Annotated in this window: 47 protein-coding genes (1 of these 47 cut by a window edge); 26 read left to right on the forward strand and 21 right to left on the reverse strand. The window is 40.8% G+C overall.

Annotated elements, in window-relative coordinates:
- Nucleotides 1-35 precede the first annotated feature (35 nt).
- Together topA and V7783_RS02685 are read right to left on the reverse strand one after the other, a co-directional pair.
- Nucleotides 36-2753 carry a type I DNA topoisomerase gene (topA, locus tag V7783_RS02680; RefSeq protein ID WP_335677421.1) on the reverse strand — a complete coding sequence of 906 codons (2718 nt, stop codon included), beginning with the start codon at nucleotides 2751-2753 and terminating at the stop codon, nucleotides 36-38.
- Nucleotides 2754-3011: 258 nt separating this feature from the next.
- Entirely contained in the window at nucleotides 3012-6437 is a 3426-nt protein-coding gene (locus V7783_RS02685) for a hypothetical protein (protein ID WP_335677422.1), read from the reverse strand.
- Between the two features lie 205 nt (nucleotides 6438-6642).
- On the opposite strand from V7783_RS02685, the gene V7783_RS02690 reads away from it, so the two are divergent.
- Complete coding sequence (locus tag V7783_RS02690; protein ID WP_335677423.1) at nucleotides 6643-7974, forward strand: dicarboxylate/amino acid:cation symporter; 1332 nt, start codon at nucleotides 6643-6645, stop codon at nucleotides 7972-7974.
- Nucleotides 7975-8072: 98 nt separating this feature from the next.
- Here V7783_RS02690 and sohB read toward each other — a convergent pair whose 3' ends face one another.
- Together sohB and V7783_RS02700 are read right to left on the reverse strand one after the other, a co-directional pair.
- The gene (gene sohB / locus V7783_RS02695) at nucleotides 8073-9089 is read right to left on the reverse strand and encodes a protease SohB (RefSeq protein ID WP_335677424.1); all 1017 of its coding nucleotides are present in this window, start codon (nucleotides 9087-9089) and stop codon (nucleotides 8073-8075) included.
- Nucleotides 9090-9184: 95 nt separating this feature from the next.
- Nucleotides 9185-11647, reverse strand: coding sequence for a VolA/Pla-1 family phospholipase (locus V7783_RS02700; RefSeq protein ID WP_335677426.1), 2463 nt, complete (start codon nucleotides 11645-11647; stop codon nucleotides 9185-9187).
- A 231-nt stretch (nucleotides 11648-11878) separates the two neighbouring features.
- Here V7783_RS02700 and V7783_RS02705 point away from each other — a divergent pair, with 231 nt between their 5' ends.
- Both V7783_RS02705 and V7783_RS02710 read left to right on the forward strand, forming a co-directional pair.
- Entirely contained in the window at nucleotides 11879-12622 is a 744-nt protein-coding gene (locus V7783_RS02705) for a YciK family oxidoreductase (protein WP_335677427.1), read from the forward strand.
- 295 nt (nucleotides 12623-12917) lie between these two features.
- Nucleotides 12918-13367, forward strand: a complete 450-nt coding sequence (locus V7783_RS02710; protein WP_335677584.1) for a hypothetical protein — start codon at nucleotides 12918-12920, stop codon at nucleotides 13365-13367.
- Between the two features lies 1 nt (nucleotide 13368).
- Here V7783_RS02710 and icd read toward each other — a convergent pair whose 3' ends face one another.
- The 6 genes from icd to V7783_RS02740 all read right to left on the reverse strand — a co-directional run bounded on the left by icd (nucleotide 13369) and on the right by V7783_RS02740 (nucleotide 23727).
- Nucleotides 13369-14625: an NADP-dependent isocitrate dehydrogenase gene (gene icd / locus V7783_RS02715; RefSeq protein ID WP_335677428.1), complete on the reverse strand. Its 1257-nt coding sequence runs from the start codon at nucleotides 14623-14625 to the stop codon at nucleotides 13369-13371.
- Nucleotides 14626-14754: 129 nt separating this feature from the next.
- Nucleotides 14755-17475, reverse strand: coding sequence for a 7TM diverse intracellular signaling domain-containing protein (locus tag V7783_RS02720; RefSeq protein WP_335677429.1), 2721 nt, complete (start codon nucleotides 17473-17475; stop codon nucleotides 14755-14757).
- 30 nt (nucleotides 17476-17505) lie between these two features.
- Nucleotides 17506-19776, reverse strand: a complete 2271-nt coding sequence (locus V7783_RS02725; protein ID WP_335677430.1) for a TonB-dependent receptor — start codon at nucleotides 19774-19776, stop codon at nucleotides 17506-17508.
- 109 nt (nucleotides 19777-19885) lie between these two features.
- On the reverse strand, nucleotides 19886-22129 hold the full coding sequence (locus V7783_RS02730; RefSeq protein ID WP_335677431.1) for an NAD(P)-binding protein: 2244 nt from the start codon (nucleotides 22127-22129) through the stop codon (nucleotides 19886-19888).
- Between the two features lie 10 nt (nucleotides 22130-22139).
- Nucleotides 22140-23096, reverse strand: a complete 957-nt coding sequence (locus tag V7783_RS02735) for an acetoacetate decarboxylase (RefSeq protein ID WP_335677432.1) — start codon at nucleotides 23094-23096, stop codon at nucleotides 22140-22142.
- A gap of 49 nt (nucleotides 23097-23145) precedes the next feature.
- Complete coding sequence (locus V7783_RS02740; RefSeq protein ID WP_335677433.1) at nucleotides 23146-23727, reverse strand: dienelactone hydrolase family protein; 582 nt, start codon at nucleotides 23725-23727, stop codon at nucleotides 23146-23148.
- Nucleotides 23728-24172: 445 nt separating this feature from the next.
- Here V7783_RS02740 and V7783_RS02745 point away from each other — a divergent pair, with 445 nt between their 5' ends.
- Both V7783_RS02745 and V7783_RS02750 read left to right on the forward strand, forming a co-directional pair.
- Nucleotides 24173-24316 carry a hypothetical protein gene (locus V7783_RS02745; RefSeq protein ID WP_167542961.1) on the forward strand — a complete coding sequence of 48 codons (144 nt, stop codon included), beginning with the start codon at nucleotides 24173-24175 and terminating at the stop codon, nucleotides 24314-24316.
- Between the two features lie 127 nt (nucleotides 24317-24443).
- On the forward strand, nucleotides 24444-25301 hold the full coding sequence (locus V7783_RS02750) for a TIGR02285 family protein (RefSeq protein ID WP_335677434.1): 858 nt from the start codon (nucleotides 24444-24446) through the stop codon (nucleotides 25299-25301).
- A gap of 34 nt (nucleotides 25302-25335) precedes the next feature.
- Here V7783_RS02750 and V7783_RS02755 read toward each other — a convergent pair whose 3' ends face one another.
- The 7 genes from V7783_RS02755 to rnm form a co-directional block, all read right to left on the reverse strand.
- The gene (locus tag V7783_RS02755; protein WP_335677435.1) at nucleotides 25336-25914 is read right to left on the reverse strand and encodes a YceI family protein; all 579 of its coding nucleotides are present in this window, start codon (nucleotides 25912-25914) and stop codon (nucleotides 25336-25338) included.
- Complete coding sequence (locus V7783_RS02760) at nucleotides 25915-26472, reverse strand: cytochrome b (protein ID WP_192540717.1); 558 nt, start codon at nucleotides 26470-26472, stop codon at nucleotides 25915-25917.
- Nucleotides 26473-26680: 208 nt separating this feature from the next.
- Entirely contained in the window at nucleotides 26681-27106 is a 426-nt protein-coding gene (locus V7783_RS02765) for a hypothetical protein (RefSeq protein WP_301562163.1), read from the reverse strand.
- Nucleotides 27082-27417 carry a T6SS effector amidase Tae4 family protein gene (locus tag V7783_RS02770; protein WP_335677436.1) on the reverse strand — a complete coding sequence of 112 codons (336 nt, stop codon included), beginning with the start codon at nucleotides 27415-27417 and terminating at the stop codon, nucleotides 27082-27084. The genes V7783_RS02765 and V7783_RS02770 overlap by 25 nt, the downstream gene beginning before the upstream one ends.
- A 157-nt stretch (nucleotides 27418-27574) precedes the next feature.
- On the reverse strand, nucleotides 27575-28402 hold the full coding sequence (locus V7783_RS02775) for a segregation and condensation protein A (RefSeq protein WP_335677437.1): 828 nt from the start codon (nucleotides 28400-28402) through the stop codon (nucleotides 27575-27577).
- A 23-nt stretch (nucleotides 28403-28425) separates the two neighbouring features.
- Complete coding sequence (locus tag V7783_RS02780) at nucleotides 28426-29046, reverse strand: L-threonylcarbamoyladenylate synthase (RefSeq protein WP_064666086.1); 621 nt, start codon at nucleotides 29044-29046, stop codon at nucleotides 28426-28428.
- Nucleotides 29039-29896 (reverse strand): RNase RNM, encoded by an 858-nt coding sequence (gene rnm, locus V7783_RS02785; protein ID WP_283710796.1) that lies wholly within the window; start codon nucleotides 29894-29896, stop codon nucleotides 29039-29041. Before rnm ends, V7783_RS02780 begins: the two co-directional genes overlap by 8 nt.
- A 425-nt stretch (nucleotides 29897-30321) precedes the next feature.
- On the opposite strand from rnm, the gene V7783_RS02790 reads away from it, so the two are divergent.
- From V7783_RS02790 to trpA, 6 genes are read left to right on the forward strand one after another with little or no spacing between them, the layout of a single operon-like run.
- Nucleotides 30322-31890 carry an anthranilate synthase component 1 gene (locus tag V7783_RS02790; protein WP_335677438.1) on the forward strand — a complete coding sequence of 523 codons (1569 nt, stop codon included), beginning with the start codon at nucleotides 30322-30324 and terminating at the stop codon, nucleotides 31888-31890.
- A 1-nt stretch (nucleotide 31891) separates the two neighbouring features.
- Entirely contained in the window at nucleotides 31892-32509 is a 618-nt protein-coding gene (locus tag V7783_RS02795; protein ID WP_442961339.1) for an aminodeoxychorismate/anthranilate synthase component II, read from the forward strand.
- A gap of 53 nt (nucleotides 32510-32562) precedes the next feature.
- Nucleotides 32563-33591, forward strand: coding sequence for an anthranilate phosphoribosyltransferase (trpD, locus tag V7783_RS02800; protein ID WP_335677586.1), 1029 nt, complete (start codon nucleotides 32563-32565; stop codon nucleotides 33589-33591).
- Nucleotides 33584-34948: a bifunctional indole-3-glycerol-phosphate synthase TrpC/phosphoribosylanthranilate isomerase TrpF gene (gene trpCF, locus V7783_RS02805; RefSeq protein WP_335677439.1), complete on the forward strand. Its 1365-nt coding sequence runs from the start codon at nucleotides 33584-33586 to the stop codon at nucleotides 34946-34948. The genes trpD and trpCF overlap by 8 nt, the downstream gene beginning before the upstream one ends.
- A gap of 7 nt (nucleotides 34949-34955) precedes the next feature.
- Entirely contained in the window at nucleotides 34956-36140 is a 1185-nt protein-coding gene (gene trpB / locus V7783_RS02810; protein WP_335677440.1) for a tryptophan synthase subunit beta, read from the forward strand.
- The gene (trpA, locus tag V7783_RS02815) at nucleotides 36137-36967 is read left to right on the forward strand and encodes a tryptophan synthase subunit alpha (protein ID WP_335677441.1); all 831 of its coding nucleotides are present in this window, start codon (nucleotides 36137-36139) and stop codon (nucleotides 36965-36967) included. The genes trpB and trpA overlap by 4 nt, the downstream gene beginning before the upstream one ends.
- 35 nt (nucleotides 36968-37002) lie before the next feature.
- Here trpA and V7783_RS02820 read toward each other — a convergent pair whose 3' ends face one another.
- Both V7783_RS02820 and V7783_RS02825 read right to left on the reverse strand, forming a co-directional pair.
- The gene (locus V7783_RS02820) at nucleotides 37003-37581 is read right to left on the reverse strand and encodes a type 1 glutamine amidotransferase domain-containing protein (protein ID WP_335677442.1); all 579 of its coding nucleotides are present in this window, start codon (nucleotides 37579-37581) and stop codon (nucleotides 37003-37005) included.
- A gap of 136 nt (nucleotides 37582-37717) precedes the next feature.
- The gene (locus tag V7783_RS02825) at nucleotides 37718-37987 is read right to left on the reverse strand and encodes an HU family DNA-binding protein (protein ID WP_335677443.1); all 270 of its coding nucleotides are present in this window, start codon (nucleotides 37985-37987) and stop codon (nucleotides 37718-37720) included.
- 174 nt (nucleotides 37988-38161) lie between these two features.
- Here V7783_RS02825 and V7783_RS02830 point away from each other — a divergent pair, with 174 nt between their 5' ends.
- Nucleotides 38162-38755, forward strand: coding sequence for an inner membrane-spanning protein YciB (locus V7783_RS02830; protein WP_335677444.1), 594 nt, complete (start codon nucleotides 38162-38164; stop codon nucleotides 38753-38755).
- 61 nt (nucleotides 38756-38816) lie between these two features.
- Nucleotides 38817-39458 carry a CPBP family intramembrane glutamic endopeptidase gene (locus tag V7783_RS02835; protein ID WP_335677445.1) on the forward strand — a complete coding sequence of 214 codons (642 nt, stop codon included), beginning with the start codon at nucleotides 38817-38819 and terminating at the stop codon, nucleotides 39456-39458.
- A gap of 77 nt (nucleotides 39459-39535) precedes the next feature.
- Here the strand turns inward: V7783_RS02835 and V7783_RS02840 are convergent, their stop codons facing one another.
- Nucleotides 39536-40960, reverse strand: coding sequence for a sodium-dependent transporter (locus V7783_RS02840; protein ID WP_335677446.1), 1425 nt, complete (start codon nucleotides 40958-40960; stop codon nucleotides 39536-39538).
- A 212-nt stretch (nucleotides 40961-41172) separates the two neighbouring features.
- On the opposite strand from V7783_RS02840, the gene V7783_RS02845 reads away from it, so the two are divergent.
- From V7783_RS02845 to V7783_RS02865, 5 genes are all read left to right on the forward strand, one after another.
- A complete protein-coding gene (locus V7783_RS02845) occupies nucleotides 41173-41475 on the forward strand; it encodes a YciI family protein (RefSeq protein ID WP_335677447.1) in 303 nt (100 codons plus the stop codon).
- 214 nt (nucleotides 41476-41689) lie between these two features.
- Nucleotides 41690-41953, forward strand: coding sequence for a PepSY domain-containing protein (locus V7783_RS02850; RefSeq protein ID WP_442961340.1), 264 nt, complete (start codon nucleotides 41690-41692; stop codon nucleotides 41951-41953).
- Nucleotides 41954-41956: 3 nt separating this feature from the next.
- On the forward strand, nucleotides 41957-42631 hold the full coding sequence (locus V7783_RS02855) for a response regulator transcription factor (protein ID WP_283710804.1): 675 nt from the start codon (nucleotides 41957-41959) through the stop codon (nucleotides 42629-42631).
- Complete coding sequence (locus V7783_RS02860) at nucleotides 42625-43962, forward strand: ATP-binding protein (RefSeq protein WP_335677448.1); 1338 nt, start codon at nucleotides 42625-42627, stop codon at nucleotides 43960-43962. Before V7783_RS02855 ends, V7783_RS02860 begins: the two co-directional genes overlap by 7 nt.
- A complete protein-coding gene (locus V7783_RS02865) occupies nucleotides 43949-44362 on the forward strand; it encodes a hypothetical protein (protein WP_335677449.1) in 414 nt (137 codons plus the stop codon). Before V7783_RS02860 ends, V7783_RS02865 begins: the two co-directional genes overlap by 14 nt.
- 45 nt (nucleotides 44363-44407) lie before the next feature.
- Here the strand turns inward: V7783_RS02865 and V7783_RS02870 are convergent, their stop codons facing one another.
- A complete protein-coding gene (locus V7783_RS02870) occupies nucleotides 44408-45445 on the reverse strand; it encodes an AI-2E family transporter (protein ID WP_335677450.1) in 1038 nt (345 codons plus the stop codon).
- 170 nt (nucleotides 45446-45615) lie between these two features.
- Between V7783_RS02870 and V7783_RS02875 the strand changes: the two genes are divergently transcribed.
- From V7783_RS02875 to V7783_RS02910, 8 genes are all read left to right on the forward strand, one after another.
- Complete coding sequence (locus V7783_RS02875) at nucleotides 45616-46509, forward strand: TIGR01777 family oxidoreductase (protein ID WP_335677451.1); 894 nt, start codon at nucleotides 45616-45618, stop codon at nucleotides 46507-46509.
- A 116-nt stretch (nucleotides 46510-46625) separates the two neighbouring features.
- The gene (locus V7783_RS02880; RefSeq protein WP_335677452.1) at nucleotides 46626-47756 is read left to right on the forward strand and encodes a GGDEF domain-containing protein; all 1131 of its coding nucleotides are present in this window, start codon (nucleotides 46626-46628) and stop codon (nucleotides 47754-47756) included.
- 280 nt (nucleotides 47757-48036) lie between these two features.
- On the forward strand, nucleotides 48037-51009 hold the full coding sequence (locus V7783_RS02885; protein ID WP_335677453.1) for a TonB-dependent receptor: 2973 nt from the start codon (nucleotides 48037-48039) through the stop codon (nucleotides 51007-51009).
- A gap of 86 nt (nucleotides 51010-51095) precedes the next feature.
- On the forward strand, nucleotides 51096-52649 hold the full coding sequence (locus V7783_RS02890; RefSeq protein WP_335677454.1) for a tryptophan halogenase family protein: 1554 nt from the start codon (nucleotides 51096-51098) through the stop codon (nucleotides 52647-52649).
- Nucleotides 52646-54136 (forward strand): tryptophan halogenase family protein, encoded by a 1491-nt coding sequence (locus V7783_RS02895; protein ID WP_335677455.1) that lies wholly within the window; start codon nucleotides 52646-52648, stop codon nucleotides 54134-54136. The genes V7783_RS02890 and V7783_RS02895 overlap by 4 nt, the downstream gene beginning before the upstream one ends.
- Nucleotides 54137-54352: 216 nt before the next feature.
- Nucleotides 54353-55681, forward strand: coding sequence for a GH1 family beta-glucosidase (locus V7783_RS02900; protein ID WP_335677456.1), 1329 nt, complete (start codon nucleotides 54353-54355; stop codon nucleotides 55679-55681).
- 66 nt (nucleotides 55682-55747) lie between these two features.
- Nucleotides 55748-57274, forward strand: coding sequence for an MFS transporter (locus V7783_RS02905; protein WP_335677457.1), 1527 nt, complete (start codon nucleotides 55748-55750; stop codon nucleotides 57272-57274).
- A 68-nt stretch (nucleotides 57275-57342) separates the two neighbouring features.
- A protein-coding gene (locus V7783_RS02910; protein ID WP_335677458.1) for a LacI family DNA-binding transcriptional regulator crosses the window boundary here: on the forward strand, nucleotides 57343-57671 show its 5' portion. 673 nt of this gene lie beyond the right edge of the window; only the first 329 of its 1002 coding nucleotides appear in the window; it begins with the start codon at nucleotides 57343-57345; its stop codon lies beyond the right edge, outside the window.

The following is a 57671-nucleotide window of genomic DNA, read 5'->3' on the forward strand; positions in this document are numbered from 1 at the left end:
ACTAGCAAATACGCTAAGCGCATTTGCTAGTCTATTTACTCAGCGTCTTTCTTCGCTTTAGTTGCTTTTTTAGGTGCCGCTTTTTTAGCTGTTGCCTTTTTAACGGCTGGTTTCTTTTTCACAGCGGCTTTTTTCTTCGCCTCTTCAACCCACTTTCCTGCATTAAAATGCGCAGTCCAGCCTGTTGCTTTACCGTCAACCTCAGTCATTACATACTGTTCTTTATTCTTACGGCTGTAACGTACCACCGCTAAGTTACCCTCAGGATCTTTGGCTGGGGCATCCGCAAGATAATAAAACTTAGGTGAGATACGATCTCTAAAGCGTTGTAACTCTTCCACTTTCGGAGCACGCGTTTCGCGTGATTTAGGGAAGGTATTCGCTGCTAAGAAAATACCTGCAGCACCATCACGTAGCACAAAGTACGCATCAGATTTCTCACATTCAAGCTCTGGTAATTGTACTGGGTCTTCTTTTGGTGGCGCAGCTTCACCGCTTCGCAGTAGTTTACGAGTATTCTTACATTCATCATTACTACAGCCAAAATATTTACCAAAACGTCCTGACTTAAGTTGCATATCTGATGAACATTTATCACATTCAATGATAGGGCCATCATAACCCTTGATTTTAAATGTGCCCTGCTCGACTACATAACCTTTACAAGCAGGGTTGTTACCACAGACATGTAATTTGCGAGTTTCATCGATAAGGTAAGAATCCATCGCCGTTTCACAAATTGGGCAGCGCTTCATTTGCATTAAGGTTTCGGTTTCAACATCTTCAACATCAGCAGCAACCGCTTCGTCACCTGACACTAAATTCATCGTTGTAGTACAACGCTCTTTAGGTGGTAAGTTATAACCGGTACAGCCTAAGAATACTCCTGTTGAAGCGGTGCGAATACCCATTTTTCTGCCACACGTTGGGCAGTCAATGTCAGTTTCAACCATTTCATTTTTACGCATTCCACCTTCATCTTCTTCGCCACTGGCTAAAGTCAATTGAGTAGAAAAATCAGCGTAAAACTTGTCGAGTACCTGAGTCCAAACGCGCTCACCTTCGGCAATATCATCTAAGCGGCCTTCCATTTTTGCAGTGAAGTCAAAGTTCATCAGATCAGTAAAGTTTTCAACTAATCTATCAGTAACAATTTCACCCATTTTTTCTGCAAAGAAACGTCGGTTTTCAACCCGTACATAGCCACGATCTTGAATTGTTGAGATAATAGAGGCATACGTAGATGGGCGACCAATGCCACGTTTTTCAAGCTCTTTAACTAAACTCGCTTCACTAAAACGCGCTGGCGGCTTGGTAAAATGCTGTTTAGGATCAAGCTCAACAAGGCTTAATATCTCGCCTTCTTTTATTGCTGGCAGAGATTGGTCTTCTTCATTTTTCTTACGAACGGCAGGTTGTACTCGAGTCCAACCATCAAAACGAAGTACACGGCCTTTTGCTTTGAGCTGAAAATCAGCGGCGTTCACCGTTAAGGTAGTTAAATCATATTCCGCAGCAACCATCTGACAGGCAACAAATTGGCGCCAAATCAGCTCATAAAGTTTTTTAGCATCAGGGTCTACGCCATCTAAATGACCAGATAAAACCGTAACACTTGAAGGACGGATAGCTTCATGCGCCTCTTGTGCATTTCCTTTAGAGCTATAATTAATAGGCTCTTTCGGTAAATACTTATCGCCGTATTGCTCGCTTACATAATCACGGCACATAGCCACCGCATCTTTGGACAAATTCGTCGAGTCAGTACGCATATAAGTGATGTAACCGGCTTCATACAGGCGCTGTGCTAGCATCATGGTCTTCTTAACACCATAACCTAAACGAGTACTTGCCGCTTGTTGCATAGTTGAAGTAATAAGTGGCGCACTTGGACGACTCTTACTTGGTTTTTCTTCAACACTGATAACCTTATATTCAGCCTTTTCTAGTGCTGCGTTTGCAGCCATAGCTTGGGCTTCGTTAACAGGTTTAAAGGCTTTATCGCCTTGTTTAACCACTTCTAAACGAAGTTTAGATTCTGTATTTTTAACATCAGCATGAATATCCCAGAATTCCTCAGGGATAAATGCTTTGATCTCGCGCTCTCGCTCCACCAATAAACGTACTGCAACAGACTGTACGCGACCAGCAGATAAACCACGGGCAACTTTAGCCCATAACAATGGCGACACCATAAAACCAACCACACGGTCTAAAAAGCGACGAGTCTGCTGGGCATAGACCATGTCGGTATTTAGCTCTCCAGGCGCTTCAAAGGCAGCCTGAATGGCATTTTTAGTGATCTCGTTAAATACTACGCGCTTATACTTTTCTGGCTCGCCACCAATGATCTCTTGCAAATGCCAAGCAATCGCTTCCCCTTCTCTATCCAAATCCGTTGCGAGATAGATTTGGTCAGCATTTTCAGCAAGCTTTTGTAATTCTTGAACAACTTTTTCTTTACCTGGTAATACTTCGTAATGTGGCTGCCAGCCTTTATCTGGATCAATGCCCATTCGAGCAACTAGGTTAGTATAATCACGCTGTTTTTTATACGCGGCCTTTTCTTCTGGTGCCATTTTACGCACTTCTGCAGGCGTTTTTACAGCAGCCGTTTTGGTTTTGCCTGAACCGGAGGTAGGAAGATCTCGTACATGCCCAATTGAGGACTTGACGATAAAATCGTTTCCTAAATATTTATTAATTGTTTTAGCCTTAGCAGGAGACTCTACAATTACTAGCGATTTGCCCATAGTTGCCTATTTCTAACCAAGTATTTTAATTTGTTTTGCCCATTTACGAGCGCGAATATTTATAGGTATATCTACAAACACCAATTGTTACAAGCTTTTAATACAAACTTTTCTGTTTTTAATGATTAATTAAACAATTATTGCCGTTAATTTAGACAAAACGATGTTTTTCGGTATTTGCAGTGGAATATATAGAATAGCAACAAAAATGCCAACCTTAAGGTTGGCATTTTTTAATTTATATCGATTAAGATGAAATTAGCCCGCATCCCTAATAGCGAGTTGCGCGACCGTTTCTACTTCTCTAGGTGTAATAAAACTTACTGATAAGAAGCCACTTTCACTTTTATTAGGTTCAGCCTCACGACTGATCGAAAGTGGAATTGAGTGTGCTGCTGTTGCCGCACTTTCTAACATTGCAAATCCATCTGTACCGCTGTACTTGCCATTATCAGTACTAATTGAAATAACTGTACCTGATGGAATTGGATTGTTATACCGATCAGAATAATACAGCGCAAAAGATAGTGCCTCGAGTTCGTTACTTCCATCTGCTGATGGGGTTAAATCAATGGTGCCCAAATCACAGTTGCTTGTATCATCTGTAGGATCTAATGCGACAACTAAGTCTGTGGCTGAATTTCCAGCCTCTGCATAAATTGAGCTACAACTTTGGATGTCCAGTGCTAACTGAATAGCATTGGCAGTAAGAATAGTGTTGCCATTTCCATCTAAAATTGGTGCGCCTGTTCCATCAACCTCAAACTCATTTAATGAACTCGCAAATTGACTTTCTAACTCGGTTTTTGCGACGACAAAACGGCTATATACTGTACTTCCCGACATAACAATTACAAACGAATCACGTACGTCAATTAAATCTTTACTACATAAACTTGCAAAAGTTGCATCTGGTGAAGGTGATGTTGCGGCTTCAGTACACAACAGTCCATTATATTTACCATCAGCTAAGGTATGCATTTCATTTAGATCGATATCAAAGCTTTCCTCGAAGTGCCCCCCATTAGTATTTACAGGACTACATGGGTCGTTCGCATCACCATCATTACAAAAACTGCCGTCTTTAATTGTTTGAGCAGTGACAGGGTCATATATGCTAGCCAAACCGTCATAAATACCATTTTCGTTATGATCTACAAACGCTTCAGGCAAGTCATAACCGCTGTAGTACTCATTAGTGTCGAATCGACCGTTACCATTGATATCAATAAATGACTCTTGACCTTTAGCTGTTGCAAGTACAGTGGTTCTACCACCTAAAGGTACACCAAGGGGACTTACTCTATTATTTAAAATCCCAGCGATACAAGGTGCTGCAGCAACTCCCATATACAAATCGCAATTTATCGAGTTAGTTTTTGGGTTTATTGAGCTAATTTCATTACCCCACTTGGCCTCAGTAAATGGTTTAGGATTTTGACTACGCCATTGTGCATTACACTCACCATCAACGGTACGACATTCTAATTGTGGATTAAATGCCTCATCATCTATAGTGCCAACTGCACCACCTTCTGTTGTTAAATAAACGGCGGTGCCATCAGGGACTGGATTATTAAAATGATCAGCTAAATAGACTGAAATATTGTTTATCACACCGATATAGTCTAGTGCTTCAATATTGATGATTTCTGCGCCAGCGGTAAAGCTATTCCCGTCAGGCAAACCTGAACTAATTGACACTAAATCTGACACGGTGATAACTTGCTCGTCTAGACCAACTAACAGCATCTCACCTTGTGGGCATGATACACTTGGATCACGCAATGTCGGATCTTTTTGGCACTCAAGGTAAACATCTTGCCAACATGTAATATCATCGGTTTGATTTTCTGGTATTTGTTCTTCCGGGATAAAGCATGCTTGCACTCGAACAGCTACTGGAACAAAACCCGCGTTAATTTGTACTCGCGCTAAACCTTCAGCATCCGTAAAAACACGGTCATGGGATAGACTAATACCGCCATTTTCTGCACTTAAACGAAAATCTATACGTTTGCTTGGTACTACTTTGCCAATTTTATCTTTTAGTTTAAATGTTATTTCAGACGTTTCTGAGCGTGACTGCCCCCCCGTGCTCTTTAGTGCAATTACAGATTCTGTCGCATCAACAAATTCTATAGATTCTATTGCAGCACTTGAAACCGGGATATTAACTGTTTTTACAACTGGCGCTCCACCAGTTAATACAGTTGCAGTTATCGTATCTCCTTGAGCAGCGCTACAGCCATTAGTACGGTATGTTGCAGTTGCCACACCACTTATACTAGTTGTACTCGTGTCCATCACAGATAACTCATTCTGAACACACCCAGAGGTAAATTCTACATCGAGATTTGAAACAACCAAATTACCTTCTGAATCAAATATTTTAACTGTGATTACAGTCGTAGCACCTGCAGCGAGTGGAATAAACTCATTCGCGATAATGTTTCCATTAGCATCAAGTTTATTATATAAGCCATTCGTGATAGTCACGGTAAGATCTGCCGTCGCAATTTCAAACGCTTTTTTATTATCAGCCGATTTAGCAGTTGCAGTAATTTCTCCGGCTCCACTATTGGCACCTGGTTGCAGTTTTAACAAAGCAAAACCAAAATTATCAGTTAACGCTTTACCAGATTCTGGTAATAAACTGCCTAGATCAGTCGTTGCTTCGCTAATAATACCTGCAAACCCATCACCTGAACTTGTATCTGTTACTTTAACTAAAACATCAATCAATTGTTCTGATGAGAATTGATTTACCTCAATACAACCAGATGTAAGATAAGTTGATTCTAAAGATACTGAGCTTCGGTTAGCATCCCAGCCTTCGTTACAGCCTTGCAAAAGTTTAACATCCACATTTGCAACAGCAGTCGCAATTGATGCGTCATCACCACTGGATATGAAGCCGAGCATCTTCGTTACCGAATCACTATTTTCAGGCTGATAACTAGCTATTACTTGTCCAGCCCCTTTTAACGTGCCACTGCTGAGTGTAACTTTGGCAATACCATTTTCATTAGTCAGTGCAGTACCAAGTTCAGGGGTTATTTTACCTGTAAAGTTCGCTGTGAAACTGATTAACTGTCCAGCAAGTGGAACCCCACTTTCTGTAAGCGTTGCGGTTACCACCCCTTTGTTATTTTTACTGACAGGGTTTGCTTCTGTAAAAGCAGCTCCAGACTGATCCAGTATTTGTAAGTTCAGGGCATAAGTCCCAACGACACTGGTATCTCCACCATCCCCAGCTGACATAAATGCAAAGGTAGCAGAATAAGATTGCTCTCCTCCAGAAAAGGTTGCAGTGACTTGACCTGCCCCTTCAGTGGTGCCAGCAAGGAGTTGAATACGTGCTTGACCATCACTGTCTGTTAGGGCAGAGCCAGAAGTAGGGTTTAGTGAACCGATACTATCGGCTAATGTAAACGTAACCCGCTGATTAGAAACAGCCGCGCCATTTTTCATTACCTGAGATATAAGCTCTAATGGCGCTGCATTTTCTACAGTATTTTTTTGCTCGCCACCGTTCACTGAAAAACCTTGGACAGTTATTGTATATTCAGCAGTTTCATCACCGCCAATTGTTCCACCGTCCTTTTCAAGTGTTCCACCGCCACCACACGCCGTGATTAAAAAACTTAACATTACGACACTGAGCCATCGCATTAAAGGCATTGCCTTCTCCCTAGCGTTTGTTATTAATTATTTAAATATAAAATTTACCCAATATTAACCTATATCAAGCTTTAAAATCACAACTTTTATTACTTTTTTATGGTTTTTTTGAGCAATATTTTTTTTTCATATTTATCAATTTTTTCTGTATAAAAATCTGCATGCTGGTAGGCTATGGCAAATTTATAAAAAATAGATTGTTACTATGTCAAAAATCCGTTCAATGAGTTTAACCACCCGTATCATGATTGGTATGTTTTTGGGTGTTGCTGTAGGTTTTATTTTCCAAGCAATATTAGCTGGCGAAGACGATTATCTAATCCCACTTGGATTATTCTCTTTGCCAATTAAGAGCTTTTTTGTTGATGGTTTATTTCATATTGGTGGACAAATATTTATCGCCAGTTTGAAAATGCTCGTGGTGCCACTTGTATTTGTCTCACTTGTTTGTGGTACCTGTAGTTTAAGTGACCCGAAAAAATTAGGCCGATTAGGCGGAAAATCAATCGGCCTTTACTTAATTACGACTGCGATTGCAATTACAGTCGCCATTACTTTGGCCTTATTAGTGAACCCAGGTGAAGGTATTAATTTACCAACTGATGCCGCCTACAGTGCAAAAGAAGCGCCAACGCTTGCACAAGTTATTATTGATATGTTTCCAACCAATCCAATAGATGCAATGGCCAGCGGTAACATGCTACAGGTGATAGTGTTTGCCTTGTTATTTGGTATCGCCATGGCATTAAGTGGCAGCGCAGGTAAACGAGTAGCTGTCGTTTTTGAAGATTTAAATACCGTTATATTAAAATTAGTGACCCTATTAATGAACGTAGCACCTTACGGGGTGTTTTGTTTAATGGCAAAACTATTTACAACCATTGAAGTAGACTTGATCGTTAGCCTCGCTAAGTACTTTGGTGTGGTGATGGCAGCGCTTGCTATTCATGCGTTTGTTAACTACACCATTTTATTAAAGCTATTAACGGGCTTAAACCCGATTATATTTTTAAAGAAAATGAAGCATGCATGCCTGTTTGGTTTTAGTACTTCAAGCTCAAGTGCAACTATGCCTATCACATTAGAAACCGCCACAAAAAAATTAGGGGCAAAAAACTCAGTCGCTTCATTTACCATACCACTGGGTGCCACAATCAACATGGACGGCACAGCAATTATGCAAGGTGTTGCAACGGTGTTTATAGCGCAAGTGTTCAGTGTTGATTTAACCATTTCCGATTACTTAATGGTAATACTAACCGCTACGCTCGCCTCTGTTGGCACCGCAGGTGTGCCAGGGGTAGGACTTATTATGCTAGCCATGGTACTTAATCAAGTTGGTTTGCCTGTAGAAGGGATTGCAATCATTATCGGTGTTGACAGATTACTTGATATGACCCGTACCGCTGTGAATGTAACAGGTGATTGTATGGTTACCTGTGTGGTCGCTAAATCTGAAGGTCAATTGGATGAGGACGTATTTAACGACCCTGATGCAGCCAAAGATTTAGAGGATTATCATAAATCTACTGACTAACTCTGTTAAATCGCTAGTCAGCAATAAAAAACCCGCATATTAAATTTGCGGGTTTTTTATTATTTAGCCTAAATGCTAGTTATTTAACGGCAGTAACTTTATGGGTTTAAGCCTTTAAAACGCGAAACTAACGATACGCCGGTTTTATTCACTGTGTTACTCAGGCCAATAGCAAATTTATCACTGAGGCTCTTTTTAACTTTGTAGTGTACTTTATATATTTGTCGCTCATCTTGATGACTGAGTAAGGTGTCATCACTGGTTTGAATTTTATCAACTAAACCTTTATCAATTGCTTGAGTTGCAAACCAGTGCTCGCCTGTAGCCACTAAGTCTATATCTAGGCTAGGTCGTTGGCTGCTGACAAACTGTTTGAATAAATCATGGGTTTGCTCAATCTCTTCTTTGAATTTTTCTCGCGCTTTATCAGTATTTTCACCGAATAGCGTTAATGTGCGCTTAAACTCACCAGCGGTGACTTGTTCAAATTCAACATCATTTTTCTTGAGAATTTTATTAAAATTTGGGATTTGCGCAATTACACCAATTGAACCAACAATAGCAAATGGCGCAGCAACTATTTCATCCGCCACACATGCCATCATGTAGCCGCCACTGGCTGCTACTTTGTCTATTGAAACGCTCAGGTGAATCCCTTTATCTTTTAAACGTTGCAGCTGGGATGCAGCTAAACCATAACCATGCACCACACCGCCGCCACTTTCTAATCTAACCAGCACTTTATCTTGCTTAGGATCAGCAATTGATACAATTGCTGTTACTTCTTCACGCAAGCTATCTACTTCATGCGCATCCATGCTGCCATTAAAATCAATAACATATAATCTAGGTTTGCTATCTGCTTCAAGCGCTTTTTTAGCCGCATTTTTTTGGGTTTTATGATGCTCTTTTAAGGCTTTTTTTGATAAGGTACTTTCAATAAAGTTATTTTTTAAATCATCGAGTTGCTCTGATATATCATCAATCTCAATTTCACCTTTTTTACTTTTAGGCTTTACCGCTGCAGCAACACTTATCAAGATGATTGCAGCAATGGCAATCACAAAAGTCGCGGTTTTAGCCAGAAAAAGGCCGTACTCATATAAAAATTCCAATTGTATTCTCCATATAAAAATTTGACCTAATTTACCATTCAAACAAAAAAAAGCCACTTTTCAGTGGCTTTTCATCTTTTTAATACGCTTGAGAATTAGTCAGTGACAATCTCAGTGTTATCAATTGATAACGCAAGGCCTCGGGTTGCAAGGTAACTGGCAATTTGTAATTGCATTTCAGTTGTCGCTGCCGCGCTCGCTTCTACAGTTGAGCCTGCCGCTTCATTTGGTGCAGGTGTGAGCACTGAACTGTGATGCCCTTTGGTAAATTTCACTAGGTAACTCATGCCCTCACCCGTTGGCGCTTGTGATTGGGTTACTGTTGTTAAGCCCATTAAATTAGCTAATGGCAATGAACCCGCAAGTGGGTTATTCACGGTTGTTGGTGGAATCACTTGATCTGGCTTATTACCTTCTCCGTCACCAACCACCACATTCATATAAACAGGTGTCCCAAGTGCTTGAACGGCTGCGGCATAGTTTGTCGGATCCCCGCTATCAAGTGCCGTTTGTGCCGCAAATGAGAATTGCGTCATTACACCCTGAATATTGGCTAACTTGGCGCTCTCACCAGCGACAGTTAAAGAAGTAATGTATTCAGGATAAGCACAACTAACATAGGCTTGTTGATTAGCAATCAAAGCACCACAGTTAGATACGGCATCCGTTTCAAGGAAGGTTGCAAACTCAGCTGATTCAGCAGTGCCTGCGGCTAATAATACTGAGCCTTGTACAAATGGCCCAAAAGATGCCGACTCAAGTAAGAAGCTGGCAATCCCGCCGCCGCCACTCGCTAAAGCCACGGTATTAACTTTAAATAGACCATCAACTTGTTCATCTAACGGATTATTAGCTTGCGAAATAAATGCTGGAGCAACAACTGAACCTAAAGAATGACCAATGAATGACACATCTTGACTATTTAAAGACGTATCATTGGTCAAGTTCAAACCTAAACGAAGGCCAAGTAAATCAGCTGCTGATTGTCTTAAATTATCACGGGCAACTAATAACGATTGCAAATTCATATACGCAAGTACAGAACCCGTTGATGCGTTAAAATCATCAACACCGTCGTTATCCACATCAATACCACGTTCCCCATGCACTGGGTGATCAATCGCTACCGTAGCAAAGCCTTGAATTGCTAAACTCGCAGTTAATGCCAGCATATCTTCTTTTTTAGAGGTTATACCGTGTTGCATAATCACAATTGGCCAACCACCTGCAGGCATTTCAATGGCAGGCAAACCTAGTTGCCCACGCACACCATTGATCACAGGTAAAATTGGCTTAGTCACTTGCACCGGCACATCATTTAAGCTCTGTGTTTTAGGTAGCGAATTGTATTTAGTTAGATGCCTTGTTGTATCTAAACCAAAATCACGTAATTGACCACCACTTAATGCCTGACATGTCGCATCATTAATACTAACCGGTTCAGTTGGGAAATCTTCACCCTCCGCGGCCTTATAACCTAATACTGCCACAGCGTTATCACACATACCTTGCCAGTATGTATCTGCTAAATCAGCAATGTCTTTACCTGTCGGTTGTGATAAATACATAGGTAGCGTCACACTACCTTTTTGGTATTGTACGCCTGTAAATGCTGGTGAAAGGCCTGTAACACCTTGAGAAGCGAACACTTGCGCAACCGTTAACATAGGTTGTTCAGGAATTTGTACCATCGGTGTAGGTAAGGCTGGATTCTGTAAACTTGCCGCTAGCAACTTTTTAATATTTGCAAGTACTGGGCCTACAGACTGAATCGTCATTGCAGCTGAAAAAATAATCTCATCTTTAGTAATTGCCCCACCAGATGTAATGACATTTTCGTAGCTATTGATCACCCCTTGCAAAACAAGCTGAGAATCAGTAATTAACGGTGCTTCTTGTTTTACTAAACCATAGGTCGATGATGGCTCAATAGAACGCCCTGCTGAATCTTTCAAATTAGTTGTTAATACATTTATGTAAGAACTACCGGCTTTAAACGGTTTTAAAGGAATGATCGCAACCGCGTCACCACTGCCCTGAGTAATAAAATCAACACCAAAGGTAAGTTCGCCAAGCAGTTTACAGGCTATACCAGCTGGAACTTGTGAACACTCAGCATCGGTTAAACTTGCCCCCATAACCACTTCAAAAATGCGTACAGCACCCGGTGCAGATGCAGATGCTTGATCTAGACTCAGCTTAGGTTGTGGCGTAGCTGTTGAACTAACATCCACGGGAAAAGTTAAATCAATTTTATAAGGTACTTGGCTTGACCAGCCATCTAGCGCCCCTAATGCCAATGATGGATTCGCATAGGCTGCTCGTGGTACTGAGGTGCCACTGGCATCTAGTTCACCAGGTATGTTAATAGTGCCATCTTTTGTGCCACTCATTAATAGATCATTTGGCACCGAAATCACCCCATTCGCAGGGTCAAATTTCACCGTAGCAGCAGGTATCACCGGTGGTGTATCGTTTTTAACATCTTCTAACGTTTCACCGCCGCCGCAACCAGCTAGAGCAGCTGTAATTGCAAGTGAGAGTAGCATTTTTTTCATGTTGTTTGCTCCGCACGTAATCTTTTTTTTATGTGTGTGTTAAATTTAAATTCTTTTAAGTTATAGCGTAATATTTGGTTAAAATATTGTAATTAGATTATTAATAAGACATTAGACCAGTTAAAGTTAACGTAAAGTTTCAAATTTCGCCACCTTATTTTGCAATAAATTCGATAACTTGGTGTTTTGCTATGTTAAAATCATTGAAATTGATTCTTTTGGACCTTTATTATGCAAACTTATAAAGCGGCTGAAAATGCCCTACAAGACAAAGTTATCCTGATCACAGGTGCGGGTGATGGCATTGGCCGTGTTGCCGCTATAACTTATGCAAAACATGGCGCTACCGTTATTTTACTCGGTAAAACCACCAGCAAACTTGAAGCAGTTTACGATGAAATAGTGGCAGCTGGCGGTCCAAAACCGGCCATCGTACCTATGGATATCAAGGGCGCAAGTAAGCAAAACTTTCGCGATTTAGGCGCTACCATTGAGCAACAGTTTGGCCGCCTTGATGGTTTACTTAATAACGCCGCTATCATTGGTTCATTAGGTCCACTTGAACATTTTTGTTCTTCTACCTTTGATAACATCATGAAAGTGAATGTGACGGCTCAGGCGATGATCACAAAATACATGTTTCCTGTGTTGCGTAAATCACCTTCAGCGTCAATTATCTTTACTTCTTCTGGCGTTGGTCGCCAAGGCCGTGAGTTTTGGGGAGCCTATGCGATTTCCAAATTTGCTGTTGAAGGCATGATGCAAACATGGGCATGTGAAGTCGGTAAAACGAATATTCGCATCAATTGCATTAACCCAGGGGCAACCCATACAGCAATGCGCGCCAGTGTCTATCCAGGCGAGGATCGTGACAAACTAGCGTGCCCTGAAGATTTAATGCCAACTTATTTATACTTAATGAGTGACGATTCTAAAGATGTGAATGGTCAATCATTAGATGCACAAACAAAATAAGCTGACGCTTGAGTAAAATCGCTCTTAAGCAATCTGCCAGTTTGTAAAGTTGACTGGTTGATTGCTATACCTCCCCCCTTTAAATACTTAATTTAGTGCTCAAAGATGGCCTTCCTTTCAGAACATCATTTAACTATCGCCTACACAAAACATCCCCTTGTAATCACCACTCAATTTATTATTGATTAAATCAATATCAGTTATTGAAAACAACAATTTCATAAATAGTGAACTTAGCACTAAAGTAAACCCATACCCAATGAGTTAACCACAACAATTAAGAGACAACATTATGATGCAAACTACAGCAAGCTTTACTCAACAAGACGGATTATTCATCGATGGTCATTTACACACTTTCATTGAACAACAGCTTTGTCAGCAAATTACGCTTGATTGTGATGATGTTTATCAAGCATTAGCAACACTAGTGGATGAGTTTGGCTGTCAATGTCGTAAAAACAAACATTTTGAAAATGACAGTTTAGATGTTCAAACATTACTACATGCATATCAGGTTGAACAAAACCATCCCCATTGTCATGTTGATGCGCAAACTACAACGGCCGTGTTAGATGAGTATTGCTGTCAGGTTCCTGCAATTATTGTAGTTGCTTTAATGGATACTTTAAGTGGAACACTAAGTGATGAACAAGGTGCTAAAGCGATTTACCAACGCGCTGCAACCTTGACTAATAGACCTTGTACATATCGTGCAACGCTTAAAAATGCCAACGCAGCGTAGATCATGAATAGCCTAAACGCTCGATTATCCTTTGCGTGAAATCACTGCAACTGAGGATAGTCGAGTTTTGCTGCTGTTGTAAATCAAACGTCACTTCACCTACATTTAATGTCTGGCTTAAAGCATTTTCAATCGCCTGTGCAGCTTCTTGCCAACCCATAAAACGCAGCATCATTACTGCACTTAATATACTGCTCGTTGGGTTTGCACTATTTTGCCCTGCGATACGTGTAAATGTGCCATGTGTGGGTTCAAAAAATGCCACTTCGTTATTCAAATTAGCCGCAGGCATAATACCAATGCCGCCCACTTGCGCGGTCAACATATCCGCTAGGTAGTCGCCATTTTGATTAGTGGTTACGACCACATCAAATTGCTCAGGAGTCATTAACGCTTGCTGTAACATATTATCGGCAATCACTTCTTTGATAATAAGTGGGGCTTGCCCTTGTCTAGGTATTTCTAACCAGCGTCCATTAGCGTGCGCTTGCGCAGCAAACTCACGTTCAGCCAAAGCAAATCCCCAACGCTTAAATGCACCGTCTGTAAATTTAAGTACATTGCCTTTATGAACTAAGGTGATTGAGCTGCTATTTTGCACCAAAGCATAGTGCAGAGCATAACGTACTAAACGCTCTGAGCCTTCTTTAGAGATATTTTTAATCCCTATACCACATTGCTGATCGAACCGCAGTCGAGTTACTCCCATCTCTTGGCATAAAAAATCCAACATTTTCTCAGCTTCTACACTGCCTGCTTGCCATTCAATGCCTGAGTAGACGTCTTCTGAGCTATCACGAATAACCACAATATTGGTATTTTCAGGGTGTTTTAATGGCGAAGGCAATGCAGAGTAACCCTTGATTGGGCGCATATTGACGAATAAATCCATTTCATGGCGTAAGGCAACATTTAATGAGCGAAAACCACCACCGAGTGGAGTCGTTAGCGGCCCTTTTATTGCTATTTTAAATTGCCGTACAGCGTGGATCGTCTCTTGAGGAAACCAATCGCCATCATATAGCTGCGCCGCTTTTTCACCATTAAACACTTCCATCCAATGAATTTGACGCTGTCCTTGATAACATAAATGCACTGCATGATTAACAACGTTACGCATGCATGGGGAAATATCTTGTCCTACCCCATCACCATCAATATAAGCAATAATGGGCTGTGCAGGTATATGCCAAACACCTGTGTTATCAATACGTATTTGTTCGCCCTGAGGCGGAATTTCAATATGTTGATAACTCATAGGGTTGCCATTTTTTGTTATAGAGTTTTGATACCACAATTAAACCATGGTTAGCCGCTGATGTCGTGGTTTTAGCGCTTATAGTAAGTATTCAACAATTAAATAATACATGTCTCGCGTAACTCGATATTAGCCGTGAAAATCTTCTTTACTGCGTGAGTTGTGAAGTATTTCGTCGATTTCATTAAGTACATTCAACACTAATTCGCTGTCTAGAATTACCCGGTCTGCTTTCAATGCTTTGTCTAACTTGAGTGCATGTTGATACAAGGTATCGCAATCAAACATACCCGCGGTCCCTTTTAACATGTGCACACTTTGTGAAAAGCCGTCAATATCACCTTGCGTGTATTGCTTATTCAATGTCATTCGCTGCGCTTTAAGGCCGTCAATATACACTTGTTTAAGAGCTTCAAATTCATGTTCAGGAAGGTTCACTTCCTCATGCATTTCAATATCTAAATAGCTGGCGATTTTTTGACTAAACTCACTGCGGTCAATCGGTTTGCCGATATGATCAATAAAGCCTTGTTTTAAATAACGGTCTATTTCATGTTTCATGGTGTTAGCCGTTAACGCAACAATCGGTGTCGTTATACCCGTTGCCTGCATAATATGTATCGCTTGTTCACCGTCCATTATCGGCATTTGGATATCTAATAATATTAAATCAAATTGGTGGTCTAAAGTCGCTTGTACTGCATCTTGGCCGTTCTCAACTGCGGTAACTGTTAATCCCATCCGCTCTAAAATACGCTTAATAAGCTCGCGGTTTTCTGGATGATCTTCAGCTATTAGTACTTCACCAACTAAATTGCGTTGGCACTGGCTTGGCAACTCTTTTATTGTGCTCTCGCCTATTTCTTCAAAACTGCTGATCCACCGAACTCGCTCTGGTGTGTACAATGCCATATTGAGACTAAATTCACTGCCACTTCCAACATGAGAATGTACCGTGATATCACCATCTAACTTTTCAGCTAAGCTTTTTGAAATATTTAAGCCAAGTCCAGTGCCACCGTACTTACGAGAAATTGACGAATCGGCCTGATAAAATGGTGTAAACAAATCAGCTTGTTCCGCATCGGTCATACCAATGCCGGTGTCTTTAACTTTGATCACCAACTGCTCTTTGCTACAGCTTACGACTAATTGAATATGCCCTACCGTCGTAAACTTGAGGGCATTAGCCGTTAAGTTTAATAATATCTGCCGCAGCCTGATTGGATCTGAAACTATCCAGTCAGGCAATGGAAATTGATACTCAACTTTAAATTTAAGGCCTTTATCACGTATTTGTTTACCCAGTAATGACTCAATATTGGCTATGGTGGCAAATAAGTCGGTCTCCACTAAATCAATCTCAAGACGGTTAGCTTCGATTTTTGACATATCCAATATGTCATTAATTAAGCCCAATACATGACGACTATTTTGTAGAATGACCCGTATCCCATGATTACGTTCATGGGGTTTAATATCCCCTAAAATAATACCATCTGCGTAACCAATAATTGAGGTCATGGGGGTGCGAATTTCATGGCTCATATTCGCTAAAAAGCGGCTTTTAGCTTCACTGGCATCGCGAAGTTCTTCGGCTAAATGTTGTAACTCTTGGGTGCGCAGTTGAACTTTTTGCTCGAGATTTTTTGTCAGCTCAACATTTTCGTCGTGCAAAATACTGAATTTGTTTGCCACGGCAAAAGCCAATAACATAGCATCGAGGGCAGTTCCTATTAAACCAATCAAGTATAAATCAATTGTAATTTGTGGTAACACGCCTAGATTAGTTAGGTTTCCCACCATGTTAGGGATAGCCATAGCCAGGTAGGCAAAAACAAAGAAACGTGCAGGCTTAAAACCACTCATCCAACTGCGTATGCCTATGTACAGCCCAAGGCATAAAGTAGCACCGGTGACTATGGTTGCCCAAATAAAGCCAAAACCAGGCCATAATACCGCAAATGGGACCCCTGCCGTTGATACTGTAGCCAATACAAAGGATGCATAAGATAATCGCGGAAAGCTTTCTTTGAGTTTAAGGAGGCTATTAAAAAATAGAATATTAGTCAGCGGTATTAAAACAAAACCAACCCAATGCAAATGTGGGCTGTAAAAACCAAAAATTTGATCAGGTATATGAAAAAACTGACTCCAGGCAAACACCCAGCAGGCTGTAAACAACGCATAATAAAGATGCGTAACATCGCGGGCCCCTAAGTAAATTAATAAATTATACAAGCCCAGTGCTATGCCCACTCCAAAACATAACATCATGATCATATTTTCTGCGGTGATCTGTGAGAAGTAATCTGTATAGGGCTTTAAAACAAGTTTTGGCGGGGTATAAAAATAGTCGCTTTCATACTTAGTGATCATAAAATAACGCTTGCCGGGGGTAAGCGTTATTTTATTGCCATAATGAAAAGCAAATTCATTTTTTTCGATACCACCAGTCAAGTAGCGAGCAAAGATCATGGTGGGATCAGTCATATCATAGACACGTGTTTCAATACGCGACACTAGAGTGTTGTAAGGAAACAACACTAATTCATCTAGTTGCGTTTGATTTTCCAGTTCCACAGCCAGCCAATAACTACCACCAAAATACGTGGTTGTGGATTGCGGCCGCTTATTATCAAGCCAGCTTTTTATATGCGAACTGGAGCGCGGAAAACCATCATTGCTGGCGGCGAGTAACGTACCAACTTGGAACAAATTAATGTCTTGTTGTTGCTCCGTATATATAAATACATCGGGGTTGGCTGTTGCGCGCACTTCACAAGTATAAGTTGTTAATAGGCCAATAAAAATGACACTCCACAGACTGTATACTACCTTTGACAACATACATTAGACCTTCGTTTTATAAGCAAGCTATTAAAATTGATAACTAACATCCAGACCATAGCGACGGCCTTCCCCTTTGAAGTCTTCTAGCATGCCAAGAAACGAGCTTAAATCAAATTTTAAATTACTGTACTCAGTGTCGAATAAGTTCTTGCCCCAAAATACAAAACTCAGATTATCCAATTGATAGCGAATGTTACCATTTACTAAACTATAACCGTCCTGCTTTGCATAGGGATTTTGATTTTGATCAAAATAATACTCTGACTGATAATCAACTAATAATTGTGTTGTTAAAGGGTTATCAAAAAGCGCTAAGCGATATTCAATACCGGCACTGACATTCCACTTTGAGGTAAATGGTAAGCGGTTGTCAGTTAAACTATTACCTAAGGGATCGACAAACTCTTCAAATTCCGCATGAGGAATATAACCCAAAGCTAAACGCATCGAAAAAGCATCCGTAGCTTGATAATCAACTTCTGTTTCAAGGCCATAAATCACTGAGTCACCGACATTTTCAAGAAGTTGCACAGGTGGTTTTTGCGGGGACTGTGAGGGCTGATTCATAAACACTTGCTGATCATTATAGTCGTAATAAAATGCGGCCCAATTAAACCGAATCCCCTGCTCTGGCCACCATGATTTAGTACCTACTTCATGCGCATTTAACCGCTCTTTGCCATAATCAGCTAATTCAGCTTGCTCAGGGGACGATAGAAAACCCCCATTATAGCCGCCACTTTTGGCGCCATTACTAAAGCGATAATAGCCGTGGGTTGTATCGCTTACCTGATAGTTCACTGCAAATTGACCAGAAAACCCGTTGTCGGACTGCTGCCCATGCACATCATAAAATGGCACTAATACGCCCGCTAAATCCGCGCTATCGACTACCACATTTAACTGTGCGACTGAGTCATAATCAAGTGACTCATAGGAATACCGTAAGCCAACACTGATTAACCAATCGGAATTAAGCTGATAATCTAACTGGCTAAAAGCAGCCATATTTTGCGTATCAATTTTATTATCGTAAAAGAAAGTAGCAGTGAGATCTGGGGCGAGGATCCCCCTAAAATCGCGGAGAATATCATTAATATTATTTTGCTTAATTGACTCATCCGCGAAGTACAGGCCACTGGTTAAAGTATGTTCATCCCATTGTGTTTGTAGGCGAAGCTCTTGACTAAATAAGTGAGTATCAAGCCCTAAATTCCCTTCACATAATCGTGCTGGCGAGCCATCACAATTAAATGCATGGGTACGCTCTAATTGGTTATAACTACTAATCGCAACGACTTCATTGCGCTCATTGAGTTGCCAATTAATATGCGCGCTTAGTCCTTTGCCGTCAGTTTTATGAGGTGAATCATTATTGACCTTAACGGTATAAAAATCGTCACTGGCATCATTAAAGCCAAAGTTATCGAAACAATTTGTTGAACCCGCCTCGCTTGGGCTGCATAGCTCGCCTGTTAAAGGGTTAGCAACTACACCAATATTTCCTACTGGCTGAACAATTCCCTGCCAATCTTCTATATGGCCTTGTAACAATAATTGTACACCATCAAACTCACTCAATAGTGATAACCGGGCATTCGTTTGCTCCATACCCGCAGTCGGTGACTGACTAAATGCGTTGTGTGTTGAGTAATCATAATCTTGATGATTTATAGCAATACGAAATGCTGTATTATCAGTTAATTGATTGTTATACATAGCATCAATGTTAAATGCATTATTATTTGCTATACCCGCAGTTAGATAACCAGTCTCGGTAAATTCAGGGCGCTTAGTTCGAATTAAGATAGCCCCACCAGTCGCATTGCGACCAAATAAAGTACCTTGCGGACCTCGTAAAATATCAACTTGTTCAATATCAAAAAAGTTTACGATTTGATTGCTTGCAGAGCCTACTGAAACATCATCAATATAAATGGCCACCGGAGAGGTATTAGCAGTATTATAATCAACAAGACCAACACCACGGATATTAACTGCAGGCGGCGTGCCTTCTGCTGCATTTTGGCTAATTTTTAAATTAGGCGCAAATATCGACAGTTCTGTTGAATCTTTGTAATGTTGATTTTTTAGGGTATGCCCTTTCACCTGACTAATTGCAATACTAACATCTTCAATTGCTTGCGCCCGCTTTTGGGCATACACCTCAATCACTTCAAGGCTACTTTTGGCGACAGCCAATTCGTCATTTTGTGCTTGCACAGCAGCAGACAAAACCAGACTCGATGAGCACAGCATCACTATACTATTTGAAAAAGCTGAAATGTGGCTTTTCATAAAACAATAAACCTTTATACCGAATATATGTAAACATACTGTAATTATTTGTGATTATAGACTAATTTATTGATTAAAGTCGCCTAAATACCTAATTCTGAGAGTTGTTTTATCGCGATTGAAATGCATCCTCACCACTGATCTGCACCGGATAACCACACAGTGTTCGTGCTGTTTGCATGCCAGCCATAACGGCAGCTTCTACACAGCCCGCATTAACGCCTGTTTTTATCCAATCCCCGGTGATCAATAAATTACTAAACACAGTACCATCCGTTGCTAAACGGTATTGACTTGAGCCTGTAACTGACAACACATAGCGTTCACTTGGATCAACATTCACTCGCCAATACTGTTGTTCTAACCGCGCTTGCTCAGTTGCATTGCTGGCATATAAAACCGACCAGTCAAAATCATTATTGTTATAAGCTGATGGCCATAGCGGCTGTAAATTTGTGGTTATCAATTGGCTTAAATTCGCTTTCACTTGTGCTTTAGCCCGAGCCGGGAAGCTATGATCATTTTGCGGCGGATATACTTGACAGGGAAATGCGCTACAAAAATAAGCTATATTTTGTGGCGTATCATTTACAGGCCATTGCTCTTTCTCAACTAAATTTTTCATTGCAGCCCAGGTATCAAATGGTTCACTAAAACCACTCAAAATAGGCCCTTCTTCACTTGCTGGCATATATTGCCAACCTAATTGCTGATCTGTTTTAGTTAACCAAAGCTGGCTGGCCTGAGTGGCAACTGACAGTACATTTTTTGCTTGTGCAGCAAAGTTTGCGTCTATTGCTAATAATTGCGGGCAAACATGTTCTAATGATGCAACTGAAACCCCCAGGATCAACCGATCAAAATCCTCCTTAAACTGCAGTGTTTTAGTGGGGAGTGAAGCGCCAAAATGCGTTTCGTAACACCCTGGCCAATCACTCCAAAATGATTCTAAATTTATATTATATTGCTGTAATAATTCAGCTTGTGCTGAATCTATTTGTTGAAAAAGCGGCTCGCTTGGCCAACAGGGTAAATTTTTCACATTCACTAAGGGTTGATATTCTTCAGGGGTATTCAAGCTCACCTGTTGCTGTAATAACACGGTATCAACGCAGTGCTTGCCATTGTTATCAACGCCTGGAGTGAGCTGCTGCAATTGGTGAAAAAACTCAAACTTCACCCCTCTTTGCTTTAACAGTTCATACAGCGGTGCAAAAATGACATCGCCCATTCCCGCCTGCATTTTCCACATTACGCCGCCGCGATAACACAATGCGATTCTAAGCATCGCAAGTGCAGCAACTCCCGCTTCAACATTCGGTTTATTAAAATCCCCTTGCGGATAGGCAAAAACTAAATCATAAAAGCCTCTTACAGGGGCTGAATCAACGCTGTATTGTTCATTTGCGCCGTTTTTTAATAACCACTGGCGAAAGTCATACTTGTTAATTACGGCAAAACCATCGCGGTAGACTTTATCTTTAATAAGGCCAATTAGCATAGCTATTGCCAGATCAGCGCAAATATAAATGCGTCTAAGCGTCGCATTATCATCCAATAACTCGGTGACTTCTTGACTTAGCCAACGCTTTAATTTTCTAACGATATACCAAATAACTAAGCTGTCTTTTTTTTCTGATAAATGCGGTTGTAATGTGGTGTTGCTTTGCACAAAATTATTGAGCTTATCGACCAGTAAACTGGGTGTAGAGGTAATTTCATGATTTAGATTTTCTATATCACCCGTAAAGGTTTGCCATGCAGTGCTGCTATCTGTAACCAGTGTGTGAATTTGCTGGTGAAAATGCTGTAATAAATACTTGTCACGCGGTTTTTTTGTAACTAATTGCGTGCTTTTAGCACGCGCAGTGGCCGCTAACTCAAATTGCGGGATCCACTCTTTTAACCACGCAAGGGTCATTTTTACAAAATCCCAGACGGTAATATCTAGACTGCCGTTTGCGGGGTTACCCGCTAGAACTGGAAAGTTTATTGGCCAAGTTTGCCACTGCTCATCAATATTCTCTTGCAAGGCGATAAAACTATGGGGTTTTAATGCTTGCTGCCAAGTACTGAGCGCACTCGTAGCTGGGCGCTGTAATTTATCATAAACGGTCTCAATAGTTTTAAAACTATTTACATAGGCGCCAAACCACACATGTAAACCATGCTCTTCAATGCGTTGTCCCATTGCTCCATTACGGCCACTGGCGCCTTTTCCTCCTAAACGCCAGCCCTGCTGATAAACCGTAATTTTCCGTTGCTGCTGCCAATTAGCTTGCTCTGTAAGGTATAACGCCGCGGTCATTGCTGCTACGCCACCACCAATAATGGCTATTTTTTCTTGTTCCATGTTGATGCCTTTACATTGGGAGCAGTTGTGTTGCTTGCAGTTGATCAAAATCCATTTTGATATAAAACGGCAAATACACAGCTTGCGATCCTAGCTGTAAACCAAACATTTGCGCTAAAGGGAAGCTATCTACTTGCTGCAAATGTAACTGATAATCACCACTGAGAAGCTTGAACTGATGAATTTTCTTTATTTCTGAAGGGGAATGTAATACAGCTTGATAAACAGCATTATTTCCTTGGCCATCTGGAAATTGTTTGAATAATATTTGGTCCATCTGTGGATTTACAAAGCCATGCAGTAACTGCTTTAGCAATGCCAAATCAATACCAAGATGCTCGCCATCGAATAAATTTGCAACCTGTTCTCCAAAATTTTCGAAGGCAGATAATATGCCATCATTTTGCACTGTTGCAGTGTTCATCACAGTAAATAATTGCTGTGATTGTAATTTTGACGTTGGTGAAAAATGTTTAAAACAATCGAGTGATACGGAGAAATCTGTGAGCATCTCAACTGAGCTGGGCATTTGGTAATCACATAAATATTTGTTATATCCCCACGTTTCTCGCCCGTTTATTAACGCATAAATATTATTTACACAAATAAACGCCGGGTACCAATATAGGTGGGTAATATCTTCATCATTCCCTTGCTTTTCAACCTGTGCAACCGGCAACCAAATAATTATATCGGTTTCTTGCATCCAACCCTGCTCACTAAAAGGGGCAGTTAATGAGGCTATTTTTTCTATATCCGTGAACGTCAGCAATGCGTATTCACCAATCCCTTTAAAATACCGCTCATCTGTGGCAACAAGATTCAGTGTCGAATCAATATAATTTTGAACTTTGAGCTGATCAATTTTTGCAAAAAAACCATACATATTTGCATTGCTCATGCGACAAGGCGGTTTAGCTACAGGGTTAGATAAAAAGTGACTATAAAGCGGGTGTTGTGATGCCATAATTTATAATTATTTTATAAGCTTAAAAAGTAATTATAGTCGTGTTTTATTACAAGGTAGAAAATTCAGCGGATAATTGACTATTTTTTTCTGCTATTAGATATTTGCTATATTGCTGATAAGCAACACTATCGAAACAGTTTGATAAGGGATTCATAAAGCCATGACCGTGATCGACTAATTGACATGTCACGTTGGCTTGCTCAGCTAGACTAGTTGCAATAGCTAATACATCAAAGTGCCCTTCTTGTTTTGCAAAAATAAATTCACATTTCACATTTGCAACTAAATCTAGATGGTGACGAACTTGATTCGGATAAAAAGCAACTAATTTTTTTAGGTGAGGATTTTTTACAGCTGCTTGACTTCGCCACGCAGCAGCTCCACCGGCACTAAAGCCAATTAACGTGGTCGGCTTTGCAACACGGGAGAGGATAATATTAAGCTTTTTAAGATAATGATCATGCCCGCATTTAGCCATAAAGGCATTGTATTGTTGTTGCTCATCTTTTACAGCCTGCAATTGACCCTGATAAGGATCCACCACAATACTCGTGCCGTGCAATTGTCGTGCGAAGTGGGTTAAATGCGCAGTTCTACCAAAAATATCACTCACGATTATATATTGCATAATTACTTCTTATTATTTGTGGGTTAAGGCGAGTAATGCAGTAACATACCTACTCTCGACACTTTACCTAAATAAAATACAATAGTTAAAACCACATGACTAGCAATAAATTTAAAAATAACGCTTGCTTAAATAAAAGCGCTGGGGTAAAGTCGCCTCTTGGTCCTAAAAAAGCCTCGCGGTTAACCTCTTTACCCTGATCCAGTAAGCCCCGCAAAACGTATATTATAGAGCTAAGTTATTGTACGGCGAGAACCCCAATTCAGACTACGGCATATTTTTTTAATAGTCGCATAAATGTCATAAAGATCGTCAACACTGTAATGAAGCTAAACACAACACGGTCTATCTAATTGTGCTTTGAAAGCTAATAAAGAAATTAGCGCACATTAAAGATAACAAGAAAAAAGTGAGTTTTATTATGTCTTATAGTTACAACGGATCTATGATCCAAATCGCACATCCAGTGCAATCAATTTCAGTAAATAAACAACGTGTTATTTTTTCTGATACGCAAGGTTTAAAAAATGCCTTGTTCACTAAAGCAAGTGACGCACGTCAATTTGTTAAATGGTTAAAAGCCAACTAAGCAATCGTGTTTTACATTATTGCAATTAAATGACGCCAGCAAATGCTGGCGTTTTGCTTTTTATGCCCCCCTTTAAATAACAACTGCTACACTTAATCATATTATTCATTTATCTGTGGTTGAATTAATGCAGTCTGCTTTTGTTGTTACGTTTTCATTGCTGTTACTTGGCGCTCCCGTACATGCTAAAACAATCAACTGGGTCGTCGCTGACTTTGCCCCTTACTATATTTTTAACGATCAATATGCAGGCACCGGTCGTGATGAAAGTGTGATTAGCTTACTTGAGCAACAACTTCCTGCTTATACATTCAAGCGTACTATTTTACCATCGAGTCGAACCATTCAAGAGCTTACAAACCCAAATTACACCTACTGCATGTTGTCTCTTTACCAAAGCCCACACCGTAAGCAACACATCTACTTTAGCGAGCAAACGTCTACGGTTGGCCTATCACCTTCTGTTGCAATTCATAAAGAACTTGCGCAGCGGCTCAAGCTTGATATTAATAAGCCCGTATCATTACAAGCCCTACTTAGTAAATATCAACTCGCTTTGGGTATTTCTATGAGCCGCTCATACGGAGATGCAATTGATTCGGTCATTAATAATAGTGCCGATGCGTCGATTATTATTCGCCCCGGGCGAGATACCTTAGCTAGCTTAACCTACATGCTAAAGAAAAAACGTATTGATATTTTATTAGGCTACCCAAGTGAGCATTATTATTTAGCAAAATCGATGGGCTTTGATGATGAATTAATGCAATTGCCGCTAACAGAAGCCCCTGAGCTTAGTTATGGCTATATTGGATGCACTAATAATGAGCAAGGTATTGAACAGGTAAATGTATTAAATGCTGCGCTGGAGCAGGTAAAACAACAACCCGCCTATAGGGAGGTGCTGTTGCGTTGGCTACCCGATAATCTAAAACCCTTACTTGAACAACGCCTACAAATAAACAAAAACGCCTCAACTAAGTGAGGCGTTTTAGATATGCTATTGTTTATAAAGTGTATTACTTACGAACACCTTCAATATATAAACCAATATCGACATGTGTTGATGCTGGGCCTAAGTTGTAATCAATACCAAAGTCAGCCAATTTTAAGCTAGTTTCGCCTTCAAAACCAACACGGTAACCACCCCATGGATCTTTACCTTCACCAATTTTATCAATTTCAAAGGTAATTGTTTTTGTAACGCCATGTAGAGTAAATTCACCTGTCACGTCAGCTTCATCGCCATCTTCATCAAATTTGATTGATGTGCTTTTAAATGTAGCTTTATGGAATTTATCAACATTTAAAAAGTCACCACCACGTAAATGCTTATCACGCTCAGCATGGTTTGAATCGATACTTTTAGTATCAATGTTTACCATGATTTGTGACGCATTCGGGTTGGCTGAATCATAACTAAAGCTACCATCAAAGGTATTAAAACGGCCATGTAACCAGCTGTAACCTAAATGCTTAATTTTAAAATTTACAAATGCGTGGGCACCTTGAGTGTCAATAACGTAGTCCGCAGCATGTACAGCCGTAGTACCAAGCATTGCTGTAGCAACGGCAGCTGATAAAAGTAATTTTTTCATTTATAAATCATCCTTTTGTGGTTTGATCATTCTAATTAAGGTTTTATCTTTATCGATAAAATGATGTTTTAACGCCCCAAGTGCATGTAATACCACAAGTCCTATTAAGCTACACGCCACATAGTAGTGAATTTTACCTGCAATATCTGCTTGATTAGCTACTGAAAAATCAATTGCGGGAATACTAAACAACGTAAACACCTCAATCGAACGACCATCAGCAGTAGAAATCAAATACCCTGAAATCACTATGATACAAAGCAACACATATAAAAATAGATGTGCTGTATGTGCCACTTTATTTAACACCGGACTACTGTTTGATAAAGGTTCCGGTTGTGTACCTAATGCACGCCAAGCAAAGCGAAATATTAATAACGCCACCAGCGTAATTCCGACACTTTTGTGCAAATCTAAAGAACCTTTATACCAACTATCATAGTATGTGAGTTCAACCATGTATAAACCAAGGCCAAACAAACCAATTACCATTGCAGCCATTAACCAATGTAATGCAATTGCAACAATACCATACGAAGATTTTGTGTTTTTAAACATGTTTACTGACTCCGCTATCCAATAACAACAGCATAGCCCTTCCCCAGATAAAAGAAAATAGCGATAAACAAACAAGTTGTGTGCGTATATGCACAGGAGGAAGCAAATATTCAAATTCGAGCTATTTACGAAATATGAAATGAAAAAAATAGTTAATCGAGAGTGACTGGCTCACCCTCTATTCATTATGACTCTAATTAAAGTAAGGCTATACAGACTCTTTTAAAAAATCTAAATAGATTTTTTCATCTAAGCCGATACGAGGGCAAGTTAAGCCTTTATCACGCACTGTTGAGCTAGTGAGTTTATTATCGCTAATAAAAATAGCTTGTGATTGTAACGTACATTCATCTTCAGCTTTTACTGACCATCTAGATAACTCATCTATAGACGCCGGTGCCCCTGCAATAATATAAACCCTTACATCTTCATACAGAAAAAAGTTATGACCTTTATTATCTGCTTTTACCAAAGAACAAGGAGCTGCTAATTGAAGCTTAATACTTTGTTTACCTTTACTAACTATGCACTTTTCAGAGTCTAATTTTACATCAGCCTTAACACATGCAACCAACATAAACGAAGTTAATAAACTTAATAGCCGTATTTTTAAACCAATATTTCCCAAAACCATACTTGATCTCCCAAATTAAGCCAATCTGCATCACCACCTTTTAAATATTCCCCATCCCATAAGTCAATGTGATCGGTACTGCCCCAACCGTTCATAATAAAAATAATTCCTTTTCTACCCTTTAATACAGACAAAGCACCTCCTTTAATTACTTCTTTAGTGCCAAATGAAGAGCTTCTTGGAGAAGAAATCCAATTGGCTAACTCTTGTGCAGCAAGAATATGTTTTGGGCTATGTTTCAAATCAGGGTAACATCGTCGCTGTGGGTACATCGTATCAAAAGATGAAGTATCGACACCTGCTTTTTCCAATGCTACTCCCATACGGATTGCACAATGATTTTTAAACAGACTTTTATCGCATGGGTGGTTTGGGTAAGGATCGGCATTTTATCCTCGCATAAATATACTCCATAAACAAGTGGAGCTTTATAGACTCACCACATTATAGAGGCTGATGGAAATCACTTTAATTATTTTCAACTAAACCTATGTATATCTGCGTTGTGAGTTCAACTTGCAAACACGTGATCAGGTTTTCTTTAATCAGTTCTAGCATGGCGATGAAACTGACCACAACACCACTGCGCCCTTCTTCTAAGGTGAAAAGCTCGCTAAACGCTAATTGTGTGCCCGCACTGGAGAGTTTCGCTAAAATCAGGCTCATGCGCTCGCGGGTTGACAGTGCTTCAGCAGTTATTTGATGATGCTCAAAAGTTTTAGCCCGCGCCATTACATCACTAAGTGCATATAATAAGTCTTTCAAATCAACATCGGGGAGTAATAGTGCTTGTTTATCTTGCTCTGGCACTAGAGCCTCGGCAAGGTATATATCGCGGCCAACTCGGGGCACTTCATCAAGATTTTCCGCCGCTTTTTTAAATTGTTCGTATTCTTGTAACCGACGAATTAATTCTGCTCGCGGGTCTTCTTCCTCCTCAAGCTCTTCGTGTTTCGGTAATAACAAACGCGACTTTATTTGTGCTAGTAACGCCGCCATCACTAGATATTCACCCGCGAGCTCTAACTGAAACTCAGTCATCATTTCAACATAGCGAACATATTGTTCAGTAATACTAAAAATAGACAGTTCTAAAATATCGAGCTTATGCTTTTTAATTAAATAAAGTAATAAATCAAGTGGCCCTTCAAAGGTTTCTAAAATAACCTCTAGAGCATCCGGTGGAATATATAAATCTTCAGGTGTATCAATAACTTCTTTGCCATGCAAAAAAGCCAGCGGCAGCTTTTGCTGCGCTGGCTGTTGAGTTACGTTATCAGTGGGTAACTGCGTCATCGCACGATGCTACTCAAACAATACTATTCAAACGGTGCTGTATCGCCACAGCCAACCCGCAGTACTTCAACTGTATCTTCTGATAAATCAATCACTGTGGTTGCTTGCTCTGCTAAGTAACCGCCATGGATAATTAAATCAACAAGCGGCCCTATGCGGTCGCGAATTTCATCAGGGTCCGACTCTGTAAATTGTTCACCAGGTAATATAAGTGAACAGGACATTAGAGGCTCGCCCAATTCAGCTAAAATTGCGCAGGTGATCGGGTGTTCAATAACGCGGATACCAATGGTTTTCTTTTTATCGTTTAATAATCGTTTAGGGACTTCTTTAGTGCCTTTAAAAATAAACGTATATGGCCCTGGTGTATTGTTTTTAATAAGCCTAAATAATTGATTATCTACCCGTGCATACGTCGATAACTCAGATAAATCGCGACATACCAAGGTAAAGTTATGGTGTTTTTCAATGCCACGAATACGTTCAATACGCTCTTTCGCTTGTTTATTACCTAAGTTACAACCTATTGCATACCCAGAATCAGTTGGGTATACCACCACGCCACCTTGCTTAATAATATCCACGGCTTGTTTAATTAATCGTGGTTGTGGATTATCCGGATGAATATGAAAAAAATCACTCATGTACGTCTCCTGTCTGCCCTTCCCAAGATTGCCAAACGCCTTGGCAATCTTTTGGCAAATATAAGTTTTTTCCTAATTCTAGCCAACTAGTAGGAAAATGAAAATCAGATCCTTGCGAACACAGTAAATTGTACTCGCGGCTTAATTCGCCTAAAAACTGTCGCTCAGATGGTGCTTGTTGTGGCTGAGCAACTTCCATTGCGTCCCCTCCCGCACTCTTAAACTGAGTCAATAATTTACGTAGCCACTTATTCGACATTTGATAACGTCCAGGATGCGCGACAACAGCAACGCCTCCTGCGGCATGAATAGCTGCGATTGCCGTTTGCATATCACACCAATCACTTGGCACATAACCTGTTTTAGCGCGTCCTAGGTACTTTTTAAACACCCCAGGTATAGTTGTTGCTACACCGCGAGCAATTAAAGCGCGGGCATAATGTGCACGGGTAATTTGCGCGTCTTCGGCAAGCGCCTGCGCTTGTTGATAAATGCCATCGAAACCATTTTTCTCTAATCGACGGCCAATTTCGATTGCTCTATCAGCGCGCTTTTGTTGCTGTATCGTCAATAAGTTAGTTAACGTTGGCTCATCAATATCTACGTTTAATGCCACAATGTGGATCTCAAAACTTTCCCACTTGGTGGAAATTTCAACCCCGTTGATCAATTTAAGTGGTAGCGCTTGGCTTTGTATATAAGCCTGTGCTGGCTTTATCGCTGCTGTGGTATCGTGGTCAGTGATCGCAAACACATCGATATTTTTTTCAACTGCACGCAACAATAATTGCTCAACAGTGAGTTGCCCATCAGAATGCGTTGTGTGGCTATGTAAATCGTATTTTATCAAAAGAGAAGACTGCTCATATTAAATGTGCGAAAGTTGTTATTAAGTATAACAAAATTTTTTAATAAATTGTTTTAAATAAATACTTGACACTAATACTGTTGATACGGTTTACTGTAGCCACTTAATACACATAAAGAACAAAAACAATGATCAATTCAATCCAAAACACAATCTGGTGGTGGCACTCTTAATTTAAGGGTGGTGAATTGTCGTGTCTAACACATTCTAAACCCGCTTATTGCGGGTTTTTTTATATTTAAATTTTAGGGTAACAAACATGAATAACGTAGCAACTTTTACACATCATTGGTGGTGGCGCCTGGTATAGCGGGACGGTAATGGTCTATCTTAATTTTATTTAAGTATCGTTATTCAAACCCCGCACAGCATAGCTTGCGGGGTTTATTTTTTTGAGGGAATGAGGTTTGATTTTTAGTCATATAACAACAACGCCAGGTGAAGTTACCAGTATCACCGAAGTGCGAGAATATATTCACAGCCCATTAGCATTATATGGGTTACTTGATAAAGACAATTCACTGTTATTAGAGTCAGCTGAAATTGACTCTAAAGACAGTGTGAAAAGTTTAATTCTGGTCGATTGTGCATTAAAAATTATCTGTACAGGTAAAACTGTCACAGTGACAGCACAATCTAACAATGGCCAACAATTACTCCCCTACTTAAAAACTAAACTTGATAATTGCCGTACGCAATTAGACGGGCAAACCTTAAGCATTGAATACCAAGGCACTGACAGCAATATTGACGAAGCGTCAAAACTCATCGCCGATAACGCCTTTAGTGCGCTGCGCAGTTGTATCAATAACATAAGCAGTACCACCGAAAATCCGTTTTCGTTATTTTTAGGTGGCGTATTTGCTTATGACATGGTGGCTAATTTTGAGCAGTTAAGCGAAGTGCCTGATGGTGAAAACAGTTGCCCTGATTATGTATTTTACCTAGCTGAAACCTTAGTTGTGATTGATCACCAAGCCAAAACCACAGAATTGATTGGCAATGTATTTAATGGCCCAGATGTTCATGCCAATTGCTTTGAAGTAGGTAAAAAACTTGAGCGCTTAAATGCATTATGCGATCAAGCAGATAGCTTTAGTGCACAGTTAAGCATAGGCAGCAGCGAAGTAAGCGTTGATATTAGTGATGCCGACTATTGCCAGCAGGTAAACACATTAAAAAAACACATTGTTGATGGTGATATTTTTCAGGTCGTGCCATCACGGACATTTTCTTTAGCGTGTGCTGATCCGCTGCATGCTTACAGCCAACTCAAAAAACAAAATCCAAGCCCATATATGTTTTATATGCGTGATAGCGAATTTGCCTTGTTTGGCGCCTCACCAGAATCTGCATTAAAGTTTTGTGCGCAAACTCAACAAGTCGAAGTGTATCCAATTGCGGGCACCCGTGCCCGCGGCAAATTTGCCAATGGCCAAATCAATCCCGACTTAGACAGCCGTATTGAACTTGAATTACGGAACGATCAAAAAGAGCGAGCTGAGCACTTAATGTTAGTTGATTTAGCCCGCAATGATGTGGCACGCATTAGCGTACCCGGTACTCGTCACGCCAAAGAGTTATTAAAAGTAGATCGTTATTCACAAGTAATGCATTTAGTGTCACGAGTTGTTGGCACATTAAAACCAGAGCTAGATGCCCTGCACGCTTACCAAGCTTGCATGAATATGGGCACCTTAGTGGGCGCTCCAAAAGTGAGCGCCGCAGAACTGGTTCGTCAAACCGAAGGTAAACGCCGCGGCAGTTATGGGGGAGCTGTTGGCTACTTAACCGGTGATGGCGCTATGGATAGCTGTATTGTTATTCGCTCAGCCTTTGTTAAAAACAATGTTGCCTACGTGCAGGCCGGTGCTGGTGTCGTGTATGACTCAGATCCACAATCTGAAGCAAACGAGACCCGCGCTAAAGCGCAAGCGGTGATCACAGCGATTCAATCGACTTATCAAGGACACTAACATGAGCCAATTAATCAATAAGCTAACTGATGTAAAAATCTACTTTTTAGATAATTTTGATTCATTTAGTTATAACTTAGTCGATGAACTTTCTATGTTGGGCAGCGATTTAGTGGTATATCGTAACAACATAGATGCGCAGGTAATTTTTGATAAAATGTGCAGCGAGACTAAACCGGTTATTTTAGTCCTTTCACCAGGCCCTGGTACGCCTACTGCCGCAGGTTGTTTAATGGCCTTAATAGAGTTATGTAAAGGCCGTTTCCCGATGCTAGGGATATGTTTAGGTCAACAAGCGCTGACACAAAGTTATGGCGGTGTTATCGGTCATGCTGGCGAAACTGTCCATGGTAAATCATCCATTATTGAGCTGGGTGAACACCCTGTTTTTACCGGAATGGGAAAACGTATGCCAGTGGCCCGCTATCATTCGTTAATGGCCACTAAAGTACCCGCGAGTGTAGCCGTAATAGCTCATTATGAAACAATTCCGATGGCAATTTATCACCATGATGATAAAGCGCTTGGGTATCAATTTCATCCTGAGTCTATTTTGACGCCAAATGGCGCCGCGCTACTTCAACAAAGTATGCAATTTTTAGCCAATGCACAGCAATAGAGGATCGTATGTCAGTAAACCAACAATCAGCCAATGAGGTGAGCATTGGCGCAATGATTGATGTGTTATTAACGCAATCATCATTAAGCTTTAGTCAAAGCCAGCAATTATTTGATGCCATCATGCAGGGCAATATAAACGACATTGAATTGACCGCCATTTTAGTGGCACTAAAAATCAAAGGTGAAGTCAGTGATGAAATTGCTGGCGCCGCAGCATCAATGCGCGCCAACGCCGTACCATTTACCACCACGGCCACTAATTTAGCTGATAGCTGCGGCACCGGTGGTGATGGTTCAAACACTATAAATATTAGTACCACTGCAGCAATCGTTGCTGCAGCCTGCGGTATTAATATGGTCAAACATGGTAATCGCAGTGTATCAAGTAACTCAGGCTCTGCCGATTTACTCAAAGCGCTGGGCATAAATATCGATATGGCACCTGTACAAGCGGTTGCCTGTTTAGAGCAAACAGGTTTTACTTTTTTGTTTGCGCCCCATTACCACAGCGGTGTACGCCACGCGATGGGAGTGCGTACCACTTTAAAAACCCGCACTATCTTTAATATATTAGGCCCATTAGCAAACCCTGCCGCGCCCGACGTACAACTACTCGGAGTGTATGACGAAAGCTTATGCCTGCCAATGGCACAAACCTTAAAAACACTTGGCACACCGCGCGCTATGGTCGTGCATGGCTCGGGGACCGATGAAATCGCCTTGCATGGTAAAACCACAGTTGCAGAGCTCAATAATGGTGAAATCACTCAATACACATTGGCCCCTGCGGATTTTGGTCTTGCAAACTATTCACTTGAACAATTAGCCGGTGAAGGTCCAGAATATAACGCGAAGGCAAGTCGTGCGGTTTTAGCAGGTAACGGCACAGATGCCCACAATGCAGCCATCATTGTAAATGTTGCCGCGTTACTTTATTTAACCAATAAAGCAGATGATTTTAAAAGCGCCGCTGTGCACGTTAAAACCGTATTACAAACTGGCCGCGCATTAAGCACACTGAACGCCATAGTTGAGCAAAGTAATAAAGCAGTAGTAAATTCAGAGGTAACTAATGGCTAATGTATTAGACAAAATAGTCGCAGACAAAAAAATAGAGCTCGAAGCGCGTAAAGCCAAACGCCCGCTTGAAAGCTTTAAACATCAAGCAGTACCTACTAATCGTGATTTTTATCAAGCGCTTGCAGCGCCTGGTACGCAATTTATTTTGGAATGCAAAAAGGCCTCACCGTCAAAGGGTCTTATTCGTGAGCCGTTTGATTTAGCTGAGATCACCGGCGTGTATAAAAACTACGCCAGTTGTATCAGTGTGCTAACCGATGAAAAATATTTTCAGGGCAGTTTTGATTATTTAGAATTTGTTCGCAGCCAAGTTGAGCAACCATTGATCTGTAAAGACTTCTTTATTGATGAATACCAAATTTATATGGCGCGTATTTATGGTGGTGATGCCATTTTATTAATGCTGTCAGTGCTTGATGACGAGCAGTATCAACAACTTGCAGCTGTAGCGCAGAGCTTAAATATGGCTATTCTGACTGAGGTAAGCAATGAGCAAGAAGTGCATCGTGCGCTTGCCCTAAGTGCACAGATCATCGGTATTAATAACCGTGATTTACGTGATTTAAGTACCAATTTAGCGACCACCGAACAGCTACGCAAACTTATCCCTGACGATAAAGTGGTTATTTCCGAATCCGGTATTTACACCCATCAAGATGTGAAACGCCTGGCTCCTTTGTGCAATGGCTTTTTGATCGGCAGTTCGCTGATGGCTGAGCGTGATTTAGAGCGCGCTTGTCGTAGTGTGATCTTAGGGGAAAACAAAGTCTGTGGTTTAACCCGCAGTGAAGATGCCATAAATGCTTATAACAGTGGTGCAGTATTTGGTGGGCTCATTTTTGCACCTAAATCCCCCCGTTATGTTGACTTAGATTGCGCTTTACAAATTACCCAAAGTGCCCCACTTGCTTTTGTTGGTGTATTTGTCAATGCCAGCATTGAAGATGTTGTAGAGCACGCGCAGAGCTTAAAGCTTGCGGCGGTACAATTACATGGTCAAGAAGACCAAGCCTATATTAACCAATTGCGTCCTTTGCTGCCAAGCAGCTGTCAAATTTGGAAAGCGCAAGCTGTTAAAGACAGTTTACCTACACCGCTTGCTGGAGTTGATCGCCATCTATACGACACTCATAGTGATACACAAGCAGGTGGCACAGGGAAAACCTTTGATTGGTCAATTTTAGAAGATGCCAACAGTAAGTTTATGCTTGCTGGTGGCTTAAATGCAGACAACATTCACGGTGCGTTATATCAAGGTGCGCTTGGCCTCGACCTAAACTCTGGGGTTGAACAAAGTGCCGGTAAAAAATGCCAAAACAAATTAAATGATGCGTTTATCAGCATCCGTAAATATTGAGGTTCTTATGAATAATCCAGCTTACTTCGGCGAATTTGGCGGCATGTTTGTCCCTGAATTGCTAGTACCTGCACTAAAACAACTAGAAAACGAGTTTAACAAATCACAAACAGATGCTGCATTTCAAGCTGAGTTTGAAAAGTTACTTAATGAATATGCAGGTCGTCCAACGCCACTGACATTAACGCGTAACTTAATTAAAAATCCAAAAGTAAAATTATACTTAAAGCGTGAAGACTTACTACATGGCGGTGCTCATAAAACGAACCAAGTGTTAGGCCAAGCACTGCTAACAAAACGCATGGGCAAAAAAGAGGTTATTGCTGAAACCGGCGCTGGCCAACACGGAGTTGCGACGGCGCTTGCCTGTGCATTATTGGGTTTAAAATGCCGTATTTACATGGGTGCTAAAGATGTTGAACGTCAGCAGCCAAACGTGTTCAGAATGAAATTAATGGGCGCGACCGTTATCCCTGTCACCGCAGGCTCTGGCACACTCAAAGATGCCGTAAACGAAGCGCTACGTGATTGGTCTGCAAATTACCAACAAGCTCATTACTTACTTGGCACAGCAGCAGGCCCACACCCATTCCCAACCATGGTTCGTGAGTTCCAAAAAATGATTGGTGAAGAAGCAAAACAGCAAGTGTTAAAAGCGGAAGGACGTCTACCAGATGCCGTGCTTGCGTGCGTGGGTGGTGGCTCTAACGCCATTGGTATGTTTACTGATTTTATTGATGAGCCAAGTGTTAAACTGATTGGTGTAGAGCCGGCAGGTAAAGGTCTTGATACTCATGAGCATGGTGCAACCATATGTAAAGGCACCAAAGGTATTTTACATGGAACTTACACCTATATTATGCAAAATGATGATGGCCAAATCGAAGAGTCTTACTCAGTTTCCGCAGGGCTTGATTACCCAGCGGTAGGCCCACAACATGCCTTTTTGCATGAAACGGGTCGCGCTCAGTATGTGGGTATTACCGATACCGAGGCACTAGAAGCATTTCAATTATTGGCTAAAAATGAAGGTATTATCCCTGCGCTTGAATCAAGCCATGCCCTTGCCTACGCATTAAAATATGCAGAGCAACAAACAGAAGACACCATCTTAGTGGTGAATTTAAGTGGCCGCGGCGACAAAGACTTAGCACACGTAATGGATGTACTTTCAAAAGGAGATCAACTATGAGCCAGCCAGCCCCGCTAAAAACAGATCGCTACGGGAAAATGTTCGCCGCATTAAGCGAACAAAATCAAGGTGCGTTCGTGCCATTCGTAACCATTGGTGATCCCAACAAAGAGCTCAGTGTTGAAATCATCAAAAGCTTAATTGATGGCGGCGCAGATGCCTTAGAGCTTGGTATTCCATTTTCAGATCCAATTGCAGATGGCCCAGTTATTCAAGCGGCGAACATTCGCGCCTTAGAGGTTAATATTAACACTCAAGATTGCTTTGATATTATCAAGCAAGTACGTGAATATAATGCCGATATTCCAATTGGTTTACTGCTTTATTCAAACTTAGTGTTTAAACGTGGCTTAGAGGCTTTTTACAAAGATGCCAAAGCGGCGGGTGTGGATTCAATTTTAGTGGCAGATGTGCCGCTGCATGAATCTAAAATGTTTCGAAAAGCTGCAATGAGCAATGGTATTGACCCTATTTTTATTGCAACTCCTAACGCCCCGGATGACACCTTACGTGAATGTGCCTCTTATGGCCGAGGTTATACTTATTTACTTTCACGCGCGGGTGTCACAGGCACTGAAACAAAAGCACAAATGCCCGCATCTTCTATCGTCACTAAATTAAAAGAATACCACAGTGCGCCAGCATTACTTGGTTTTGGTATTTCTACTCCAGAAGATGTTAAAGCCGCGCTCAATGCGGGCGCAGCAGGCGCCATTTCAGGCTCTGCTGTGGTTAAAATTATTGAAGCAAACTTGGACAACCCACAAGTGATGTTGAATGGTTTAAAAGAATTTGTAGCCGCTATGAAGGCAGCTACAGATCTCTAAGCATAACTAAAGGGCGCTCACTGCGCCCTTTTCAGCTAATGCGCTTGGTGTTTACCTTCAATAATTTCTTCTATAAATTTACGATTAAACGCAGCTAGATCCGCAGGGCTTCTGCTCGTAACTAAACCTCTATCAACACTCACCTCTTTGTCGACCCAATTAGCACCGGCATTAATCAAGTCAGTTTTAATACTTGGAAAAGAAGTTACTGTGCGGTCTCGTAATTTATTAATTTCTGCTAATAACCATGGTCCGTGGCAAATTGCTGCGACGGGTTTGTTTTTGTCTGCGCCAAAAAAGCCATCAACAAATGCCTTTGCATCTTTGTCAATCCGCAAACTATCTGGGTTAAATAAACCGCCGGGTAACAGCAACGCATCATAATCATCACTATTGGCCTCACTTGCGAGTTTATCCACGGCTACCTTATCGCCCCATACATCTTCATCCCAACCTGTAATTTCTCCTTCTTTGATTGAAATAACCTCAACAGTTGCGCCAGCATCTAATAAAGCATTTCGCGGTGAAAACAGCTCACTTTGCTCAAAGCCGTCAGTTGCTAGAATGGCTATTTTTTTGCCTTTAAGTTGGCTACCCGTTTGTAATGTAGACATGATATCTCCTTATTTTATTAAGCTTAAGATATAAAAGCAGACACCATGCCAAATATAAGATGTTGAAATTAAAGGGGGTATAGCGAGGAAATGACAAGCACTCTGTAATTGAGTAACAAAGTGCGAAGATTCTACATTATAAGGCGTCTTTCAGTGCCTTAGCCGCTTTAAACACTGGCTTATTGGCTCCTTCTATTTCAATTGCTGCGCCAGTTTGTGGGTTGCGCCCTGTGCGTGCTGGATAATAACTCAAAGCAAATGTGCCAAAACCATTTATTTGTACTTGATCGCCTTCAGAAAGTGACTTTGTGATCACAGCTAACATGCTTGATAAAGCTGCTTGGGAATCTTTCTTGGTTAATTCACTGTGCGCCGACATAGCACTGATAAGATCTGCTTTATTCATAAAATGCTCCTAAAAATCCCACTGATCCGATAGCTGTTCAGTGGATTTTGGTAATGATTGAATACAAAGGCACGCAGGCTAAGGGTTAGTAACCACTAAGTCAACCTTGTAAATAACACAATAAGTTGATACAACCTGTGCAATTATTTTTTGTTCTCACATTTTGAGCAGTCTATGCACGCATTAATCGAGTTTATCCCGCTAGTTTTATTTTTTGCGGTGTTTAAGTTAGTTGATATTTATTGGGCAACAGCGCTATTGATGGGCACCACGCTTATTCAAGTTGCGTATTCTTATTTTAAAACAGGCAAAGTACCAGCGCGTCAGTGGTTATTTTTTGCCATCGCCGTCATTTTAGGCACGTTAACACTCGTTTTTCATGATGAGCAGTTTGTAAAATGGAAGGCCACAATTATTTATGCAGTGTTGTCTTTAACTTTATTGATCAGCCGCTACTTGATGGGCAAGAATCTCGTTAAGCAAGCACTGAGTTCAGTGTTAAATAATGCCACAGATACAGAGCAAGCCATTAGCGTACCTGAACCACTGTGGGACAAACTCAACTTACTATGGGTTGCCATTACAGCCGCTATTGCAGCACTCAATATTTATATCGCTTATAATTTCTCTCTTGATTTTTGGGTCAACTTTAAAGTATTTGGACTGATGGCTATTACCTTTGTCAGTATTTTTGTCACTATCATCATGTTGTATAAATACTTACCTGATGAAGACGAGCCTAAAACCGACGATAGCAAGCCATCTTAAATGTCATAAATCTGTCGTCTTAGCTTGATAGGCTATTATACAAAATCACGCTGAGACGACCTTGAACGCCAATCAATACCGCTGGTTTGAATTTACACTGATATTTGTTTGTCTACCTTTATTGGGCTTTTACCTTCGCGCTCACCTTGCTAATTGGTTGATCCCCGCACTTATTGTATTGATGAGTGTTTGCGGCATGTTGCTACTTGGCGATCCCCACTTCAAACGTTTTAGGCTCACAAGCTTTGGTGAATTTTCTGCGGTCAAACGCCGCATATTTAGCTTCTTTTTTATTGGCGCGCTATTTTCTGGGGTATTTTACGGCATCATCAATCAAGGTAATTGGTTTTTGCTACCACGCAACTCATTTCACGATTGGCTGATGTTGCTACTGTTGTATCCGTTATTATCTGTGGTGCCGCAAGAGCTCATATTTCGAACCTACTTTTTTCATCGTTATAAACGCATCATGCCAAAAAAGAGCGTGCGTATCGTGATCAGCGCCACAGTATTTGCGTTAGCCCATATTGTTTATGCGAACTGGGTGGCAGTACTATTAGCATTTGTTGGTGGCTTATTGTTTTCATTTACCTATGCACAAAGCCGCTCTACTTTTGTGTGCGTGATTGAGCACAGCTTATGGGGATTATGGATGTTTACCTTAGGTATTGGGCAGTACTTAGATTCATCGACAGTCTCTTAACTGAAAAAGCCGTGCTTATACTACATCACAGGTAGTACTTAGCACGGCTTTATTATGGGAGGTTTAATTAATATTTATTAAAAACCAAAAATACTCACCGCAAAAAACTTAGTTGCCACGGTATTTACAAATATCAGCAGTAAAATGACTGGAATAAACGTTGAAAGTGAAAAGTTAACGTATTTTTCAGTAAAACTGCCGGTATAGCCCGGGCAACCTTGGCTTAGTTCTTCACTTAAACGCACTTTTTTCCAGCGATACATCACAAATAAACACACCATTAAACCATTGAGCGGTAATATCGTGTCGTAAAAAACATCGTAAACAATATCAAACAAACTTTTCGAACCACCACCATAATTAGTGAATGACGTTAAGCCCTCGACCATACCAAATGACATAGTGCACAGTACAGTCAACAGGCCAATGCTGGCGGTTAAAATCAATAATGCCATTTTACGGCTGATGCCTTTGCGGTCGCTGAGCGTTGCTGTGGGTACTTCCACAATCGAGACTAACGACGTTATAGCAGCAAAAAACACTAATAAGAAAAATATAAATGCCACGATTGATGCACCGATATAACCAATATCAGTTTGTAATGCGAGTAAAATTTTCGGCAAAAACTCAAAAATCATCGACACAGAAGAATCTGATAACTTAGTTGGATCTGTATCTGGGTTGAAACTAAAAATAGCTGGCAGAACCATTAAGCCAGCAATAAACGCCACCAATGAATCTGTCAGGGCGACCATTTTAGCACTGCCTACGATGTCATCTTTTTTCGAGATATAGGATGCGTAAGTCATCAAAATACCCATACCTAACGATAATGAGAAAAACGCTTGTGCGAGTGCCCCATTTAATACACTGGCATTCATTTTGGTAAAGTCAGGAATAATGTAATACTTAACACCGGCCATCGCATTATCCAGTGTTAATACATAGACCACTAATGCAATTAACAACACAAACAACGCTGGCATTAAAAACTTAGCTGCTTTTTCAATACCTTGCTTAACACCGCCGACTAGAATTAAGTTAACGATGATCGCCACTGCTGCCATATAAGCAAACACGCTAGAGCTATTGATAAACACCCCAAAGCTTTTTGGATCGGCTAACACATCTAAGTTACCAACGGCAACTTGACTTAAATAGCCAAAAATCCATACCGTTATCACCATGTAGAAAACGGCGATCATAAACGGTGTTAATACCGCTAAAAAACCAGCAAAGCTCCATTTATTATCATTGCCTGATAATAATTTATACGAGCCGAGTGGATCTTTTTGCGCTTGGCGACCCATCGCCATTTCGGCCATCATCACCGGTAGACAAATAAACACCACAAATAACGCATAAACGAGTAAAAAAGCACCGCCACCATTTTTTGTAGCCGAGACAGGAAAGCCAACCAAATTACCAATACCTACCGCTGAACCTGCAGCCGCTAATATGAATCCGAGGCGGGAGCTAAAATGCTCACGAGTATCGCTCATTTAAAAACCTTATTATTATTTTGTATCATTTTAGCGACTCTACCAGTGTTACAGTGAGCTTTTCAAGCAGATTCAGTTTAAAAATAGTTTAGTGCTGTAAACCCGCTTATTGATTGACCATAAAGCGAAAACTAATCGTAATTTATTCGCCAATTAAATCTGCTGTGCTAGTATCAGAGCAATTTCATACTATTAATATTAGAGAATACGCCATGTTGTATATGATTTACTCAACTGATGTTGAAAATAGTTTAGAGCACAGAAAAGCTGCCCGCCCAGCTCATTTAGCCCGCTTACAAGAATTAGACGAACAAGGCCGATTGTTTACCGCAGGCCCGTTACCCGCAATTGATAGTGCAGATCCAGCTGAAGCCGGTTTTACTGGTTCTTTAGTCATTGCTGAATTTGACTCATTAGAAGCTGCACGTGAATGGGCCGCAGCAGATCCATACGTCAGTGGTGGTGTTTATGATAATTCAGTAGTTAAACCGTTTAAAAAAGTATTTCCAAGCTAAATAAAACCAACAATCAGATGAAATCGTACTGAGCCAACAATAAAATTTAAATTAATGCAGATGAGCTATCTGTAACAACCATAATAATTCAGTGTTTGTTCACGGGTTGTTAATTAAGATCCGCTGCAGTGAATCATATAATTTAGTGGTTTTACTTGAATTTTAGCTACTTGGTTCATTAAACTATTCAGGTCTGGTTTAGGAGTTTCCCATCATGCGTACTGTGTCAGCTCTCAGCGTCGCCATCATTGTGCTATTTATGAGTGTGTTTTCGACGAGTAGCCAAGCTGCATCTCAAGATAATAAAACTGAGATCAATAAAAAACAAGCTGTGGAGCTTGCTAAAAAAATCGAAGATGGTAAAACTCTTAAAATTACCGTACTTAACGATATTTATACCGTGAGAATTTTAAAATCGGACGGCCATGTCGTCGACGTTCATGTCAATAAAAAGACCGGCGAAGTGAAAAAGGATTAATAAATGCGAATTTTAGTAATTGAAGATGATTTACACTTAGCAGATAACTTGCGTAATGCATTAGAAAAAGAACGCTACAGTGTTGACCTTTGTCATGATGGCGAAGCGGGTTTATTCCATATTACAGAGTACCCTCTAGATATGGCTGTGGTTGACTTAGGTTTACCAAAAGTAGACGGTATTGAGCTTATCAATAAAGCCCGAGCACAAGGGATCACGATTCCAATCCTTATTTTAACAGCGCGTGATCGTTGGCAAGACAAGGTTGAAGGGCTTGATGCCGGTGCTGATGACTATTTAACAAAACCATTTCATGTTGAAGAGTTAATCGCCCGTTGTAACGCACTTATTCGTCGCAGTGCAGGTAAAGCAAATCCTGAAATGACCGCTGGACCAATTAAAATTCATACTCGCTCACAACAAGTATGGGTTGATGATAGAGAGCTAAGCCTGACAGCTTACGAATATAAAGTACTTGAGTATTTAATGGTTAACCCGCAAAAAGTGATCTCAAAATCTGAGTTAACAGAGCATATCTATGACCAAGACTTTGATTTAGACTCTAACGTTATCGAAGTATTCGTACTGCGTTTACGTAAAAAGCTTGACCCTGATGGCACACTTAACCCTGTAGAAACACTGCGTGGGCGTGGTTACAGGCTTAAAAGTCAGTGGTAGCATCGCAAATACCGTTAAAAGTAAGGCAAGGATTTATCCTTGTCTTTGTTTTATTAGTCGCCTTACCTATTTTATTTTTCTCAATTGGTAAGGCGTACTATGCATCATTAGTCGAAGCCACCGAAAAAACCCTCGAAGCCCATTTATATTCATTAATTTCAGAGGTCGATTTTACCGAGCGCGGTATTATTATGCCAAGCACCATTCTCGCCCCTGAGCTAAACCGTTTAAACTCTGATACCTATGCAATGATTTACCGTGATGAGCAGCCAGTTTGGCACTCTGAGTCTGCGGTAAACGTGAACTTTGTGCCTGATGATATAGAAACTAAAGCGGGTGCTGCAGATTTTCGTCGTGTCGAATATAAAAATAACGTGTACTGGCAATTAAGTCTCACTGTTATTTTAAATAACATTGACCAATCCGAACACGCCCGTTTTATCTTGTTAAAACGCAATGATGCCCTACTTCGATTAATGGACGGCTTTAAACAGACCTTAGTAAACTGGATGTATGTCATGGGTGTTGCCATCGCAGCATTAATGGCAATTGGTTTTGTGTGGAGTGCGAGACCATTACAACGCCTTGATAAAGAAATAAAAGCCATTGAATCTGGCGATATTCAAGAGATCAAAGGGCAATATCCTGTCGAACTGCAAACAATAAAAGCCGATTTAAATTTACTACTTGAAACTCAACAACGACAGAAAGAGCGTTACCGAGCCTCACTCAGTGATTTAGCGCATGCTTTAAAAACGCCCCTAGCGGTGCTTAAATCTAGTCCTTTGGCAAATGATGCCGACGCACAAGAGCAGCTTGATCGTATTAATGTGATGATCGAACATCAATTAAAACGTGCTGCAACGGGCGCTTCCGACACATGGAAAAAACAAACAATTATTAAACCCGTGCTCGATTCAATTCTTAATGCAATGGGCAAGGTATACCGAGATAAAGATATTATCTTTACGTGTGATGTTACCGATAAACATTATTTTTTAGGTGATAAAACCGACTTACTAGAACTGCTAGGCAACTTGATTGATAATGCCTGTAAAGCTTGTCGCTCACAGGTCGATATACAGGTAGTACAAAAGCGCACTCTGACAATTACAATCAGTGATGATGGCCCAGGTGTTCCTGTTGATAAGCGCGAGTCATTGCTCACCCGTGGGACTCGCCTAGATACTTACGAAAGTGGCCATGGCGTAGGAATGGCTATTGTCTCTGACTTAGTCAAGTCGTATCACGGTGACCTAACTATTTTAGATGCTGATACTTTGGGCGGCGCAAAATTTATTTTAGAGTTTAATTATAATGATAAAAAATAATAAGCTATCAATAAGTTGTTGCACACTACTGCTACTTTTAAGTGTAACAACGCAAGCAGCTGAGCAATGCAGTTTAGTTGCTCAAGCAACCCCTGATGAAGCGAAAAGCTATATTCAATGTTTAGATAGGCAAATAGAAAGCTTAACGCGTATCCAGCAAACTTGGGTAAATAAGATCACCCTAGATTTAAACACGATTGAAGAAGAAACCGGTAACACGCAGTTATTACCAATTTTCAAACGCAGTATGGCAAGTCAAAATAAATATTTGGAAGATAGTTGCAAGTGGCGTTATCTACAAAAGGTTCCCAACGCCACTCAAGCTGCAATGGTCTATAAACGTTGTGAAATACGTATTTTAGAGCAGCATATTGAGGTTTTAACACAGCCCATTAAGTAATTTCTAAGAAAAGCCACATAAGTATGTGGCTTTGCTTATCGAAAGCTAGGCTTTTTCTTCTAGGTTTTCGCCATTCCCTAATAAAGTTGCCAGCCAGCGCCCTTCTTCACTGGTTTCAAGGGCTATTTTAACAATCATAGTCAAAGGGACTGATAGCAGCATACCCACTGTGCCCATCAGCCAACCCCAAAATATTAATGATAAAAATACCACCAAGGTTGATAGTCCTAAGCCTTTACCCATGTATCTAGGCTCAACAATATTACCCATCACAGTATTAATCGTTAAATAGCCAAGGCCCACCATACTTGCTACAAACGGTCCTTGTGTGATGAGCGCCAGCAACACCGCAGGTACTGCTGCAATGATAGAACCAATATTAGGAATATAGTTAAACATAAAGGCCATCACAGCCCATAACACAAAATAATCAACATCCAACAGCCACAGCAAGATACCTGCAAGCAAACCAGTGCCTAAACTAACCACTGTTTTAATAGCAAGGTAGGAGTTAATTGACTCTGAAAAACGGTCAATTTGTTGCATTTTACGATCGGGATCATCCAGTGCCATATGTATTTTGTGACTGAGCATGGGTCCTTCAAACAACATAAATACCACAGTCAAAATAATTAAAAATAAATTGGCCATCACGCCACCTAACCCTGTGAGCATTCCCGTAGCTACATCAATGATTTTACCCGGATCAAACATTGCTATTATTTGTTCTTTATTGATCAAGATGTTGTATTTTGCAGCCATATCCACGAGCAAAACAAACTGCTCTTTAAGTTGTGCTTTATATTGTGGTAATTGCTGCGAAAAATCAGTTAAGGATTGCCCTACTAAGCCCGCTAAACTAACGCCAATGCCAACCACCATCAGCATTACCAACATGATAGCCAAACCTTTTGGGATTTTATAACGGCCAAAAAAGCTCAATAATGGGTTGCAGATAATGGCAATAAACGCTGCCAATACAAATGGAATAACAATCACACTAGCTGCTTTTACACCTGCCAATACAATAACTAATGCTGCAAAAATAACTAAACTTCGGTTTACCCCAGTTAAACTAGCCAAACTACGATCCTTGAAAATATACACTGCACTTAGTGTATACCCAAACGACCTCGAGATGCGAGCCTCGTTGGAATTTAAAGCAATCTAAGCAACGCGTAAATTGCAAAGTGATCAAAGCTGTCTATGGTACGTATAACAGGTATAAATAATTAATTAACTGGGTCAACACTATGCACATATTCATTACTGGCGCCACCGGCTTAATAGGCAGTCATTTATGCCAGCAGTTGCTTGAAGAGCATCAGCTAACGGTATTATCGAGAAGTCCTGATACAGCAACACAATTACTCGGTGCAGATATTTTAGCCGTAGACTCACTCGCTAATGTTGATTTTAATACTGTTGATTGCGTGATTAATCTTGCGGGTGAGCCCATTGTAAATAAACGTTGGAGCGACAAACAGAAGCAATGCCTACTTGATAGCCGCATTGTACTGACTCAGCAAATAAGCACTGCAATACAGCATAGCCAAACACCACCTCATACATTTATCTCTGGAAGTGCCATTGGTTTTTATGGCCGCCAAGATAACACCTTGATTGATGAAAGTTTTACCGCTGTACATCCAGAGTTTAGCCACAAGCTATGTGATGCGTGGGAGCAAGCGGCATTCGCTGCGCAATCAGCTAATACACGCGTATGCACACTGCGCACCGGGATCGTATTAGCTAAACAAGCAGGCGCATTAGCAAAAATGTTGCCGCCATTTAAACTAGGATTAGGTGGACCGATTGGTAATGGTGAGCAAGGCATGTCATGGATCCATATTGATGACATGGTTCGACTTATCTTATTCGTGTTAGAGACTAAAAATCTTAGCGGAGCAATTAATGCCACAGCACCCAACCCTGTTAGCAATAAAGAGTTTAGTCATCAATTAGGGCAAGCTCTCACACGTCCGGCATTTATACCTATGCCGAGTTTATTACTTAAATTAGTTATGGGGGAAATGGCTGATTTATTGCTTTATGGGCAATTTGTTGAGCCTAAAAAGTTACAGACACAGCAATTTACTTTTAACTATCCAAAACTACCCGACGCACTTGAAAATTTATTAGCGTGAAGGTTTTATTAGTCCATTTTTATTATCTTGCTATTAGTTAAATAGTACATAATAATTAACACTATTAAAAATATATCACAAAGGCAACTAGGTTTGGCGCATAGGAAATACCATAGATGATGCATTTACCTACAATCATCATCATTTCCATAATACTTAACTCAATCATTAGCTCATTTTTGATGTCTTTGTATGTGCTCAGAAAACAAAAAACCTATTTGTATTGGTGTATCTCTTGTTTTATTTTTGTATTTGCCCAAGTCACTGCTGCGCTGCGTGCATTTATTGATTTAGATTTTGTCTCCCACTACTTAGCCGACCTATTTATCATCGCCGCACCGCTTGCGGCAATACTAGGTATACATGCTTATAACAGCACCGATAAAACCAAATTCACGGCATGTATTGGAGTGTTACTAGCATCAGCGATAATTTTACTGCCTATTTATAGTTCACCTTTTGGACAACTTTATACCACAACAGTCATTGCATGCTGCTTTTGTTATGCAGCTTATGCATTAAATAAGTTACATTTGGGTCGTATTACACATTTTTTACTGTTACAAATCTGTTTTGTTGTACATGCCATCTTGATGTTTTGCCAAGCCGCACTACTACTTTCTGCACCAACATCAGTGATCGATACTCAGCAAGCTCTGGCTATAATCTTAATTAGCCATATTGTGATCTCCACTTGCACAGCGTTAGTCTGGCCTGTGTTAATGTTTTTAGAATCAGAGCAAGTTTTAACCGATTTAGCTAATTTAGATCCACTCACAGGGCTGCTTAATCGACGCGCATTTTTAAATCTCAGTGCCACACATTTAGAGCAAGCCCATGGGTGCCAAAAAGAATTATGTGCATTGATGATTGATATTGATTTTTTCAAAAAAGTGAATGATAAATTTGGTCATGAAACAGGCGATGAGGCTTTAAAATGGGTTGCCAAACAAATTCAAGCACAGTTACGAGAGCATGATATTGTGGCACGTATCGGCGGTGAAGAGTTTGCAATTTTACTGCCTAATACCTCTGAAAATAATGCCCATGCTTTATCAGAACGGATCCGACTAGCTATTAATAACCAACAGTTTATTTATAACCAACAAAGTATTTCGCTGTCACTTAGCATTGGTGTAATAAAACACTCTGCAGGTAGCAATATCAATGATTTACTTGCCCAAGCAGACAAAGGTTTGTACCAAGCAAAACACAATGGCCGCAATCAAGTTGTTGTTGCTATTTAGCATGATATTTAACACCCAACATTACTGGCTAATTTGAAAGCGAACTCGTGTATTTGAAAAATTATTAATAATTAAATAAAAACATCACGATACAATTTAGACACATTTTTATCCCAATTAATTAAACTCATTTGTTGACGTAACGTTAAAATTCCACTAGCCTTCTCTGGAAGCGCTTTCACATATTGCCACATTATTTTCTGGAAGCGCTTCCACACACAGTAATACCGCTTGTAATAAAGACGGTTAATAATAATGATAACAGTACGAGGGAAACCTAATGTCGAGTCATATTTTAAAAAAAACAAAGTTAGCGACCAGCTTATCTTTGATTTTAGGTGCAGCAACCACGCTATCAGCCTACGCAGCAGAGGTTGAGAAACAAGAAGAACTTGAAGTAATTCAAGTGACTGGTTTTAAAGGTAGTATTAAAGAGTCCACACAACTAAAGCGGTATTCGTCGGGCGTTGTTGATGCAATATCTTCTGAAGACATTGGTAAATTCCCTGATACTAACCTAGCTGAATCGTTACAACGTATTACTGGTGTATCGATTGACCGCAGCAATGGCGAAGGCTCCAAAGTCACCGTTCGTGGCTTTGGCCCTGATTATAATATGGTAACGTTAAATGGACGTACTATGCCTGCAGCGTCTCTTCCTGCCGGTGGCGGTGCGCCTAATTCTCGCGCTTATGATTTTGCCAATCTAGCATCAGAAAGTGTTAAATCGGTCGAGGTATATAAAACTGGCAAAGCCAGTATTGCATCAGGTGGTATCGGTGCAACAATAAATATCAATACAGCTCGTCCGCTAGATAATCCAGGCCTAGTTGCCAATGTCGGGGTAAAAGCGCAACACGATACAACCAACCGTGTTGGTGATGATGTAACGCCGGAAATTTCGGGGATCTTCAGTTGGACAGATGAAGATGCGAAATTTGGCGCATCACTTACCGCCAGTATGCAACAGCGTGACAGCTCGGCAACAGGTGCATTCGTTGGCGAATGGCGCACCACTGAATACGATGGCACCATCCCACAAGCGGCAGATGATATTGTATTAGAAAACGCCCCTGCAATGGGCCAATATTATTCAATGCCATCTGATTTACGTTACACCATTGCTGATCGTGAACGTACTCGAACCAATGCACAACTCACCTTGCAATACAGCCCTGTAGACTCACTCACCGCAACGCTTGATTATACTTATTCTCAACAAGAATTATTTGAAGCGCGCGCAGAGCAATCAATTTGGATGGATAACTATAAAACCCATTTGATCTTTGATGATAACGAGGTTAAAACGCCAATTTACTACCAAGAAGAACGCCGTGATTTATCCACTCGCGATTTAGGTTTAGCGTTACAAGAACAAAACCAAGTAAATGAAAATAAATCGATTGGTTTAAATCTTGAGTACTATTTTAACGACCAACTACGCTTTATGTTTGATGCGCATAGTTCAAAAGCAACTAGCAAGCCTGACGCGCCTTATGGTAGCTGGATCAATGCAGGCTTAGGTGCAAATGTGGTTGCGGCGCAACAAGTTGACTTCAGCCGAGATCTGCCCTCTATGATAATCGATTTTGACGATTGCAGTCGCGCAAACCTAAACTGCACAGGTGCATTAGAGCAAGCTGATGTAGGTACCTCTATTTTAGATGCTAACTTTGCCAGTCAAGAATCAACCGTTGATGAGTTTCGTCTGCACGGTAACTATGTAATGGACAACGGCAGTATAGATTTTGGTATTGAATCACGCTCTATGGAAAGCCAGTCATTGCAATCACTTACCAGAAATACCATGGGTAACTGGGGCATTGAAAACCCAGGCGAACTACCTGATGGCTATTTAGACCCCACTAATTTCCTAGCTGAGTTTGATGATTACGACACCAGTGGTTCATTCGATCAAGGTTTCACCGGTAGTGCATCGCAAATTGGTTACTGGGCAGCAGAGCAATATGGTTTTAATTTTGCTGCGGATGGCGCATTTGCAACCAACCGCACCATTGAAGAAGATATCAAAGCAGCCTTTGTACAATACAACTACAGTAACGAAATTAGTGGTATGCCATTTAATTTAGTGATTGGCGCGCGCTACGAAACAACCGATATTACCTCAACAGCAAACATTGATTTGCCGGATGCAGTAGCATGGGAAGGTAATAATGATTTTAATGTGCGTTACGGTACCAATAAAGATGATTATTCTTTAAGTTCAAGCTATAACCACTTTTTACCCAGCTTAGACTTTGATATTAATGTTGTTGAAGACGTTACGCTTCGAGCTTCATACAGCACAACGATTGCCCGCCCTACTTATGATAATTTAAGTTCTGCAGCAACAGTAGGCGTACCAACAGGTCCAACAATTATTCCTGGTACCACGAATGCACCTGCTGCGACAGGTAACCCTGCTCTTGTGCCGCTCGAATCTGACAACTTTGATGTTTCTGCTGAATGGTACTTTACTGATGTAAGTTATGTGTCCGTAGGCTACTTTAATAAAAAAGTGGATAATTTTATTGGCTTAACACCAATGACGCAAAACTACTACGGCTTACGTGATGCCTCTGCCGGTCCTCGCGCCGAAGCGGCCAAAGCAGAGCTTGAAGCAAGAGGCTTAGCATTTACCGATGCAAACTTATTCCAAATGGTCGCTGCAATGGAAAATGGCGTTGCTTTTGACTCAATGAGCTATGACGAGTTTGAAGCTGCCTATGATGTTTTACCTAATGCTGACGACCCATTAATGGACTTTACAGCACAAGTACCAACCAATAACAAAGATGCAAAAATCGATGGCTATGAATTTGCTGTGCAACATTTCTTTGGTGAAAGTGGTTTTGGTTTACAAGCTAACTACACTATCGTAAATGGTGATATTGACTTTAATGTTGCGGCTGATCCAACCACTACCCAATTTGCCCTTGTAGGTTTGAGTGATACAGCTAACTTCATTGCTATGTATGAAAACGATAAGTTTCAAGCACGTATTGCCTATAACTGGCGTGATAAATTCTTAAACAATGCCGCTCGCTATGTTAATGAGCCCAGCTTTACTGAAGAGTATTATCAAATAGATTTTAATATTGCATATAACTTCAATGAAAAAATGTCATTCTTCGTTGAAGGACTTAATATAACTGAGCAAAACATGCGTCAGCATGGCCGTTACCAAGCGCAATTATGGAACTTGGAACAAAATGGCGCCCGTTATAACATAGGTATGCGCTATAACTTTTAAGATGGTATTACTCATAAATAATGAGTATCAAGCCGCTATTTGTTAGCGGCTTTTGTCGTTTCAATTAGACAACATAAGAGCACACAATGAATAAAAAAATACAACACATTGTGGTACTCGGTGGAGGTGCTGCAGGTTGGCTTAGTGCAGGATTACTTGGCGCTGAGCACCCAGATAAACAGATAACCTTGATTGAATCTGCCAATATTGCTATTTCAGGCGTTGGTGAAGGCACCTGGCCTTCAATGCGTAATACGCTAAAGCGCATCGGTATTAAAGAAGTCGATTTTCTAAAGCACTGCGATGCTTCATTCAAGCAAGGCTCTAAGTTTATAAACTGGCGTAATTTAAACCCAGGTGAAAACTACTATCACCCATTTATGACGCCACATGGGTATTTAGAGACCAATCTTCATGCTTACTGGCAACAACATGCAGCCAACCAAAAATACGCTGATGCTTTAAATATGCAAAGCTTTGTTTGCCAAGCGGCTCTTGCGCCAAAACAAATTACCACACCTGAGTACGCAGCAGTGACTAACTACGGTTATCATCTCGATGCCAGTAAATTTGCGGAATTCTTAAAAAGTCATTGCGTAAAGCAGCTCGGTGTAAACCATATTGTCGATGATGTTATGGCTGTTAATAATGACAATGACGGTTATATTTGCTCATTAACAACTAAACTGCATGGTGAGGTAACCGGTGACTTATTTATTGATTGTTCCGGTGCACGTGGACGCTTAATTGCTGACCATTACAATTCAACACTTATCAATCAAGAGCATACCTTGTTTAACAACAGTGCTATTGCCGCGCATCTGCCCTATATAAATGAACAACAAGACATTGCCAGCGCAACATTATCGACTGCACAATCATCAGGCTGGATCTGGGATATCGGCTTACCTAGCCGCCGTGGTATTGGCTATACCTACTGCGATAAGTACTGTGATGAACAAACCGCGGTTGATACCTTAAAAAGCTATGCAGCACAATCAGTAGGCGCAGAACTTGCCGAGCAACTTAATACTCGCAAGCTGGAGTTCACCCCAGGGTATAGAGAACAATTTTGGATAAAAAACTGTATTGCAGTGGGGATGTCGCAAGGATTTATAGAGCCACTGGAAGCCTCAGCCCTTGCCATGGTGGAGCTATCGCTGTCGATGTTAAGTGAACAAATGCCACAAGATCGTAATCACATGGCATTATTAGCGACTCGATTCAATCAACGCTTTAGCTATCGTTGGCAACGAGTTATCGATTTTTTAAAATTGCACTACATTTTAAGTGAGCGTGATGACAGCCAATATTGGCTGGATATAAAAACCGCTGCGAGTACTCCACCCCGTTTGGCTGAGCTTATGGAGGTTTGGCAATACCAACCACCAAGTCGCTTTGACTTTATTGAAAATGAAGAAGTATTCCCTTCTGCGAGTTACCAATATGTACTTTACGGTATGGGATTTAATACCCACAATAATACAGCCAATAAAGCACTTAACAACTCTGAAACGGGGCACTATTTTTATCAGCAAAACCGAGAAAAAATAGCGCAATATTTACAAGCTTTGCCAAAAAATCGAGCACTACTAACGCAACTTTTTGAGCAAACACCAAGTCAAAAGGCTCAGCAATGAGACACAATAACAATATCAACAATGTGGTAATAGCCGGTGGTGGCACTGCCGGTTGGATGGCGGCAGCGGCACTGAGTAAATTAGTCGGTAAAAATATTAATGTGACCTTGATTGAATCTGATGACATTGCCACGGTAGGTGTTGGTGAAGCGACAATTCCACCCATTCGTACCTTTCATAAATTGCTCGGTATTAATGAGCAAGCGTTTATGCAAGCCACTCAAGCAAGCTTCAAATTAGGCATTAGTTTTGAGAGCTGGGGGCAAACAAATACTCAGTACATTCACTCATTTGGCATGACAGGAAAAGAGTGCTGGGCGGGAGAATTTCATCATTTTTGGCTACACAGTTTATCATTAGGGTTAGAGTCTGAATTTGGCCAATACTGCTATGAACTGCAAGCCGCCAAACAAAATAAGTTTGCCTTTAATCAACAAAACCCGATTAACTATGCATTTCACATGGATGCAAGTCGCTATGCATTATTTTTACGTAAGTTTGCAGAAAACTTAGGGGTTATCCGCCTCGAAGGTAAAATTACACAGGTAAATAAATGCCCTGGTTCAGGCTTTATTGACAGCTTAACTCTGAATGACAATAGTACTATAGAGGGTGACTTTTTTATTGACTGTACAGGCTTTCGTGGCTTGCTGATTGAACAAGCACTGCATACTGGTTACGAAGACTGGTCGCATTTACTGCCTTGCGACAGCGCTGTGGCAGTGCAAACAAAAGCTATTGATGAAGATATAAAACCCTACACCCGCGCAATTGCCCATGAGGCCGGCTGGCAATGGCAAATCCCCTTACAACAGCGTGTTGGAAATGGCTTAGTCTATTGCAGTCGCTATTTAGGGGATGATCAAGCAACGCAATTACTGCTTGAAAACATTCAAGGTGACCCGCTAACTGAGCCGAAAATCATCAAGTTTACAACAGGTCGCCGTCGTAAAGGTTGGAATAAAAACTGCCTTGCATTAGGGCTTGCTAGTGGTTTTGTCGAGCCGCTCGAATCCACCAGTATTCACCTAATTATGTCGGGTATCATTCGCTTTATGCGGCTTTTTCCATTTAATGGCATTACTGAGCAAGCAGTCAGCGAATATAACAAGCAGCTAAAAAGTGAAATCGAAAATATTCGCGACTTTATCGTATTGCATTACAAAGTAACTGAACGCACCGATAGTGAGTTTTGGCGCCACTGTAATAGTATGGAGGTGCCCGACACCCTAGCCCATAAAATTAGCTTATTTAAACGCACAGGGCGGGTATTTTTAGACGATGGTGATATATTCAGAGTCGACTCATGGGTGCAAGTAATGCTTGGTCAGGGCATCAAGCCAGAGCAATATCACTTAATTGCCAGTTTAATGACTGATGAAGAGTTAACCCGCTTTTTGACGAGTATTAAACAACAGATCAGCCAACGAGTTGCGGCACTGCCATCCCATAAAGTATTTTTGCAGCAATATTGCCCAACTGATTAAAATGCTAAATATAACGCTATTTCTGGTTATCTAAATTTAACTATTGACCTGTTAAGAAATAGCCACTAATCTAAATATGGAAGCGCTTCCCGAAATAACATTAAATATCGCGCTAGAGCAACAATAAAATCAAACATGGAAGCGCTTTCAGATTAATTGCATTTTCACTATAAAACGTATTTACAGACAGTATAAGCAAGCAGAGGTTTTCTATTAATGAAAAAATTATCTTTACCCGCTAACTCACCGCTACTTAGCAATGAGTTTACTTTTGGTGTTGCTACAGCATCATTTCAAATTGAAGGCGGTGCAGACAACCGACTGCCATGTATTTGGGATACCTTTTGCGCTACTCCTGGCAAAATTGCCGATAATTCAAACGGGTTAGTTGCTTGCGATCACTATAACAATTGGGCAGCCGATATTGAGCTAATAGACTCTTTAGGTGTTGATGCTTATCGATTGTCAATATCTTGGCCACGGGTAATCAAAGCTGATGGCAGCCTTAACCCTGTGGGTATTAAGTTTTATACAGATATTTTAGATGAGCTGGCCCGTCGTGACATCAAAGCGTTTGTAACGCTTTATCACTGGGATTTACCGCAGCATTTAGAAGATCAAGGTGGCTGGCTTAATCGTAATACTGCCTTTGAATATGCAAAATATGTAGATTTGGTAAGCGAAGCATTTGCTGAACGTGTTTATTCTTATGCAACACTTAACGAGCCGTTTTGCAGCTCCTACTTAGGCTATGAAATTGGTGTGCATGCACCGGGTATTGTTGGCCGAGAATTTGGCCGCAAAGCAGCCCATCACTTATTACTCGGCCATGGCCTTGCGATGCAAAAACTTGCTAAAAATAGTCCTAATGCGCTAAATGGTATTGTGCTTAATTTTACGCCTTGCTATCCAGTTAGCCAAAGTGACGCTGACTTAAAAGCAACAGCCTTCGCTGATGATTACATTAATCAATGGTATATGCGCCCAGTAATGGAAGGCAAATATCCTGATATCATAGACCAATTACCAAGCGAGCAGCGCCCAGATATTCACCCAGGTGACATGGATATCATTGCGCAGCCTTTAGACTACCTCGGCGTTAATTTTTATACCCGCTTACATTATCAAGCAAGTGACGATGACTTTTACGATGAACGACCGCATCAAGGGCCTTTAACCGATATTGGCTGGGAGATTTACCCACAAGCCTTAACTGAGTTGCTAGTATCACTAAACGAAAAATATACCTTGCCACCTGTTTATATTACCGAAAATGGTGCAGCAATGAAGGATACTATTGATGATGGCCAAGTAAACGATTTAGATCGTATCAGCTACTATCAGCAACACTTAACAGCGCTTCACAATGCAACGCAACAAGGTGTGCGCATTGATGGCTATTTTGCTTGGAGCTTAATGGATAACTTTGAATGGGCAGAGGGTTATTTAAAGCGTTTTGGTATTGTATACGTTGATTATCATACGCAACAACGTACAGTTAAAGCCAGTGGCCTTGCATACAGTAACTTGATCACGAGCCGGTAATTTATGCTAGCCGATGAATGAAAATAAAATCGGCTAGTCACTTAAAACAACGATAAGAAACACACAGTGAATAAAATACCTTTATATGAAAAAGTCGGCTACGCCATGGGCGATGCCGGTGCTAATTTAGTTTGGCGTGGTGCCCTTGCCTATCTTGCGGTGTTTTATACCGACACCTTTGGAATATCTGCAGCAGCGGCTGCCATGTTATTTCTGGTCGTGCGCCTATCAGATGGCGTTACCGATATTATTATGGGCATGATTGCAGATAGAACAAACACTCGCTTTGGTAAATTTAGACCGTGGATACTTTGGTCTGCACCCTTTTTGGGGTTATTTATGGTGTTGTGTTTTACCACCCCTGACTTTAATGAAACGAATAAATTAATTTACGCCTACGTGACTTACATTGGTTTAACCCTCGCTTATACAGTGAGTAATGTGCCCTATTCGGCCTTAATGGGGGTTATGAGTCCTGATGACACAGAGCGAACAAAGCTATCTAGTTTTCGTTTTGCTGGGGCCTTTGCAGGCGGATTACTGGTTATGGGGTTTTTACCCGAGCTAGTAGCTTACTTTGGTGCGGGTGATAACGCCAAAGGCTACCAACTAACCATGTATTTATTTGCAGCGCTATTGATAGCACTGATGGTGATCACTTTTGTATCCACAAAAGAGCGCGTAGTGCCGCATGCATCAAACGAAGGGAGTTTAAAATCAGAGCTCAAAGATTTAACCATAAATCTGCCATTTATTATTCTACCGCTGCTGGCAACCACTTTATTCTTTTACTACCGTGATATTTACAGTGGCTTATTCTTCGCAGTGGTTATGGCTGCAATGACTTTCGTAATAAAAAAACTACTCAATAAAGATCAGAGTAATTTAACAGGTACGCAGCGCGACATGGTGGATTTATTAACCAACAAACCTTGGCTTATCCTGCTCGGTATTGGCTTTTTAACCATGATGTTTAACGGTATTAAATATGGTGTTATTGCCTATTACTTTAAGTACCAAGTGGCTGATGAGCTTATGGCTGGGCAATATTTTGTTGCGTTGTTAATTGTCTCTATTTTTGGCGCCCTTGTTACCGGCAAATTGGCCGAGATGATCGGCAAGCGTAATTTATTTGTTCTCTCGCTGGTATTGAGTGGTTTATTAACGACCGCATTCTATTGGGTGCCAAGTGGCAATATAGTGGCGATATTTACCTTTGGTTGTGCAGCTGAATTTTTTGCCGCAATGATGCCTACGCTGTTTTTTAGTATGTTAGGTGACTCAGCTGATTATTCTGAATGGAAAAACAAACGCCGTGCAACTGGCTTAATTTACTCTGCTGGCACCTTTGTACAAAAAACTGGCGGTGGATTTGCAGGGGCTCTAGTGCTGGTTGTGTTAGCTGGTTACGGCTATAACGGTATGGACGAAGCAACTATCAAGCAATCACTTCCCGGCATGCAGTTGTTAATGAGCTGGATACCTGCTGCATTTGCCTTCTTAGGGGCTATTTTGATGCTAATATACCCACTGACTTCGCAAATGACACAAAAAATCACAGAAGACTTGGCAATTAGGCGCAGTAATGTGTAAATTACATTAACACTCAAAACTGATTTATAAAATATCATATAAAACAGAGTATTAACGTTAGGAAATCAATGGCTACAATTTATCAGGTATCAGAGCTTGCAGGTGTATCCCTGTCTACTGTGTCCAGAGTTCTGAACAATAATGACTACGTGAGTAAAAAAACTAAAAAGAAAGTGATGGAAGCAATGCAAGAGCTTGGCTATCAACCAAGCTCTATCGCACGCTCACTCGCTTCAAGCAGAACCAGCAGTGTTGGTATTTTAGTCTCAGAGTTAGACGGTCCATTTTTCGGTCAAATGATGTCGGCGATTGAAGAGCAACTTCGAGTTGCAGGTAAACACGTCATTATAACCCCTGGGCACAGTGATGAAAGCAAGGAAAAAAACGGCTTTGAATT

It is taken from the genome of Pseudoalteromonas sp., from assembly GCF_036960685.1.
In the GTDB taxonomy this organism is placed as follows: domain Bacteria; phylum Pseudomonadota; class Gammaproteobacteria; order Enterobacterales; family Alteromonadaceae; genus Pseudoalteromonas.

Coding starts and splice junctions, on each gene's coding strand:
- V7783_RS02685 (WP_335677422.1), bottom strand. CDS start 6,437: ATGCCTTTAATGCGATGGCTCAGTGTCGTAATGTTAAGTTTTTTAATC.
- V7783_RS02850 (WP_442961340.1), top strand. CDS start 41,690: ATGCGTACTGTGTCAGCTCTCAGCGTCGCCATCATTGTGCTATTTATG.
- V7783_RS02725 (WP_335677430.1), bottom strand. CDS start 19,776: ATGAAAAGCCACATTTCAGCTTTTTCAAATAGTATAGTGATGCTGTGC.
- V7783_RS02760 (WP_192540717.1), bottom strand. CDS start 26,472: ATGTTTAAAAACACAAAATCTTCGTATGGTATTGTTGCAATTGCATTA.
- V7783_RS02880 (WP_335677452.1), top strand. CDS start 46,626: ATGATGCATTTACCTACAATCATCATCATTTCCATAATACTTAACTCA.
- icd (WP_335677428.1), bottom strand. CDS start 14,625: ATGAGTTATCAACATATTGAAATTCCGCCTCAGGGCGAACAAATACGT.
- V7783_RS02895 (WP_335677455.1), top strand. CDS start 52,646: ATGAGACACAATAACAATATCAACAATGTGGTAATAGCCGGTGGTGGC.
- V7783_RS02765 (WP_301562163.1), bottom strand. CDS start 27,106: ATGGTTTTGGGAAATATTGGTTTAAAAATACGGCTATTAAGTTTATTA.
- V7783_RS02755 (WP_335677435.1), bottom strand. CDS start 25,914: ATGAAAAAATTACTTTTATCAGCTGCCGTTGCTACAGCAATGCTTGGT.
- V7783_RS02820 (WP_335677442.1), bottom strand. CDS start 37,581: ATGTCTACATTACAAACGGGTAGCCAACTTAAAGGCAAAAAAATAGCC.
- V7783_RS02840 (WP_335677446.1), bottom strand. CDS start 40,960: ATGAGCGATACTCGTGAGCATTTTAGCTCCCGCCTCGGATTCATATTA.
- V7783_RS02885 (WP_335677453.1), top strand. CDS start 48,037: ATGTCGAGTCATATTTTAAAAAAAACAAAGTTAGCGACCAGCTTATCT.
- V7783_RS02845 (WP_335677447.1), top strand. CDS start 41,173: ATGTTGTATATGATTTACTCAACTGATGTTGAAAATAGTTTAGAGCAC.
- V7783_RS02730 (WP_335677431.1), bottom strand. CDS start 22,129: ATGGAACAAGAAAAAATAGCCATTATTGGTGGTGGCGTAGCAGCAATG.
- V7783_RS02795 (WP_442961339.1), top strand. CDS start 31,892: ATGAGCCAATTAATCAATAAGCTAACTGATGTAAAAATCTACTTTTTA.
- V7783_RS02690 (WP_335677423.1), top strand. CDS start 6,643: ATGTCAAAAATCCGTTCAATGAGTTTAACCACCCGTATCATGATTGGT.
- V7783_RS02855 (WP_283710804.1), top strand. CDS start 41,957: ATGCGAATTTTAGTAATTGAAGATGATTTACACTTAGCAGATAACTTG.
- V7783_RS02720 (WP_335677429.1), bottom strand. CDS start 17,475: ATGTTGTCAAAGGTAGTATACAGTCTGTGGAGTGTCATTTTTATTGGC.
- V7783_RS02750 (WP_335677434.1), top strand. CDS start 24,444: ATGCAGTCTGCTTTTGTTGTTACGTTTTCATTGCTGTTACTTGGCGCT.
- V7783_RS02745 (WP_167542961.1), top strand. CDS start 24,173: ATGATCCAAATCGCACATCCAGTGCAATCAATTTCAGTAAATAAACAA.
- V7783_RS02740 (WP_335677433.1), bottom strand. CDS start 23,727: ATGCAATATATAATCGTGAGTGATATTTTTGGTAGAACTGCGCATTTA.
- V7783_RS02875 (WP_335677451.1), top strand. CDS start 45,616: ATGCACATATTCATTACTGGCGCCACCGGCTTAATAGGCAGTCATTTA.
- V7783_RS02710 (WP_335677584.1), top strand. CDS start 12,918: ATGCAAACTACAGCAAGCTTTACTCAACAAGACGGATTATTCATCGAT.
- V7783_RS02780 (WP_064666086.1), bottom strand. CDS start 29,046: ATGAGTGATTTTTTTCATATTCATCCGGATAATCCACAACCACGATTA.
- V7783_RS02830 (WP_335677444.1), top strand. CDS start 38,162: ATGCACGCATTAATCGAGTTTATCCCGCTAGTTTTATTTTTTGCGGTG.
- trpD (WP_335677586.1), top strand. CDS start 32,563: ATGATTGATGTGTTATTAACGCAATCATCATTAAGCTTTAGTCAAAGC.
- trpB (WP_335677440.1), top strand. CDS start 34,956: ATGAATAATCCAGCTTACTTCGGCGAATTTGGCGGCATGTTTGTCCCT.
- V7783_RS02775 (WP_335677437.1), bottom strand. CDS start 28,402: ATGACGCAGTTACCCACTGATAACGTAACTCAACAGCCAGCGCAGCAA.
- trpCF (WP_335677439.1), top strand. CDS start 33,584: ATGGCTAATGTATTAGACAAAATAGTCGCAGACAAAAAAATAGAGCTC.
- V7783_RS02825 (WP_335677443.1), bottom strand. CDS start 37,987: ATGAATAAAGCAGATCTTATCAGTGCTATGTCGGCGCACAGTGAATTA.
- V7783_RS02865 (WP_335677449.1), top strand. CDS start 43,949: ATGATAAAAAATAATAAGCTATCAATAAGTTGTTGCACACTACTGCTA.
- V7783_RS02900 (WP_335677456.1), top strand. CDS start 54,353: ATGAAAAAATTATCTTTACCCGCTAACTCACCGCTACTTAGCAATGAG.
- V7783_RS02700 (WP_335677426.1), bottom strand. CDS start 11,647: ATGAAAAAAATGCTACTCTCACTTGCAATTACAGCTGCTCTAGCTGGT.
- V7783_RS02735 (WP_335677432.1), bottom strand. CDS start 23,096: ATGGCATCACAACACCCGCTTTATAGTCACTTTTTATCTAACCCTGTA.
- topA (WP_335677421.1), bottom strand. CDS start 2,753: ATGGGCAAATCGCTAGTAATTGTAGAGTCTCCTGCTAAGGCTAAAACA.
- V7783_RS02890 (WP_335677454.1), top strand. CDS start 51,096: ATGAATAAAAAAATACAACACATTGTGGTACTCGGTGGAGGTGCTGCA.
- V7783_RS02705 (WP_335677427.1), top strand. CDS start 11,879: ATGCAAACTTATAAAGCGGCTGAAAATGCCCTACAAGACAAAGTTATC.
- trpA (WP_335677441.1), top strand. CDS start 36,137: ATGAGCCAGCCAGCCCCGCTAAAAACAGATCGCTACGGGAAAATGTTC.